This is a genomic window from Cupriavidus sp. FW305-F7 (genome assembly GCF_058782875.1).
This window is the reverse complement of record NZ_JBYSYC010000045.1, coordinates 1-57,216: the sequence shown is the minus strand read 5'-3', so window position 1 is coordinate 57,216 and position 57,216 is coordinate 1. Positions and strand designations below refer to the sequence as shown.

The 57,216-nt window shown below is 61.6% G+C and carries 47 protein-coding genes and 7 pseudogenes; 25 read left to right on the top strand and 29 right to left on the bottom strand.

Annotated features, from left to right (window positions below):
* Window positions 1–72: 72 nt before the first annotated feature.
* Window positions 73–321: a hypothetical protein gene (locus AC3WL8_RS31620; protein WP_492379615.1), complete on the bottom strand. Its 249-nt coding sequence runs from the start codon at window positions 319–321 to the stop codon at window positions 73–75.
* Between the two features lie 161 nt (window positions 322–482).
* Between AC3WL8_RS31620 and AC3WL8_RS31615 the strand changes: the two genes are divergently transcribed.
* The 3 genes and pseudogenes from AC3WL8_RS31615 to AC3WL8_RS31605 all read left to right on the top strand — a co-directional run.
* Window positions 483–1,073 (top strand): TetR/AcrR family transcriptional regulator, encoded by a 591-nt coding sequence (locus AC3WL8_RS31615; RefSeq protein ID WP_492379614.1) that lies wholly within the window; start codon window positions 483–485, stop codon window positions 1,071–1,073.
* 61 nt (window positions 1,074–1,134) lie between these two features.
* Window positions 1,135–1,293, top strand: a pseudogene (locus tag AC3WL8_RS31610) (diguanylate cyclase domain-containing protein); the annotation flags it as partial.
* Between the two features lie 24 nt (window positions 1,294–1,317).
* Window positions 1,318–1,586: pseudogene (locus AC3WL8_RS31605) on the top strand (LysR substrate-binding domain-containing protein); the annotation flags it as partial.
* Window positions 1,587–1,874: 288 nt separating this feature from the next.
* Here AC3WL8_RS31605 and AC3WL8_RS31600 read toward each other — a convergent pair.
* From AC3WL8_RS31600 to AC3WL8_RS31590, 3 genes are read right to left on the bottom strand one after another with little or no spacing between them, the layout of a single operon-like run.
* Window positions 1,875–2,252 carry a hypothetical protein gene (locus AC3WL8_RS31600; protein ID WP_492379613.1) on the bottom strand — a complete coding sequence of 126 codons (378 nt, stop codon included), beginning with the start codon at window positions 2,250–2,252 and terminating at the stop codon, window positions 1,875–1,877.
* An 18-nt stretch (window positions 2,253–2,270) separates the two neighbouring features.
* Window positions 2,271–2,537: an RES domain-containing protein gene (locus AC3WL8_RS31595; RefSeq protein WP_492379612.1), complete on the bottom strand. Its 267-nt coding sequence runs from the start codon at window positions 2,535–2,537 to the stop codon at window positions 2,271–2,273.
* On the bottom strand, window positions 2,534–3,130 hold the full coding sequence (locus tag AC3WL8_RS31590; protein ID WP_492379611.1) for a hypothetical protein: 597 nt from the start codon (window positions 3,128–3,130) through the stop codon (window positions 2,534–2,536). Before AC3WL8_RS31590 ends, AC3WL8_RS31595 begins: the two co-directional genes overlap by 4 nt.
* 955 nt (window positions 3,131–4,085) lie before the next feature.
* Between AC3WL8_RS31590 and AC3WL8_RS31585 the strand changes: the two genes are divergently transcribed.
* Entirely contained in the window at window positions 4,086–4,343 is a 258-nt protein-coding gene (locus AC3WL8_RS31585) for a hypothetical protein (RefSeq protein ID WP_492379610.1), read from the top strand.
* 307 nt (window positions 4,344–4,650) lie between these two features.
* Here the strand turns inward: AC3WL8_RS31585 and AC3WL8_RS31580 are convergent, their stop codons facing one another.
* From AC3WL8_RS31580 to AC3WL8_RS31550, 7 genes are all read right to left on the bottom strand, one after another.
* Window positions 4,651–4,956, bottom strand: coding sequence for a type II toxin-antitoxin system RelE/ParE family toxin (locus AC3WL8_RS31580; protein WP_492379609.1), 306 nt, complete (start codon window positions 4,954–4,956; stop codon window positions 4,651–4,653).
* Window positions 4,953–5,222, bottom strand: a complete 270-nt coding sequence (locus tag AC3WL8_RS31575) for a type II toxin-antitoxin system ParD family antitoxin (RefSeq protein ID WP_211983340.1) — start codon at window positions 5,220–5,222, stop codon at window positions 4,953–4,955. The genes AC3WL8_RS31580 and AC3WL8_RS31575 overlap by 4 nt, the downstream gene beginning before the upstream one ends.
* 284 nt (window positions 5,223–5,506) lie before the next feature.
* Window positions 5,507–6,877, bottom strand: coding sequence for an APC family permease (locus tag AC3WL8_RS31570; RefSeq protein ID WP_492379608.1), 1,371 nt, complete (start codon window positions 6,875–6,877; stop codon window positions 5,507–5,509).
* 460 nt (window positions 6,878–7,337) lie between these two features.
* Complete coding sequence (locus AC3WL8_RS31565) at window positions 7,338–7,730, bottom strand: SpoIIAA family protein (RefSeq protein ID WP_114136426.1); 393 nt, start codon at window positions 7,728–7,730, stop codon at window positions 7,338–7,340.
* Window positions 7,731–7,977: 247 nt separating this feature from the next.
* Window positions 7,978–8,883: a DUF2242 domain-containing protein gene (locus AC3WL8_RS31560; protein WP_492379607.1), complete on the bottom strand. Its 906-nt coding sequence runs from the start codon at window positions 8,881–8,883 to the stop codon at window positions 7,978–7,980.
* 473 nt (window positions 8,884–9,356) lie between these two features.
* The gene (locus AC3WL8_RS31555; RefSeq protein WP_492379606.1) at window positions 9,357–9,458 is read right to left on the bottom strand and encodes a BBE domain-containing protein; all 102 of its coding nucleotides are present in this window, start codon (window positions 9,456–9,458) and stop codon (window positions 9,357–9,359) included.
* The gene (locus AC3WL8_RS31550; RefSeq protein WP_492379626.1) at window positions 9,412–9,750 is read right to left on the bottom strand and encodes a hypothetical protein; all 339 of its coding nucleotides are present in this window, start codon (window positions 9,748–9,750) and stop codon (window positions 9,412–9,414) included. The genes AC3WL8_RS31555 and AC3WL8_RS31550 overlap by 47 nt, the downstream gene beginning before the upstream one ends.
* A gap of 570 nt (window positions 9,751–10,320) precedes the next feature.
* On the opposite strand from AC3WL8_RS31550, the pseudogene AC3WL8_RS31545 reads away from it, so the two are divergent.
* Window positions 10,321–11,235 (top strand): annotated as a pseudogene (locus AC3WL8_RS31545) (Tn3 family transposase); the annotation flags it as partial.
* 390 nt (window positions 11,236–11,625) lie between these two features.
* On the opposite strand, the gene AC3WL8_RS31540 reads toward AC3WL8_RS31545, so the two are convergent.
* A complete protein-coding gene (locus AC3WL8_RS31540; RefSeq protein ID WP_492379605.1) occupies window positions 11,626–12,741 on the bottom strand; it encodes an H-NS histone family protein in 1,116 nt (371 codons plus the stop codon).
* Window positions 12,742–13,920: 1,179 nt separating this feature from the next.
* Here AC3WL8_RS31540 and AC3WL8_RS31535 point away from each other — a divergent pair.
* Window positions 13,921–14,214 (top strand): annotated as a pseudogene (locus tag AC3WL8_RS31535) (ISKra4-like element ISBte1 family transposase); the annotation flags it as partial.
* Between the two features lie 26 nt (window positions 14,215–14,240).
* On the opposite strand, the pseudogene AC3WL8_RS31530 reads toward AC3WL8_RS31535, so the two are convergent.
* The 3 pseudogenes from AC3WL8_RS31530 to AC3WL8_RS31520 all read right to left on the bottom strand — a co-directional run.
* Window positions 14,241–14,576 (bottom strand): annotated as a pseudogene (locus tag AC3WL8_RS31530) (ISKra4-like element ISBte1 family transposase); the annotation flags it as partial.
* Between the two features lie 65 nt (window positions 14,577–14,641).
* Window positions 14,642–15,146: pseudogene (locus AC3WL8_RS31525) on the bottom strand (ISKra4-like element ISBte1 family transposase); the annotation flags it as partial.
* Between the two features lie 60 nt (window positions 15,147–15,206).
* A pseudogene (locus AC3WL8_RS31520) lies at window positions 15,207–15,740 on the bottom strand (plasmid pRiA4b ORF-3 family protein); the annotation flags it as partial.
* A 584-nt stretch (window positions 15,741–16,324) separates the two neighbouring features.
* Between AC3WL8_RS31520 and AC3WL8_RS31515 the strand changes: the two are divergent.
* From AC3WL8_RS31515 to AC3WL8_RS31490, 6 genes are all read left to right on the top strand, one after another.
* The gene (locus AC3WL8_RS31515) at window positions 16,325–16,528 is read left to right on the top strand and encodes a 3-keto-5-aminohexanoate cleavage protein (protein ID WP_492379604.1); all 204 of its coding nucleotides are present in this window, start codon (window positions 16,325–16,327) and stop codon (window positions 16,526–16,528) included.
* 56 nt (window positions 16,529–16,584) lie between these two features.
* Window positions 16,585–17,898, top strand: a complete 1,314-nt coding sequence (locus AC3WL8_RS31510) for an MFS transporter (protein ID WP_492379603.1) — start codon at window positions 16,585–16,587, stop codon at window positions 17,896–17,898.
* A complete protein-coding gene (locus tag AC3WL8_RS31505) occupies window positions 17,885–18,412 on the top strand; it encodes a TauD/TfdA family dioxygenase (protein ID WP_492379602.1) in 528 nt (175 codons plus the stop codon). Before AC3WL8_RS31510 ends, AC3WL8_RS31505 begins: the two co-directional genes overlap by 14 nt.
* A gap of 96 nt (window positions 18,413–18,508) precedes the next feature.
* Window positions 18,509–19,627 (top strand): Re/Si-specific NAD(P)(+) transhydrogenase subunit alpha, encoded by a 1,119-nt coding sequence (locus tag AC3WL8_RS31500; RefSeq protein ID WP_492379601.1) that lies wholly within the window; start codon window positions 18,509–18,511, stop codon window positions 19,625–19,627.
* 70 nt (window positions 19,628–19,697) lie between these two features.
* Entirely contained in the window at window positions 19,698–20,021 is a 324-nt protein-coding gene (locus AC3WL8_RS31495) for an NAD(P) transhydrogenase subunit alpha part 2 (protein WP_492379600.1), read from the top strand.
* The gene (locus AC3WL8_RS31490) at window positions 20,021–21,493 is read left to right on the top strand and encodes an NAD(P)(+) transhydrogenase (Re/Si-specific) subunit beta (protein ID WP_492379599.1); all 1,473 of its coding nucleotides are present in this window, start codon (window positions 20,021–20,023) and stop codon (window positions 21,491–21,493) included. The genes AC3WL8_RS31495 and AC3WL8_RS31490 overlap by 1 nt, the downstream gene beginning before the upstream one ends.
* 324 nt (window positions 21,494–21,817) lie before the next feature.
* On the opposite strand, the gene AC3WL8_RS31485 is transcribed toward AC3WL8_RS31490, so the two are convergent.
* The 6 genes from AC3WL8_RS31485 to AC3WL8_RS31460 form a co-directional block, all read right to left on the bottom strand.
* On the bottom strand, window positions 21,818–23,320 hold the full coding sequence (locus AC3WL8_RS31485) for a fumarate hydratase (RefSeq protein ID WP_492379598.1): 1,503 nt from the start codon (window positions 23,318–23,320) through the stop codon (window positions 21,818–21,820).
* A gap of 17 nt (window positions 23,321–23,337) precedes the next feature.
* Entirely contained in the window at window positions 23,338–24,378 is a 1,041-nt protein-coding gene (gene gtdA, locus AC3WL8_RS31480) for a gentisate 1,2-dioxygenase (protein WP_492379597.1), read from the bottom strand.
* Window positions 24,379–24,402: 24 nt separating this feature from the next.
* Window positions 24,403–25,041 (bottom strand): maleylacetoacetate isomerase, encoded by a 639-nt coding sequence (gene maiA / locus AC3WL8_RS31475; RefSeq protein ID WP_492379596.1) that lies wholly within the window; start codon window positions 25,039–25,041, stop codon window positions 24,403–24,405.
* Window positions 25,042–25,054: 13 nt separating this feature from the next.
* Window positions 25,055–25,753 (bottom strand): fumarylacetoacetate hydrolase family protein, encoded by a 699-nt coding sequence (locus AC3WL8_RS31470; protein WP_492379595.1) that lies wholly within the window; start codon window positions 25,751–25,753, stop codon window positions 25,055–25,057.
* A gap of 70 nt (window positions 25,754–25,823) precedes the next feature.
* The gene (locus AC3WL8_RS31465) at window positions 25,824–26,915 is read right to left on the bottom strand and encodes a porin (RefSeq protein ID WP_492379594.1); all 1,092 of its coding nucleotides are present in this window, start codon (window positions 26,913–26,915) and stop codon (window positions 25,824–25,826) included.
* A 26-nt stretch (window positions 26,916–26,941) separates the two neighbouring features.
* Window positions 26,942–28,285: an MFS transporter gene (locus AC3WL8_RS31460; RefSeq protein ID WP_492379593.1), complete on the bottom strand. Its 1,344-nt coding sequence runs from the start codon at window positions 28,283–28,285 to the stop codon at window positions 26,942–26,944.
* 292 nt (window positions 28,286–28,577) lie between these two features.
* Here AC3WL8_RS31460 and AC3WL8_RS31455 point away from each other — a divergent pair, with 292 nt between their 5' ends.
* The 4 genes from AC3WL8_RS31455 to gorA all read left to right on the top strand — a co-directional run bounded on the left by AC3WL8_RS31455 (window position 28,578) and on the right by gorA (window position 33,267).
* A complete protein-coding gene (locus AC3WL8_RS31455) occupies window positions 28,578–29,321 on the top strand; it encodes a glutathione S-transferase family protein (protein ID WP_492379592.1) in 744 nt (247 codons plus the stop codon).
* Between the two features lie 91 nt (window positions 29,322–29,412).
* Complete coding sequence (locus AC3WL8_RS31450) at window positions 29,413–30,711, top strand: FAD-dependent monooxygenase (protein ID WP_492379591.1); 1,299 nt, start codon at window positions 29,413–29,415, stop codon at window positions 30,709–30,711.
* 18 nt (window positions 30,712–30,729) lie between these two features.
* Window positions 30,730–31,734: a LysR family transcriptional regulator gene (locus tag AC3WL8_RS31445; RefSeq protein WP_492379590.1), complete on the top strand. Its 1,005-nt coding sequence runs from the start codon at window positions 30,730–30,732 to the stop codon at window positions 31,732–31,734.
* A 168-nt stretch (window positions 31,735–31,902) separates the two neighbouring features.
* Window positions 31,903–33,267 (top strand): glutathione-disulfide reductase, encoded by a 1,365-nt coding sequence (gene gorA, locus AC3WL8_RS31440; protein WP_492379624.1) that lies wholly within the window; start codon window positions 31,903–31,905, stop codon window positions 33,265–33,267.
* Between the two features lie 350 nt (window positions 33,268–33,617).
* Here gorA and AC3WL8_RS31435 read toward each other — a convergent pair whose 3' ends face one another.
* Window positions 33,618–34,811, bottom strand: a complete 1,194-nt coding sequence (locus tag AC3WL8_RS31435; RefSeq protein ID WP_492379589.1) for an MFS transporter — start codon at window positions 34,809–34,811, stop codon at window positions 33,618–33,620.
* Between the two features lie 133 nt (window positions 34,812–34,944).
* Here AC3WL8_RS31435 and AC3WL8_RS31430 point away from each other — a divergent pair, with 133 nt between their 5' ends.
* The gene (locus tag AC3WL8_RS31430; RefSeq protein ID WP_492379588.1) at window positions 34,945–35,442 is read left to right on the top strand and encodes a winged helix-turn-helix transcriptional regulator; all 498 of its coding nucleotides are present in this window, start codon (window positions 34,945–34,947) and stop codon (window positions 35,440–35,442) included.
* Between the two features lie 68 nt (window positions 35,443–35,510).
* Here the strand turns inward: AC3WL8_RS31430 and AC3WL8_RS31425 are convergent, their stop codons facing one another.
* Window positions 35,511–36,482, bottom strand: coding sequence for an alpha/beta fold hydrolase (locus AC3WL8_RS31425; protein ID WP_492379587.1), 972 nt, complete (start codon window positions 36,480–36,482; stop codon window positions 35,511–35,513).
* Between the two features lie 313 nt (window positions 36,483–36,795).
* Between AC3WL8_RS31425 and AC3WL8_RS31420 the strand changes: the two genes are divergently transcribed.
* On the top strand, window positions 36,796–37,227 hold the full coding sequence (locus AC3WL8_RS31420; RefSeq protein WP_492379586.1) for a DUF6130 family protein: 432 nt from the start codon (window positions 36,796–36,798) through the stop codon (window positions 37,225–37,227).
* Window positions 37,228–37,575: 348 nt separating this feature from the next.
* Here AC3WL8_RS31420 and AC3WL8_RS31415 read toward each other — a convergent pair whose 3' ends face one another.
* Window positions 37,576–38,748, bottom strand: a complete 1,173-nt coding sequence (locus AC3WL8_RS31415) for an iron-containing alcohol dehydrogenase (RefSeq protein ID WP_492379585.1) — start codon at window positions 38,746–38,748, stop codon at window positions 37,576–37,578.
* A gap of 203 nt (window positions 38,749–38,951) precedes the next feature.
* Between AC3WL8_RS31415 and AC3WL8_RS31410 the strand changes: the two genes are divergently transcribed.
* From AC3WL8_RS31410 to AC3WL8_RS31400, 3 genes are read left to right on the top strand one after another with little or no spacing between them, the layout of a single operon-like run.
* A complete protein-coding gene (locus AC3WL8_RS31410) occupies window positions 38,952–40,763 on the top strand; it encodes an acyl-CoA dehydrogenase C-terminal domain-containing protein (protein ID WP_492379584.1) in 1,812 nt (603 codons plus the stop codon).
* A gap of 52 nt (window positions 40,764–40,815) precedes the next feature.
* Window positions 40,816–42,123 (top strand): CaiB/BaiF CoA transferase family protein, encoded by a 1,308-nt coding sequence (locus AC3WL8_RS31405; protein ID WP_492379583.1) that lies wholly within the window; start codon window positions 40,816–40,818, stop codon window positions 42,121–42,123.
* A 34-nt stretch (window positions 42,124–42,157) separates the two neighbouring features.
* On the top strand, window positions 42,158–43,033 hold the full coding sequence (locus AC3WL8_RS31400; protein ID WP_492379582.1) for an SDR family oxidoreductase: 876 nt from the start codon (window positions 42,158–42,160) through the stop codon (window positions 43,031–43,033).
* 848 nt (window positions 43,034–43,881) lie between these two features.
* On the opposite strand, the gene AC3WL8_RS31395 is transcribed toward AC3WL8_RS31400, so the two are convergent.
* From AC3WL8_RS31395 to AC3WL8_RS31380, 4 genes are all read right to left on the bottom strand, one after another.
* Window positions 43,882–45,417, bottom strand: a complete 1,536-nt coding sequence (locus tag AC3WL8_RS31395) for an amidase family protein (RefSeq protein ID WP_492379581.1) — start codon at window positions 45,415–45,417, stop codon at window positions 43,882–43,884.
* A 215-nt stretch (window positions 45,418–45,632) separates the two neighbouring features.
* The gene (locus tag AC3WL8_RS31390) at window positions 45,633–47,504 is read right to left on the bottom strand and encodes an AMP-binding protein (RefSeq protein WP_492379580.1); all 1,872 of its coding nucleotides are present in this window, start codon (window positions 47,502–47,504) and stop codon (window positions 45,633–45,635) included.
* A 58-nt stretch (window positions 47,505–47,562) separates the two neighbouring features.
* Window positions 47,563–48,699, bottom strand: coding sequence for a thiolase family protein (locus tag AC3WL8_RS31385; protein ID WP_492379579.1), 1,137 nt, complete (start codon window positions 48,697–48,699; stop codon window positions 47,563–47,565).
* Between the two features lie 357 nt (window positions 48,700–49,056).
* A complete protein-coding gene (locus tag AC3WL8_RS31380) occupies window positions 49,057–49,749 on the bottom strand; it encodes a TetR/AcrR family transcriptional regulator (protein ID WP_492379578.1) in 693 nt (230 codons plus the stop codon).
* A gap of 674 nt (window positions 49,750–50,423) precedes the next feature.
* Here AC3WL8_RS31380 and AC3WL8_RS31375 point away from each other — a divergent pair.
* From AC3WL8_RS31375 to AC3WL8_RS31360, 4 genes are all read left to right on the top strand, one after another.
* Window positions 50,424–51,200: an enoyl-CoA hydratase gene (locus AC3WL8_RS31375; RefSeq protein ID WP_492379577.1), complete on the top strand. Its 777-nt coding sequence runs from the start codon at window positions 50,424–50,426 to the stop codon at window positions 51,198–51,200.
* Between the two features lie 286 nt (window positions 51,201–51,486).
* Window positions 51,487–52,479, top strand: coding sequence for a carbon-nitrogen hydrolase family protein (locus AC3WL8_RS31370; protein WP_492379576.1), 993 nt, complete (start codon window positions 51,487–51,489; stop codon window positions 52,477–52,479).
* A gap of 436 nt (window positions 52,480–52,915) precedes the next feature.
* On the top strand, window positions 52,916–53,512 hold the full coding sequence (locus AC3WL8_RS31365; RefSeq protein ID WP_492379575.1) for a hypothetical protein: 597 nt from the start codon (window positions 52,916–52,918) through the stop codon (window positions 53,510–53,512).
* 373 nt (window positions 53,513–53,885) lie between these two features.
* The gene (locus AC3WL8_RS31360; protein ID WP_492379574.1) at window positions 53,886–56,024 is read left to right on the top strand and encodes a 3-hydroxyacyl-CoA dehydrogenase NAD-binding domain-containing protein; all 2,139 of its coding nucleotides are present in this window, start codon (window positions 53,886–53,888) and stop codon (window positions 56,022–56,024) included.
* A 433-nt stretch (window positions 56,025–56,457) separates the two neighbouring features.
* Here the strand turns inward: AC3WL8_RS31360 and AC3WL8_RS31355 are convergent, their stop codons facing one another.
* Window positions 56,458–56,859 (bottom strand): cupin domain-containing protein, encoded by a 402-nt coding sequence (locus AC3WL8_RS31355; RefSeq protein WP_492379573.1) that lies wholly within the window; start codon window positions 56,857–56,859, stop codon window positions 56,458–56,460.
* Window positions 56,860–57,216 lie beyond the last annotated feature (357 nt).

The following is a 57,216-nucleotide window of genomic DNA, read 5'->3' as shown; positions in this document are numbered from 1 at the left end:
GCAGTGCTGCGGGTTTTCAAAAGCTTAGTGTCGCGATTAGCCCGTGCACAGGCAGATTCCTAATCCGCTTGCTTACGCCGCGAACGTGATGTAACCGCCCGAGTGCGTCATGATGTGCGCCCAACGCACGGCCGCGTACAGGCCTTCCGCGCACGCAAAGTCGCTACCGTCAATTGCGACGACCCACTGGTCTGCATTGAGGCGAACCGCCAGCCGTTGGTTGTCGACCAGATCGCTGTACCAGCGCCATGTGGCCAGGTTCGATTTATCCGCTTGCAACGCTTGATGAAGGAGGGTGACTTGGTGATGGGAATGGCGCATAACAGTCTCCTTGGGCCCATTTTGAGGTAGACAGGTCTGTATCTAAAAGATAGTAGAGACAGATCTGTCTGTCAAGGAAACTCATAGTCTCTAGTGCCCTTTACAGAGACAGGTCTGTTTGGAATACTCGAAACATCGATTTGGCCTAAAAGGTGGTCGAAATGTCACAGCCTTCCGCACGCGACCGGATCTTGGAAACTGCAGTGCGCTTGTTCTATCAGGAAGGGTTCCGTGCCACGGGGATCGACAAGATCATTGCCGAGTCAGGCGTCGCGAAGATGTCGCTTTATCGGCACTTTGTTTCCAAGGACGAACTCATTGCGGCGGTCCTGGACCGGCGTCACGAGTTCTGGATGCGCTGGTTTGTCAAAGAGGTGGAGGCTCGGTTTGGGCAGCGTGCCGAGCTGGCCGTCCTCGCAGAAGCCTTGGGTGAGTGGTTCGCCCAGGAAGACTTTCGTGGCTGCGCCTTCATCAATGTGGTAGCCGAAGCCGGATCGACGGGAGACCCTGGACACCTTCAGCAGGCCGTATCCCATAAGCGCTCATTGGAGCAGTACATTTCCGAGCTCGCTGGCCGCCTCGGGCTGCAGTCACCTGCCACCGTCGCCGCAGATGCGATGATCTGCATAGAAGGCATGATCGTGCGCTATCAGATGACGCACGATGCTAAGGTGATTGATTCTGGCAAGCGCGTTATGGCGCAAATCGAAGAAGGTGCCTCAGCAACCAGGCGCAGGGCCAAAGCAGCCTGACACTGATAAAACCAAAGCAAACGTACCGCGCCCGCGCAGGCTGCTTATGGCCCCATAGCAAATGGCCCGTACATTACAAACCTCACTTCGCCAAAGCGACATCTCTGCTCGCTTTGGCGGCAAAGAGTTCGTAATGGGACTTCCCCACACCGCGCTGCAGGGCGCACTCAGGGTGGCGCCAATCTGGGCGCCGAGGTGCTTCGGGTCGGCGGCGATGGTCCGCAGGGTGCTGCACACCCACGTAAGCGTAAAGGTCGGCGGCGTCCCGTCCAGCAACGACGGAGATATTGTGCTCGGCTGGGCTCTTGATGGGCACGGCATCCTGATCCGTTCCGAGTGGGACTTGGCAAAGTATCTGGAGAGCGGCCGCTTGCGAGTCGTCTTACCACAGTTCAAGCTGCCTTCGGCTGACCTCTTTGTCTACTATTCACAGCGCCGTAATCAGACAGCGCGCGCGCTTTCATCGACTTCCTGGTAAGCAAATTTCATAAGTCGCTTGAAGAGAAGGGATAGCGGGCGCCAGAGAACGGCCCTTTCGAGTTTGACGACCGCTAGGGGCTTACTTCGGCCACTCAAGCAACGCTCATGGAGCGGCTGCAACGGGTCGCGAAGAGACGACGGACAGAGGGGCGGAGATCCGCGACTTGCCGCACCGCCCTGCCCCCCCGATGACGAAGACCTCTCGCCGGCGACCGTACCCGGCAATTATGTCTAAACCCTGGTGTTGCGTGACGAAAACCGCGTGGACCCAGTCAGACCGCCGCCCGGCTCCAGGGTCGCGCTGTACGTCGCCTGACCGCGCTAGGCGTTCGACGCCCAATCGTCGTCGGTTGGCGCTAGGCCAATTAGATTGGCCGTCAGATAGGGGCCCAATTCGGGAAAGTCGGACAGCGGGGTTGGCATGCCTGCGGGCACCAGTGGGGCACGGTCATCGAAGATCGCGACGCTGGGCTCACCCGCCAGGCGCGACTGAAAATACAAGCCGTCGATCCGAGGAAATGCCGCATGCAATGCCGAACTCCACAGGTTCGGGCCAAGGTAGTCAGTGACCGAAAACACTCGAGCGTCCATGCCAAGGGCAGTCAGCGCACCGGTAAGATCAGCGAGCACGAGAGGCCGGCGATCGGCCACGGCGAGCCTGCAAACGCATCGGCTGCTCAGTTCATGCTCATCGAGCATTAGCGGCAGACGTTGTCCCTAGAAGGGCTCCCGGATGACCGCTTCGGCCATGCACGCAGCAAAGCTGGGAGCTGCATAGAGGACGCCGAACTCGCCGCCTGCCGCATCGAACCGGTAATGGGTCACGCCCGGCGCGCGGCGGTTGTAGTAAATAGGGTCCAGGTGCGCGCGATGGATCCGCCAGAGCGCTACCCTCTCGAGATCGAGCATCTTTGTGGCAAGTCGACGATCGGCCAGGTCGGCTGGCGGCAGCGGACAACCCAATTCTTCTGCGCTAAAGGTCATGCGGCGCCCTGCTCGTCGCGGTACCGCGCGTCGACGAGCCGCACAACGGCGTCTATCGGGGCCGCTGCGTCGGCGATGCAATCCGCCGGCGTGCGTCCCTCCAGGCCTTCTTGCGGGCGATGCAGAAAATTATGGATAACCCAACTGCTCGCTCCCGCAGCCACGAATGGTGCAAGCACAGCGACCAGCCGCTCGGAATCGACGTGGAACTGCCACGACGGATAGCGAAACCCTCGCTCGCGCCCCCCCGGCAGCACGAGGGCATAGAGGCGACCCGCCTGGCGGTCCTGGTTGATGGCGCGGTCCGAACGTCCCGCATAAAGCGCGGCGTCCTTAAGAGACAGGTTCTCCGGCTGTTCCCACTCCAGTGCGGCTGCCAGTCGACCACGCTCGCGCGCCTCCTGCAGCGGATCGGAATGTGCATCCCCGCCGGCATGTGCCACGGGCTCCCCGGCAGCCACAGAATGACGCTCGCGGAACGGACGATTCGGCATCGCAAAGATGCGAACGATCCTGCCAAGTGCAGCGTCCAGTTCGTGCTGGATCTCGACGGACAACGCGACCTCACGGGACGCGTCGTTGACGAGGGCCACAGCGGTCTCAACTAGCTCACGGGGCGTGGCGTGTTGCTGCTCGCGCGCTGCCGCAGAGGATGCCGCACGCCGAGCGCGGGCCCGGCTAATCGGAAGCTGAGCAGCTTCGAATCGGACGGGGCCGGCGGTGAGACGCGCGCGAAGAAAAATACGGCGGTGTATGGTCATGAATCCTGACGCCAACCTTCTGTAGCTCGTAGCGAGAGTCGGCGTATCGAAAGGGATACATCCCCCCGGCGCAGAGCTTGTAGACTTGGGGTGCGTGATAACGCTGATATACCTCTTAGATCACATTGCTCGTGACCGTAGCGCATCTCGCACGCGCCCAGGCTTGGCGAAAATCCCTCGCTAAGGGCGCTTCGCTTACCAGAGGCCAGGTTTTTTCCACGTGGCAGCAAAGCGGTAGGTCACCCTCGCCTATGCGACAGCGCGAGTTTGGGTCATCCAAGTGGCGACGATGCAAGCCAAAAATCATCAACGCTTGCTTCCAGAATTGAACAGCCCGCCAGCGTCACGCAAGCCGCGTGAACTGCCGGACTGATCAGGCATTGTCCGAACTCAAGACTCCCTACAACGCGCGCGTGGCTGCTCGTCAACATCCGCAGTGTCTGCGGAACTGTGCCGGTTGTGAAGGCGGTTGTGCATCGTCTCGCAGAGGATCAACATCATTGACGCAGGTTCCTCATCCGCGCCGGCTATGCCGGCTTCCGCGGCGCTGCGCAGATATACTTGCCGGGAGACGACGGCGACGATCACAATGATGGCGCCAATGCAGACGGCGTGGGCCACAAATTGAAGGTATCGTGCCATGGAAATCGCACCGGATAGCAGGAGGTGATTTGGTAGCGAGACGACACGAGGATGTCACAAGACGATGCCACGCCGTTGCAGGATTGACACGGCCTCCGTTTCGCCGCGGCGTGATGGAGAGCGCGTTGCGTGACACCACACTGCGATGCTGACGAAAATGTCCCCAAAAGCGATCGCGCCCCTCCCGGGCGGCCACTACTGGGCCACGCCGCATGCGCCCTTTCCGCTAGACGGCCCGAACGGCCATGACGAAGTCTTCCCTGGCGCCCACTGCCTCAGCGACGGCAAATGGGTCACCTTCTACAAGAACGGCGAAGAAGTATGGGCGTGCAATGCCATATACGCCTCCGCCCATTTCGACTTTGCTCCCCTTTCCAAGTCCTGCTCGACGACGGCGGATTGAGGGGCGAACGACTTCGACGGCTCCTGTCCAGGACTGCCCCACACATCGAAGATAATCATCGAGCAAACAGCAAAAAATCGCCCTACGGACGTTATGTTCAAATCTGGCATGCGTTCAACGCATGCGCTTTGGGCGATCCAGGCAGAGTCAATCATGGCGCACCGCCCTCCACTTTGATTGTCTACGCATTGCGTAGACATTTGAGGTCGCGTCGCTTCGCTGCCCGACGTCCGCGCTCGGATAAACCTCCGCGAAGCGAGTTACCGGTGACAAGGAGAGTTGTTCGCCGAACTCAGGTCGGGCGGCGTCAGTCGAACAGCAGCGCGGCATAGTTGCGGGCGCTGTGCAGCACGTGCAGTACGTCGATTCGCGCAGGCGGATCGCCCAGCACGCGGTAGAAGATCTGATAGTTGCCGTGTACGCGGTGCCGGATGCCTCGGTCCTCATAGCGGGGTACCAGCGGGAAGGCAAGCGGCATGTCTGCGAACGACAGGCACCGGTCGCGCAACTCCTGCACGAAGGAGAGCGCGCGACGCGGATTGTCGCGAGCAATATAGTCGGCGATGGCTTCGAGTTCGGCCTCGGCCAGCGGCGTCAGGCGAACGACGATCATGCGCCGCGCCCGGGCGCTCTGCCTGCCGCGGCGCGATATTTGGCCTCGAGGCGGTCGAACACGGTGGCTGCGTCGGTGCCGCGGCCCGCGTCTGCCTCGGCCAGGCTTTGCGCGAGCGCCGCGTCCAGCGCCGTCAGTTGCGCTTCGCGGTCTTGAATCAGACGCACGCCTTCGCGCAGTACTTCGCTCTTTGAGCCATAGCGGCCCGAAGCGACAAGTTCGGTCACGTAGCGCTCGAGTTGTTGTCCAAGGTCGGCACTGATCATATTTGCTCCTCTTCAGACAGGATTGGGCGCAAGGGCACGGCGAATGTCATGAAGTGTACCGTTCTTGATAATAGTTATCAAATTTCCAAGCGAAAAGTGGAATAAGGATGCACCTCAGACAGGGCTACCGGGAAGGCCCGGTTATCGTGCCTTATCGATCCAGAGATAGCGAAACGGCAACGTCAGTAGCCGGCCAGTTACTGCCGCTTGCCTTCACCGTCATGCGACCATTCGAGCGGCGGCTTCGTGTGACCATTGCGGTCAATGCGCTGCACCGACCCGGCTCAGGCTGCTGGCGTCACCCAGATCTTCTTGCGGTTCAGCAGTAGCGGAATGGCACCGATGGCAATGCCTCCTATACCGACGAAATTGGTGACCCAGTCGAAGGTCGGAATGCTGTAAAGCGCGATGAAGAAGAGGAAAAGTCCGCTTGCCGCCGGCCAGATAACGTGACTCACGGCAAGCCACAATCCACGCGCCAGCATTTTGCGGTAGTACCAGCCGCAGGCGAGCCCGGTCAGCCCAAGGTAGAAGCAGATCTGGAAGCCGATGGCTGTAATCGAATCCTGCAGGATGACGTTGATGGTTGGCAGGTAAGACGACACGAACAGCAGCGCGAGCCCCGTGATCCAGATGAAAAAGATAGCAATGTGTGGCGTCCGCCAACGCGGATGCAGACGCGCATAGCGAGGGTGGAGTGCGCCGTCGCGGCTCTTGGCAAAGAGTGTTCGCGTGAACTGCAGCATCTGCGTCTCGACCGTTCCCACCGTGCTCAGCAGTACCGCGATGATCGAGACGTAGCCCCAAGTCGGCCCGAAGAGCTTCTCCGCGATGGCGAAGATGATGTTCGTGTTGTAGTGCTGGATCTCGGCATCCGACAGGCCGAGCAGCGTGATGACGATGAAGACGAGGAAGAACACCATCAAGAATACCATCGACCAAAACGCGGCGCGACCCGGGATGTGGTTCGAGTCTCGCGTCTCCTCACTGAGGTTCATGGTCACGTCCCAGCCGTAGAAAAAGAAGATTGCCACCAATGCGCCGTTGGCGAACAGCTCGGGCGAGAACGCGAAGGGCCAGAACCAGACCAGTGAGAACGGGTGTTGCGGCGCAGGTGTGAACGTGAAGAAGCTCGCGACAATGATCGCGAGCAGGATGACGCCCTCGATGATCGTCATTAGCACCTGCACGTAGCTGGTGAGCTTGATGCCCTTGACGACCACCGCGCTGACAAACGTGAGCCACGCGGCGGCGATCAGCGTCACGTAGTGCACGTTATTCATCATTGGTCGATCAAAGATGAGTAGCGTGGCATTTGCCGCCGGAATCATGGCGGAAACCATGAACACGCAGCACAGTACGAGAAGCGCCCAGCCGGCAAAGAAGCCGAGCGCACGCCCGAATACCATGCTCACCCACGAATAGGAGGTACCGGCGCTCGCCAGCGCACGATTCATGTTGATAAACGCGTACGCGATGCCGAACATGATGAGCCCGCACACCAGGATACTTGCCGGTGACAACGTGCCAGCCGTCCCGATGATTGTGGAAGTCGTGATCTCGATGCTGTAGGCGGGCGCGGTGCCGGCGATGCCCATGATCACCGATTCGACGATGCCCAGCGAATCGGCGTTGAGCTTGGCGGGTTCGTCCATGGATGTGCGACTCGCGGTCACCATTGATGGCCCCAATTTTTGCTCCGTGCGTGATGTGCTGGCAAGCTTCATTGCGCCTCCAAGGCTGCCATTTCTTCAGCTCGCAAACCGATCAATGCGAACTGGCAGTAGAGATTGCGTTGCCGGAAAGACACCTCCAGTCGCCTCTAAGGCCGGCAATAAAGCCACGTATGACTTCATGGCAACGCCAGGCGTGTCAACGATAGGATCGCCAACTATCGCGCGCAGTTCACACAGCTGGACGTAATCATGGAGCAGGTGAAAAACACCGGCACTTACCTGACGCAGCAGTTCAGCGCGATGAGCTCCAGCGGTGAACGCACGGCATCCGCCTGGCAAACGCAGGCGGCGGGGGCCCGTTCTCGTGCTCCCGGACACCGGCCTCCTGACCCAGACGGACAAGTTCAACAGCATCCTAGAGGTGAAATGCGCCCCCCGCTCAGCGAGCGCGCGTGCCTGCCGTATCGAGCGAACCGGAGATCCAGTCCCGTGCCTCGCGGGACTGGGCCATCTGGAAGCTCCTGACATGGCCCGGCACCAGGAATCGAAAGATATCGGCGGCGTGACGGATCCAGTCGAGATCCGTTACCACCGCGATGCCCTCCCAGTGAAGGTAGCGCGTCACGCCCAGCCTGAAGTCATCCCACATGGCGCCGACCGCCATCCTGGCGAAGCCGGGTCCGAGTTCGTAGTAAATGCGTACCTTGTCGTGCCGTGCGATTGCCGCGTCGACGGCGGGCATCAGCACCTTCTCGTAGTCCTCCCGCGTAACCTCGCCGCTGGCGCTGACCGCGACGACGTTGTCTGGAAAGCCGTTCAGGATCTCGATCATGACTGCTTCCTCCCGCCAGTGGCCGCAGAAATTGTAACTACCTGCGGTGCCAGTTCCAGACCTCCCTCGTTTGTCTTTCCCGTCCCTCTCTCACCGTATATGCAGGGTCCGGTAGCGGCAAGACAGCTTACAAGATCCGTATGCACGTCCCGTACCACGGGGTTATCTCCTGTCTTGTCCAGGTGCGCTTCCAGCTACACCTCGGCTACAAGAAAAAGGTTGTCGAGCGGCGCTTCACGGCCTGCGCTCAGTTCGTGCCGCTCACGCCCGTGGCAGGTGGCGCGGACGGTGCAAACGGTGTGGCTGGTGCAACTGGTGCGGACCCGGCCATCGGCGCTGTAGCGTCGAGTTTCGCCGCGGGTGCTGCAGTGGCCGGTGATCCATTAGGCGCCCTCGACGTCGGCGAAGGCGACGGCGCCGCTGGAACCGGTGCCGGTTCCAGTGCAGGTGCTACAGCGGGCGGCTGCACCGGAACGGGCGGGGCGGGCGGCGTCGGCCCGGCGGGCGTCGTCATCTTCATCGGCTCGCCCGGATGCGTCGGCGCGGGCTCGGGCAGCGGCGCAACATGCGCCTTCTCCGCGGCCTTCACCGTCGCACGGTCGCGCCGTACCGGATCGACCTTCAGAAAATGGTCGACCAGATTGAAGAAGCGCTCGTAGAACACGCCGGCCGGAATTGTCTCGCTCGCAATTTTGACCATCGAGTCGCTGCCCGAGCCGATCGGCAATGACAGCGAGCCGAGCACGCTCAGGCCGACGCTGGCCGACGTGCTGGTCTTCTTCAGCGCGTAGCGGTCTTGTACCGCGTTCACATAGGCGGTGCTCGACGTGCCATCTGCGTTCGCGTCCGCGCAGACGACGTGAAAGGCGATCACGACGTGCGTGTCGTTGCTCGGTTGGAAATTCTTGCTGCCATCGATCGTATCGGGATGGGGCGAACTCGACACATAACCCTGGCTCAGCAGCGCCCGGCGCGCGGCTTCACAAGTCGCGTCGGAATTGGCCTTGAACGTGCGCGCGTATGGGCTTGTCGCTGTGTCGAACTGCTCCTGCTGATAGAGCGGCGTCGGCGCCGGCGCCGAACTCAAACTGCATGCCGACGAGACGGTGGCAATCGCGCACAAAACGGACAACTGGCGGAATCGGTGGAGCATGACGTCAATCAAAAGCGCACGGCCGTTTGACGCGCCGCGAGGCGCGGTCGGGACGATGCCGCCGCATGTGCCGTGTAATTATCATCTGGTCGCGTTTGTGGCGACGCAATCTCGCTTGGCCGGGCCGTCAATATAGATTCTTCTGTTGACCGGGGGTTCCGAGCGCACGCGCGCGGACTTCCGCGTGGTGGTCGCCACCGGAATGAGTTGGCAGAGCGGATCCGTCCGACTCTACGCGGCTGGCTTCAGTACAAACTTTAAGCGCGATTTCGCTGGGTCGCTCCTCGCCGGCTGCTCACTGTCTCTGGCCGACCCATTGCGCCGCTCGAACAGGACCTATCTCTGTTTATCGCTCGCCTGCCCTTTCAGGCCTTCAAATCGGAACGAAAGCACCATTTGTGGTTCGCCATTGCCGGGCGTTACGTGGCAGGCGGCGGCACGCCAGGATGGCCACCGCCGCCGTCAGAGATTCTTTAAGCCATCGGCCCGGGCCGAACATTTTGGTTCAGACGAAAAAAGTTGGCCGGGTCATATTTGTTCTTGATCTCGACGAGCCTTTGGTAGTTCTCCCCCATAGGCGGCCCCTACTCTGTCCTCTCCCTCATCGCCCAGATTATTCGCATAAACCCCGCCCGTCGAGAACGGCCGGATAGCGTCCCACGCTTCACGCGCCCACCGTACATTCGCTTCATCGTCTGCCGGATCGTCCCAGATCGAGATGGGGTGGAAGTCGTAGAGCGCATCGCGGTTTACGTAACGTGTCTCCGCCCTCGGAACCCGGGCAATCGCCCCCCAACCTGCTGCAAAATCAGCAGTGGCCTCGCGGAACATTTCGGCCATCGCGTCATCGTGGTGTCGATCTTTCATTAGTTAGCCCTCCGTTGCCAGTCTTGCCAATACGCGCAAGCACGGTCAATGTCAGCGCTCTGCGTGCGCTGTCTGGCGCGGGCAAGAGGGCTACAGACTTTCCTGGTCGACAAATCGGCCTAGCGTACGTAGTGCTGGCAGCAGCACTTCATCCGCATAAGGGCAGCCGGTAAGGCCCGGATCGGTCTGGCCCGACTTCCTCGCTTCATCCGGCGCGTGGGGACAACGTTATCGAACCTTATCGCCGCGCCTTGGTCCAGTCGGCAAGGGCCGACCGCCTTGCGGCTGACGGAAGTCGCTTCCAGGCCAGGGGACTAAACCGCTCGCGCGGTAACCCTCCGGCCAAGCGCGAAGTGACTCAACCGCCAGCGCTGTTTCCTATGTTGAGGACCGAGGCAATTCGCCTCGAGCCTCGACAGGAGCACAGCCATGTCAGTCGCGACGCCTACCATCAGCCCGCTACGCCAGCGCATGATCGAAGACATGCGGATGCGCAAGCTTGCGGATCAGACCCAGACCCAATACATCCGGGCTCTGTCGCTGTAAGGGAGCGAGGACAAGAAGACGCCGGTTTGGAAAGCGCGGGCTGACCCGCGCCGGCGGACAGCATCAATCGGGATGTACACTCACGTTCGCGATCGATGGGGCATCTTCTATGATCAGCCAATTTTGCCGAATGAGCGCCAGGCCGGCGCAGCGATTGAGGGCGTGATCCGACAAGGCGGCTCGGAAGACGTAGCGCAACTTGCGATGGATACGCACGGCTTCACAGATTTCGCGATGAGTCTGTCACGGCTGTTGGGCTTCGATCTCTGTCCGCGACTGTCCCACCTGCGCGACAGACGTCTGCATATTCCCAGGCATCATAATGTGCCTGGCGAACTGGCTGCCGTCATCGATGCAGATGTTCGATTGAGCCTCATTGAGTCCGCCTGGGACGAGCTGGTGCGGATTGCGGCGTCCGTGCAAAGCGGGCAATGCACTGCAGTTCAGGCACTCTCGCGCTTTGGGGTGGCGGCGCGCGGACAGGCAGTCTATGAGGCCGGCATGCACCTCGGACGGTTGTTTCGTACGATCTTCCTGATCGACTATTTTACGAATACCGCATTTCGCCATGAGATGCAGCACGTGCTGAACCGCGGAGAAGCGGTGCACATTCTCCAGCGGGCGATCCATTCCGGCAAGATACCGATCGAGTTGGCGCGCCATGACGCGTCGCTGGCGGCAGTGTCATCGGCCTTGACCTTGCTATCCAATTCAGTCATGGCTTGGAATACGATGCACATGCAACGCGGCTGGGACATCTTCGAGAGGATCAGCAGCGAGACGACTCGATCTGAGGACCTTCGGCATATCGGTCCCACCCATCTCGAGGGGATCAATCTGCGGGGCACTTTTGAGTTTCCCATCGCGCGCTATGCGCATCGGCTCATGCCCACCGCGGCGTTCCAGTCGGACTCGCCGTCGCAGTGGCGTACGGCATAACCATTTTGCGTTGAAAGCGGCTCAGCGGTCTGTACAGAAGACCTGATACCTCTGGGTCCGCGATAGCCGCTCCAGGCGGCATACATCTCGCCCTCCGGCGAGCACTTGGCGTCATCCGTTCGTCGACTCCGACTCGGCTTTTAGGAGGCTGACCGCCCTTCCCCTACCGTCAAGTCCATGCTGCGATCGGTATCTGTGGATTTGATTTTATGTGGATTTCTTGTTGGCACCAGCCGAAAACCCGCATGAATGCTTGGGCCTGCTACCCCGGAAAATTGCATCGAAAACAAAGGGAGACCTACGTGGCGACCCAACAGGCGCGCCATAAAGCACCTGTCGAGTTTGCTAGTCAGAATGGGGGCGGACCGGCCGCGCCCGCCAACCTGTCGTTCAGTACAAGAGTTCGATTAGGAAACGCTCGGGCTTCTTGCCAATCCACGCGGGAGCCCTACCGCGCCCCGACCAGGTCTGGCCCGTCTTGGGGTTGCGGTACCTCGGAGGCGGCGCGGCCTTCGTCTTGCTCGGAACAGCGCGGGCAGCGGGCTTAACACTGGGCTTGCCCGCAATGTCCTCAATGCTGAGGTCGTACTCCTGCATCAACTGCTGAATCTCCTTCACGACCTTTGGCACTTCCGCGGCTCGCAACTGCTCAAGTTGCGCATTGACAGATGCCAGTTGAGCGAGCAGTGAGGATTGGGACGGGCTTTCGGTTGCGGTAGGCGCTTTTTGCCCCTGTCGCGGCTTCCGGGTTTGCGTCTTCTTAGTCGGCGCTTCCGGGGGAGCCTCCACTCCAGGCAGTGTTATCTGCTTCGGCCCGCGCTTCCGGGTTGGAGTCTCTTTAGTCGTGACTTCCGGAGCGGCAACTTCGGCTCGGGTTTTCGGCTTCCGACCGCGCTTCGGGGTTCGCCTCCCTTCCGGCACGGCTTCCGGAGCGGCAGTTTCGGTGAGCGCTTTCGGCTTCCGACCGCGCTTCGGGGCCCGCGTCTTTTCAGGCGCAGCTTCCGGAGCTGGGGCGTAAAGCGGTGCGACCGGGGCGGCCGTTTCGGTCAGTTCGTCCTGGACGGCAGCTTCCATCGGTTCTTCCGTGGCCAGGACTTCAACCGGAGCTTCGGCCACGGCTTCAGTGGTCGCTTCCGAGGGCATGGCTTCAATGGGCGCTTCCGGCGCGTCAGATTCAGTCAACGCTTCCGAGGCGGCGGCTTCCAGCGATTCTTCCGATGCCACCTCTTCCGTTGAAGCGTCCGGGGCTGCGTAAGGCCGCCGGCGCCGATATGACACGGTCGCCGTCGGGCCGCTATCCCGGCTTGTCGACCAGAAGTCCAAGCGTCGGGCCTGAGTGTCAACGCTGCCACCACCGACGCATGCACCACTGGATTCACCAATGACGGGACCCGCGTCGCGCATCGCCTCAGCGATGGGAAGCTCCATCTGACCAAATCCGTCCGTCGCATTGCTCGCGACAAGGGGTTCAACCACTTGCTCTGGGGCCAATTCGTTCTCCTTCATTGAAGTCACTGCAGGTGCAGACGCTTCCTAATCCCATGGACGGTGAGACCTTGTCTCTTGCGTGTCGTTCGCTTCTCGCCTGCGCCAATCCTTCCTTACGAATTCTCGCGCCCAATTAACGCCGTACGACTTCGGGACCTTTCTACCGACTCGTCGTATTCGACGTCCTCGGGCTCGGCGTAATAGAGAGACTGGAAGGTCTCGTCGGCTTCCCTCGGCCGCTCGCAGCAAGGCTGACCAGGTCCCTTCTATCGAAAATGTCGATCCTTTCGCAAGTGATTGACTCACAAAGAATTTGGGGGCGCGACCGTATCAAATGCATCAGCGCCCGATGTCAACTCTAGACTGGCCGCCTGCCACACGAAGCACGTTGCCCTCTGGCGTCATCTGCCGCGGAATGTCGTTGAATGTCGGCTTGCCCGGCCTTGCCGCTGTGGCCGGCCGTAACGTTGATACTTCCGCCACTCGACGCGTCCGGCCGGTTGCAAGAGGACCCACACGACTTTTCTTCGGTTTGCGTGCCGATGGCTTTGGGGGTTTCGCGGCCGAACGGCGCACCTCCGGTGGGTTCCAAACTTCTATGTAGCGCTCGCCGGCCAGCGCCGAGGTTGCCAGTATCATCGTTACCAGGCCGACCAGTAGCTCTTTGGACAATCTCGTCTCCGCATTGTGTTGTCGCGACCGGAGCGAGTCCCGCTTTTGGCCGCGGCGTATTCTCGCACACCGTCCCTGAGCCCAACGCGGGGGGCCGTCGAACGCGACCGTCTGTTGGTGCCCGACCGGAGACCGTCCGTTCAACCCGAGGCAGCCCCGGCGCGCGCGGTTGGAGCGGGCTGTGGCCACGACGCGCACGGCAGGACGGACGCCGGCTGGCGATGCGAGCCTCCAGCCGAGCGTGCGACCGACGACGCCGGGCTTCATCGCAGCGTGCCTGCCGCCCAACCGATGCGCCAGTTCGGCGCACCCCGCGTCGCGGGCCATCCGGCGATCCGCACGCCGGATCAGCTTGCCGAGAAGTTTGCCCTCCTCGGGGCTGGCCTCAGGGTCCAGATCCCAGCTCAGGCTTTCCCGGCGGCGCAACGCTGGAAAGGGGCAGCCGTGCCACAAGTGCCACTTGGCGCCATGCAGTGTCTTGATCAATGCGGTATTGCTGGGGCCATCGCTATGTGCCGGCCGGCCCTTGATCAGCTCGAGGAGTTCATTGTCTACCTCGACAACAACCGACACTTCATCGTTAACTACGGTGACCGCTATCGGCATGGGGAGTCCATTGCATCAGGTTTTGTCGAGTCGGCCGTCAATCAGGTGGTCAGCAAGCGGTTCGTCAAACGGCAGCAGATGGCCTGGCGGCCTCGGAACGCGCACAATCTGCTGCAAATCAGGACTGCCGTACTCAATAACCAGCTCCGGTCTTACGTTGAACGATGGTATCCGTCCATCGCCCGGGACGAAAACCACCGCCTTGCCGCTTAGTCGGCCCCCGTTTTGGCGCGGTCTCTCATCTGCTCGAGATTCTGTACCCGCATGGCGATGTGGAACCAATCGAGAACGTAGTCACCGCGGTCACCAAAGCCGAGCTGGGCAAACCGTACGGTATCCCCGCCGTCCGACAAGAAGGTGACCGGCTGACTGGGTTGCACACCTTCTTGTTGCAGGAAGTTCCACATACGATCGGCCGGTCGGCGCTCCAGCTTGTGCACGTAGCCAAAGCTATGGCCGGCATCTTGATCCCGTAGGGACTTCCCGACGATCACTTCAAATCAGCCATCCTGGCGGCGCCGGTGGCCAGCCCGCCGCAGGTAGCCGCCATCAGTGCCGACCGCGCGGATCGGACTGGGCTCGGCGATCTGAGGCGAGCGGACGCTCGCCACCTCCGCCTGCTGCCGGGCGTCGGTGGCCTGTTCCGCTTCTAGTCGGCGACCGAGCGTGGTGACCTGGCGCCGGATTGAGCTGGCTGCCAGCACATGCTCCAGCGGCAATACCTCTTGCAGAACGTTGATGGTCAGGCCATACGACATCAACGCTGCAAACTTGACCTCGAGATACTGCAGTTCTGGGCTGACCCGCTCGGGCAAGCAGTTGGCGACCGGCCTGAAGGTGGGGGCGTCGCCTTGGCACCGCCGGCAGGGGTACAGCCTGGGACTGTCGATCGACAGTCGCCCGAACGCGCTACGAAATACCAGGTGATGGTGGCCCTTGCAAGCCAACTGCGCCCCGCACGTGGGACACACGCTGGTCCGGGCAACTGCCTCGGCAACCTGTGCCGCAACCATCGTGCGCTGCAGCCGACCCAGCAATGATTTCGCCTCCGCTAGGTGCAGCCCCAGCGAGCCCACATCGAGGCGGTCTCTCTCGAACTGGGCGATTTCGGTGACGGTGGCTGGCACGCCTCCATCGTCCTGCACTACGACTTACAAGCTGATACGCATGGCCGCCCTCCTCCCGTGGAAGCTGCGGCGACCAGTCTACCCCTCGAACTCTCGCAACCGATCATTGACGGTCTGACGGTCAAAGCGACGATCCAGCCAAGTCAGCCACCGGTCGACCTCGTCGCGTAGGTCTTCCAACACGATAGGCCGCTCGCGCAGCGACTCGATCCACTCGAGGAATTCATATTCACTGTGTTCGTCCCTTGCCTCCAGATACCTCTCGATCCCGCCAATGTCCTCGGGTGGGCAAGGCCCGCAACCCGCCACGCAACGGGGCAACTGGCCAGGCCGTTGCCGCAGCATACGCCGCTCCATCCGTATCTCGTGGCGCCACCACGCGTTGAAGTCATACACGTAGACAAAGCCTTCGTGTTCGCGGAGATGAAACGCGGTCAGCGGCAGTTCGTTTGCGACTGTGCAGAACTGCAAGACGCCCTCATGAGCTTCGCCGTAACGCTTGCCACGAATGCTGAACGTGTGCAGATGTTCGTCGGCCCGGCCCATGACGACCTGGATGACATGATGCAATTGCCCGAGCGTCCCATGCTCTGGAACGAGCACGCGACGCCAGACCGCGGGCTCAGGCCGCGCAGAGCAATGCGAAGTTGAAGGACGGAGATCGCCGGCCCAGGATCAGAAGTCATGCGCGCATTGTAGGTGCCTCATTGGCCTCTCAGTTGAGGTCCAGGTCGTCAGCCCCCGTTTTGGCCCGGTCTCCTACCCCAGCATCAAGGCACTGTCCGGGCCCCCTTCCCTCATGGTCTACGGCGGCTGCGCGGCCCAGATCATCAGTGCTGCCGCACCAGGCTGCCTCCGAATAGGCCGCGCCCCATCCCTGCTGCGGCCTGCGTTGTGACTGGGTTCAGAGGGGGCAATGCGCGCGTGCCCCGTGCGCAGCAAGCCGGTAACACCGTTAAGTTTCGGTTGTGAGTGATAAGTCGAATACGCATGACATGCATATATAACGTTGGGATTTTTATTGACTCCAATATTAACAGCGTTATAATTTGTCGCTCGCCCTGGCATGACGGTGCTCTACCTGCCAGGGCCCAAAGTGATCAGGACACCTAGCGGACAACGTCCGCTCAAGGCGCGAGGCCGCAGTGCGACCCCATTCGCCACAGTGCAAACATTCATCCCTGACCAAGTATTCGATGGAAAAGACAATCATCACTTGCGCACTGACGGGAACCGAAGACTCGCCGCGGCTGAACCCCGCGGTGCCAGTGACGCCGGGGGAACTCGCGGCAGGCAACGCGGATCTGGTCAAACACGCTGCCAGCACCATCAAAAGCATCGGCGGGAAAGTGGCAACCTCCGATCAGGCACGTTCCATCCTCGTCCTCCAACCTCGATGATCGGGCCGGCGGGCGGCGCCAGGCGTCGTCCCAACTGGCTGGAAAGGATCCATGACATGACTGCAGTCAACGCAAGCGTAGTGCCGACCTCCGCAGGTCGTGAGCAGCAGGAGTCCCGGGCCCAGGCGTGGGGTTTTACTGCGCTGCTGGTTTTTCTCTTCGTCATCAACGCGGCGGACAAGGCCGTGCTGGGGCTTGTTGCCCAACCCCTCGCAAAGGAGCTTCATCTCACCGCGTCTCAGATCGGCCTGGTCGGAAGCGCCTTTTTTCTCTCCTATGCGATCGGCGGTTTCCTCGCAGGCCCCGTCAATCACTGGATTCCAGTGCGCTACTCGCTGGTTGTGCTGGCTGTCGTGTGGGCAGCCTGCATGCTTCCGCTGCTGCTGGTTGCGAATTTCGGCGTATTGCTGATCAGCCGCATCGCGCTGGGGTTGAGCGAAGGACCGGCCAGCGCGCTTATCTACACCGGGGTGTATTCGTGGCATCCCGTGGAGAAGCGGGGTCTGCCCGGAGCATTCGTCGCAGGGGCTATATCCATCGCCAAGATCGTCCTGGCGCCAGCGCTGACCGTTGTCATTGTGGCCTGGGGTTGGCGGGCCGCCTTCCTGGTACTCGCCGCCGTCGGCGTGGTGTGGTGTGCCATCTGGCTTTTCACCTGGCGTGATGGTCCGTATGGTGAGCAGCGCGAAGGAAAACGCCCCGGAGTTGGCGACAAAGTGCAACAACCCGGGGTCCGCTGGACTGTGATCTTCTGCACTCCCACCTTCCTCGGTGCCCTCGCGGCGGTGTTTGCCATGTATGCCGTGCTAACGATGATGCTGACCTGGCTGCCATCGTATTTCGAAATGGGTCTTGGCTACTCCAGGCTGCAGGCAGGGGCCATGTTCGGGTTTCCCAGCATCGCCGCGCTGATCGCCATGTTGCTGTCGACGCTGGTCAGTGACCGGTTGATCGCTCGGCGCGCAAGTACGCGCATCTTGCGCGGTGTGCTGCCCGCCATCGGTCTGCTGCTCTGCGGCGTGGCTCTGGTCGCACTTCCCTACGTCAAGGACCCCGCGCTCGCTGTACTGGTTGTCTCCGTCGGGTACGGTATGGGAACGATCGTCTTCCCCCTTCTGAACGCCGCGATCTCGCAGATCGCTCCGCCGCGGCAGATGGCAGGTACGCTGGGCGTCTTCCTGGCCATGATGTCACTTGCGGGCGGGCTCGGGCCCTACCTAACAGGCAGGCTTGTCGACGCGTCATCGGCCGCCGCCGGCTTCACACTGGCCTTCCAGATCTTCGGCGCGCTATCGCTGGTATGCGCCGTGATTGCCCTGCTGACAGTCAACCCCACGCGGGACGCCGCTCGCATCAATGGCAAGTTGTGAAGACGGGAGCCATGCCATGGAGAATCCAGCGATTTTATTTAGCCCTTTGGCGACCTTTACTCTGGCGGGAGTCGGCGTCGATGCCGCTGAAGATCTCCATTCTGTCGAGCGTCGTCCTCACGACGGACGGCGACAAGATGTGGTGCAACAAGTACTCCGCTTAGGAGCGCCTGTCGTCCACCATGCAGCGCATTGTCGAGGTTCTGAGATACACGTCCAGCTGCTCCAGCACGCATCCGGCAGCGGGCCGCAAGTCGCGGTAGATGGGTCACCCAGACAACGCCGTGTGCATAGAGCACATAACGGAACCGAGAGCCGTCCACTGCTCGACTTCCTGGGCGAGCACTCCACCACGTCGGAAAACGTTTGCCGCCACATGTGGCAGGAAGTCAATGCGCTGATGTGGGACAACCGCAGCACCATGCTACGCGGTGCACGACTACGGCCCCGCCGAGTATGTGCTCAGCCGGTTGACGCTGGAAGGCGAAATCCCCGCGTAATGCGCCCCGCTTGACCTCGTGCCGGGCAGACAGCCTGGCACGCCCCCCTGATCCGAGGCGGCCACTGCACGACTGGCTATTGGCGCCACGGGGACATATGGAGAATCGCCATGCAGATCGGAATCCCGACTGAGATCCGGCCGGGAGAGGCACGTGTTGCCGCGACACCGGAGATCGTCAAGAAATACATCGCCCAAGGCCACCACGTCATCGTGCAAAGCGGTGCCGGCACGCGTGCTAGCCTGCCCGACGCCGACTATGAGGCCGTCGGCGCCCGCATCGGCACCGCCGCCGACGCGTTCGGCGCCGCGCTGGTGCTGAAGGTGCGTGGCCCGGAGCCTGCGGAACTGGCCGCGATGAAGCCCGGCACCGCGCTGGTCGGCATGCTCAATCCCTTCGACACCGAGAACAAGGCACGCATGGCGGCCGCCGGCATCACCGCCTTCTCGCTGGAAGCCGCGCCGCGCACCTCGCGTGCACAGAGCATGGACGTGCTGTCGTCGCAGGCCAATATCGCCGGCTACAAGGCCGTGCTGGTGGCCGCGCACCACTATCAGCGCTTCATGCCGATGCTAATGACCGCCGCCGGCACCGTGAAGGCCGCACGCGTGCTGATCCTGGGAGCAGGCGTGGCCGGCCTGCAAGCCATCGCCACGGCCAAGCGCCTGGGCGCGGTGATCGAGGCTTCGGACGTGCGTCCGTCCGTCAAGGAGCAGATCGAATCTCTCGGCGGCAAGTTCCTGGACGTGCCATTCGTCACCGATGAAGAACGCGAGATCGCGCAGGGCGTCGGCGGCTATGCCCGCCCCATGCCGCCCGACTGGATGCGCCGCCAGGCCGAACTGGTTCACCGACGTGCCATCGAAGCCGACATCGTCATCACCACCGCGCTGATTCCCGGCCGCAAGGCGCCGGTGCTGCTGCAGGAAGCCACCGTGCAGCAGATGAAGCCGGGCTCGGTGGTCGTGGACCTGGCTGCCGCGCAGGGTGGCAACTGCCCGTTGACGGTGGCAGATGAAGTGGTCGAGCGGCACGGCGTAACCCTCGTTGGCTACACCAACCTCCCTTCAATGGTTGCTGCCGATGCGTCGGCGCTGTATGCGCGAAATGTGCTCGATTTCCTGAAGTTGATCATCGACAAGGAGGGCAAGCTCGTAATTGACAAGCAGGATGACATCGTGGCGGCTTGTTTGATGACTGGGCAGGAAGAAGCTGCACTGGCCAGCTAATCGACGCAGTGGCCTCCCGCCTCGCGCAGGAATGGAGGGGGAGCAAACAAGAGGAAATTAGGAAACCTCAATGGAAATGATCAATCACACGGTGATCAACCTGATCATCTTCGTGCTGGCGATCTACGTCGGCTACCACGTGGTCTGGACGGTCACGCCAGCCCTGCACACTCCGCTAATGGCGGTGACCAACGCGATCTCGGCCATCGTCATCGTCGGCGCCATGCTGGCCGCCGGCCTGACCGAAGACGCGACCGGCCGCGTGATGGGCACGCTGGCCGTGGCGCTGGCCGCCGTCAACGTGTTCGGCGGCTTCCTGGTGACCCAGCGCATGCTGGAGATGTTCAAGAAGAAAGAGCCGAAGGCCAAGGCCAGTGCCAAGGAGGCTGCGTGATGACCGAACTCGTCAGCATGAACCTTGTCACCCTACTCTACCTGATCGCCTCGGTCTGCTTCATCCAGGCGCTCAAGGGGCTTTCGCACCCGGCTTCGGCCCGCAAGGGCAATGCCTTCGGCATGATCGGCATGGCCATTGCCGTGGTCACGACGCTGGCGCTGATCATCAAGCTCAAGAACGAGTTCCTCGCGGCCGGCACGGCTCAGTCCTCGGTCGAGTCGGGCCTGGCGCTGATCTTCGGCGCGCTAGTTGTGGGCGGCGGCATCGGCGCCTATGTGGCGAAGAAGGTCGAGATGACCAAGATGCCCGAGCTGGTCGCGGCCATGCACTCGCTGATCGGTCTCGCGGCGGTGTTCATCGCGGTGGCTGCGGTGGCCGAACCGTCGGCCTTCGGCATCGCGCCGGCGGGCTCGCATGAGATTCCGACGGGCAACCGCATCGAACTGTTCATCGGCTGCTTCGTCGGCGCCATCACGTTCTCGGGTTCAGTGATCGCTTTCGGCAAGCTGGCCGGGCGCTACAAGTTCCGCCTGTTCCAGGGCGCGCCGGTGGTGTTCGCGGGGCAGCACATGCTGAACCTGGCGCTGGCCGTGGCGATGGTCGGCTTTGGCATTGCGTTCTTCCTGACGCAGGAATGGCTGCCGTTCCTCCTGATGCTGGCCATCGCCTTCGTGCTCGGCGTGCTGATTATCATTCCGATCGGCGGTGCCGACATGCCCGTCGTGGTGTCGATGCTGAACTCATACTCGGGCTGGGCGGCAGCCGGTATCGGCTTCTCGCTGAACAACCCGATGCTGATCATCGCCGGCTCGCTGGTGGGTTCGTCCGGTGCGATCCTCTCGTACATCATGTGCAAGGCGATGAACCGCTCATTCTTCAACGTGATCCTGGGCGGCTTCGGCGGCGACGCGGCCGCGGCCGGCGCGGCCGGGGCGCAGGCCCAGCGCAACGTGAAGTCGGGCTCCGCTGACGATGCGGCCTTCCTGATGGGCAATGCCGAGACCGTGATCATCGTGCCGGGCTATGGTCTGGCGGTGGCGCGCGCTCAGCACGCCCTGAAGGAGCTGACCGAGAAGCTGCACGAGAAGGGCGTGACCGTGAAGTACGCGATCCACCCCGTGGCGGGCCGCATGCCGGGCCACATGAACGTGCTGCTGGCCGAAGCCGAGGTGCCGTACGACATGGTCTTCGAGATGGAAGACATCAACAGCGAGTTCGGCCAGGCCGACGTGGTGCTGGTGCTCGGCGCCAACGACGTGGTGAACCCGGCGGCCAAGACCGATCCGAAGTCGCCGATCGCCGGCATGCCGATCCTGGAGGCGTACAAGGCCAAGACCATCATCGTCAACAAGCGTTCGATGGCGGCCGGTTACGCCGGCCTGGACAATGAGCTGTTCTACATGGACAAGACCATGATGGTGTTCGGCGACGCCAAGAAGGTGGTCGAGGAAATGTTCAAGGCGATCTGACACCCAAACACGGGCGATGGTACGTTCTGATCGCAGGATGACCATTCATGCAAGCGACAGTGCAAGCCACCGCCCCTCCCGCCCCTTGTGCCTGCCGATTTCCGGCGGCCCAAAGATCCATGTCGACCACCGGACAATCCGGATCGCGATATCAACGTCGGCAAGTACCCGCAGGCACACTCGCCACGCTGCGGCGCGGCCAGTCCGCCCTGAACCTGGCGCTCAGTTGGATGCAAGCTATAGTCATTCCCTCATTCGGGTCGTTCGGCAGGTCCTCCGCAGCTGTAGCCTCCAATGACACGGTGTTCTTTTGAAGCGTCTATGTCATGCCACCGCCATGCGCCAAGTGCGCGGTCCGCTTTCGTGGATGCTATTGCCACTGGTATCCACGGCGACGACCACGGGCAGGTTCTCCACATCGAACTCGTAGATGGCTTCCATGCCGAGATCGCCAAACGCAAGGATGCGGGCAGATCTTATTGCCTTGGAGATCAGATATGCGGCGCCCCCGGTGGCCGCCAGGTAGACGCAGCGGTTCGCCACGATCGCACTGATCGCGGCCCGTCCGCGCTCGGCCTTGCCGATCATGCCGAGCAGGCCGGTGGATGGGAGCATGCGTTCCGAGAATTTGTCCATTCTTGTCGATGTGGTCGGGCCACAAGGGCCCACTACCTCATCGCGCACTGGATCAACGGGGCCGACGTAATAGATCATGCGATTCCGGAAGTCAACCGGCAAGCACTCGCCACGCGCGAGCATTTCATCGATGCGTTTGTGCGCGGCGTCACGTCCGGTCAGCATTCGCCCCGAAAGCAGGAGAGTCTCGCCAGCACGCCAGGTCGTTGTTTCCTCTCGAGTCAGTGTGTTCAGGTCGACCCTGCGGCTCTCAGTACCGTCCGGAAATGGCAGATCCGGCCACAGGTCGGAGGACGGTGGCGTGAGCATGGCCGGGCCACTACCATCGAGTTCAAATTGCGCATGCCGGGTTGCCGCGCAGTTCGGCACGACAGCGACCGGCATGCTTGCGGCATGTGTTGGGTAGGTGGCGATCTTGACGTCGAGCACGGTAGTTAATCCGCCAAGACCCTGTGCCCCGATGCCGAGAGCGTTGATGCGATCATGAATGTCGATGCGCAGCGCTTCCAATGCATTACGCGGACCGCGAGACTGGATATCAAGCATGTCGAGCGGATTCGCGAGGCTCTGCTTGGCCAGCAGCATGGCTTTCTCGGCCGTCCCACCAACCCCGATACCAAGCATCCCCGGGGGACACCAGCCGGCACCCATGGATGGCACCATGCTGACGACCCAGTCCGCGACAGAGTCGCTGGGCATCAGCACCGCGAACTTGCTCTTGTTCTCGCTGCCGCCCCCCTTGGCCATCAAGTCGACCGTGACGGTGTTGCCGGGCACGAGTTCAACATGAACGACCGCAGGTGTGTTGTCGCCGGTGTTGCGCCGCCCGAACAGCGGATCTTCGACGATGCTCGCACGCAGCGTATTGTCCGGATCACGGTAGGCACGGCGTACGCCTGCATTGACCGCATCGACAACGCTCGCCGGAAATCCGCCGAGGCGAACTTCCATGCCGACGCGTAAGAATACATTGACGATGCCGGTATCCTGACAGATCGGACGCCTGCCCTCTGCGCACATCCGTGAGTTGATCAGGATCTGGGCGATTGCCTGTTTGGCCGGCTGGCTGGCCTCGCGCTCGTAAGCCTGCGCGAGGTGCCGGATATAGCCAGGCGGATGATAGTGACTGATAAACTGCAGTGCGGCTGCAATGCTGTCGACAAAGTCCCCATACAAAACGACCGTAGTCATGATGCCAGCCACCCGCCTTAGAAGCGCTGCTCGCGGAACAGGCCAAGCTTCTCCTGCGCGACGCGGTCCGAATATGAAAACAGTACAAGGTCGTGATCCGCATGCAGCGTGTAACGGCTCCAGCCCGGCACTACGATGATGTCGTGCGGCCCAATCTCGAACTGCTGGTCGCCGATCACGGCATAGCCACCGCCTTCCACGCATACGAAGACGGTGCTTTCCGTCGAGCGGTACGGCAACGTCGCGAAGCCGGCTGGCAGCAACCGGATCATGGTTGCAATGGTCGGCATGGCCCATCCGCCGTCCACCGGGTTGGAATAGCGCATGAGGTAACCGGTGTGCGGATCGGGCGAGCCGGCGTGTGGCAACGCGAACAGCGCCTCGCGCGTGCGCGCGTAGGGATAGTTGAAGACCGGGGAATTCATCGTGGACGACTTGTAGCCCACCGGCAGTAGACCGGTGCCATAGCGCGCGATGGCATCGCCCGCGGGCCGGGTGACAGGTGATTCGCCGGACTCGAACTCCTCGCGAAAGCCGCCGTTGAAGAATGACACGATGGGAATATCGAGGCCATCTAGCCACACCATGGGCCCACTGCCCTCGTGGCCATGATGATGCCAGGTCCACGCTGGCGTGATGACAAAATCGCCCGGCTCCATATATGTCTTCTCCCCGTCCACGGCCGTGTAGGCGCCTGAGCCTTCAACGATGAAGCGCAGTGCTGATTGGGTATGGCGGTGCGCGGGGGCGACTTCACCGGGCAGGATCAGCTGGAGGCCAGCATACATCGTGCTGGTGACGCGCGAGGAGCCTGGCAAGCCCGGGTTCTCCATTAGTAGCACACGCCGCTCGGCTTCCTCGGCCGAAATGAGCGTCGCCGATTCCATCAGGTAGGGACGGGCCGTGGCGTAGGACCAGCGGTGCGCACTGCCAGCCGGGGTGGGTTCCGAGGGAATAAGCTTGCGCAAGCGCGTCCAGAGGGCAGCCATGGCGTGTGGCTCTAGTTCACGGTAGAACGTATCACGTCGGGTCTGCAAATCTGCGGTGGTGGTAGTCACGATCGGATGCCTCCTGCATCAATTTCAGTGGGCGGAAACATAGTCGGGCTGCGCACTTGGCGCCGCTGCCCTGAATGCCTCGCGACGCATGCAGTGTTCGTAGACCCGGCGAACGCGTGGGAACGGGTCGAGGCTGAACGCCACGCGCAGCGCGTTGGCGACCTGTGGCACCAGGCAGCAGTCCGCCAGCGTTGGTGCGTCCCCGACGCACCATCCGCCATTTGCAGGCAAGCAAGGTTCCAACGCGCTGAAGCCGGCGGTCAGCCAATGCTCAATCCATTCGGCCTTCGCAGCGTCGGCGATACCCAAGGGGTCGCTGAGGTACTTCTGCACCCGCATATTGTTCAACGGGTGTACATCACAGGCGATGGTGAGCGCCACCTCCAGCACCCGTGTACGACTCGACCCGTCGATGGGAATTAGCTGTGGCACCGGCCACTTGGCATCGAGGTAGTCAATGATCGCAATTGACTGCGTAATGGTTCTATCGCCATCCTGCAGCGTCGGAACCAACCGGCTGGGATTGCGTGTCTGATATTCCCCAAGGTTTTGCTCGCCGGCGCGCAGATTCACGCCGACGTGCCGCCATGCGATGCCCTTCAGCGCCATGGCGATGCGAACGCGATACGCCGCGGAACTGTTGAAGAAGGTATATAGATCCATGGTCGGCCAGCGCTCAGGCTACATGCACTTCAATGTCGGCGATGCCTGAGACACCCCCACGCATAACCTCCCCGCTGTGTACCGCCCCGACTCCTTCAGGGGTGCCAGTGAAGACGAGGTCTCCGGGTTTCAGTTCAAAGAATTTCGACAGGTTTGCGACGATCTCCGGCACCGACCAGATCAGTTTGTCAAGGTTGCTGCGCTGGCGGTCCTGACCATTGACCTGCAGCCAGATTTCCCCGGCGGCGGGATGGCCGACTTCCAGCGCAGTGTGCAGCGGCGAGATTGGCGCAGACTGATCGAACCCCTTTCCCAGCTCCCAGGGTCGGCCGCGGTCGCGCGCCGCGATCTGCAGATCGCGGCGCGTCATATCGATGCCCACCGCATAGCCCCAGATGTACGAATTAGCTTCCTCGACCGGTATGTTGCGTCCCGCACGACCGATGGCCGCTACGAGTTCGATCTCGAAGTGAAGCTGTTCGGTCGCCGGCGGATAGGCGATTCGCACGCCGCCGCCCGGCGGTGCTACGACGATCGCATCGGTCGGCTTGCAAAAGAAGAAAGGAGGCTCTCGGCTCGGGTCCATGCCCATCTCGCGCACATGCGCGGCATAGTTACGGCCCACGCAGTAGATGCGGCGCACGGGGAATTGTCCATTGCCACCCGCGACGGGAATCGTGACTGCAGGCATGGGAGGGATAACGAAGGTCATGTGGAACTCCAGATTGCTGTTCTTACCACGATGGAGATCGGGGGAGATCATAGACGGCCAGAAGCCGCATTCAGAAGAGATGCTTGACGCCGAGCATGGCCCCAAGTTGCGACACGCCCGGCCCAGGATTGGCCCCGGCCGTCCCGCTGCTGACAGAGAGCGCCATCTGTCCGGAGTTGTTGATGTAGCCCGCTGTGCCGTAGACGGAAGTACGCTTGGAGAAGTTGTAGACGGCGCGCACTGCATACAGGATCGTGCTGTTGCCGTTACCGTGATAGCGCAGGTAGTAGATCTCACCGGCGACATTAGTGTTCGGCGTCAGGTCATGAGACGCGCCCGCGTACCAAAGATCGCTCAACCCTGTGGGACTTCCTTCATTGTCGCGGCGCAGCCAGCCGACGCCGATTTTCGTTCTCTGCAATAGCGCATACCCACTGAGTGACAGGCGCTCGTCGGACTTCCCACTGGTATTCAGCCCGGCGAACGCGCCTGGTCCACCACGGATCGCGTCATAGGCTGCGGCCACGCCGAATTGCTTGGCTTCGTACTGCACCATTACCGACCACTCGCGGCAGGCAGAATGGTCTGCCGGGTTCTCGCCTGCACAGTTTGTCCCCGCCGGACTCGGTCCCGCATTCACTGCGTCGCGCCCAAGGCTATAGGTCGCCCCAACTGTCAGGCCTCCGAACTTGCCCTTGTAGGCAATGGCATTGTCAGCACGCGCATTGGGAATGTAGCTGTCCAGCGAGCCGGAACCAAACGAATTCGGGCCGAGAATGTCCGCGTCGAGCATCGCCCAGAACAGCATCGTATATTGACGCCCCAGCGATACTTGCCCCCAGCCGCCGGAAAGTCCGACCCAGGCCTGGCGTCCGAACAAACGCCCGCCTTGATTGCTTGCCCCCGAGTCTGGCGCGAAGCCGGATTCCAGCGCGAAGTTAGCTTTTGTTCCGCCGGCAAGATCCTCGCTCCCACGCAGACCCCAGCGGGATGGCACGGTGCCGGACAGTGAGTTCATACGAACCACACTGTTGTTGGCGGCGCCGACGTGATTGACGTATTCGACACCACTATCTACTACGCCATAAAGCGTAGCCGATTGGGCGCAGGCGAGCGCCGGCATGCTGGCGGCACATGCCAGCGCCAGTTTATGGAACTTCATGAGTCTCCTCCTCGTGGTTCTTCTCTTTATGACGCGATAGAACCGCGTCGATCACGCTGCGTTGGCAGCCGTATGGGCGAAGTGACCACTGCAACTGCGGCACCTGCCATGGGTAGAAGAAAGAGGAAGTACAGGTTGGGAATGGTCCACCCGATGTCCAGCAACACTCCGACCGTGATTGGCGAAAGCATTCCGCCGATGCGGCCGATACCAGCCGCAAAGCCGATTCCCGTAGTTCGGATCGGAGATGGATAGAGCGTCAAAGACAAGGCATACAGCCCAGCAACGGACGCGGTAAGCGCGGCGCCAAGCAGCACGGCGATCCCCATGCCGATCTTGAGGGACATAATGCTGGCACCGAAGCCAACCATGAGCAGGGCGCCACCCAACAGTGTTGCGACGAGCAGTGGGCGCAGACCAAACCTGGCCGCTAGCAGACCGAACAGCGATGAGCCGACAATACCTCCAAGATTTAGTAGCACCCCACCGGTAATGCCTTGTTCAGCCGACAGGCCTGACTCGACCAGAAGCTTGGGCGTCCAGCTGGCAACGAAGTAATAGCTGCCGATGACGAAAAAGAACGCCAACCACAGGGCTAGCGTCCGAGGTAGAAGCGGTCTCTTCAGTAGTGCAGACCAACCCTCCCAGGCTTCCGCGGCAATGGTGTCCGCGATCGCAGTGGGCAATGCGGCAATCGGCGCGCGCTTCATCTTGACAAGCGTTTGATTGATTTTTGTTAGCGCGTCGGCAGGGCGTTTGGCCAGCAGAAAGTCGATCGACTCGGGCAGCACCGCGAAGGCCATGGGAATGGCCAGAAGCGTAGCGATGCCGCCGAAAGCGAAAACGCTACGCCATCCCCCAACAGATAGCAGGTAACCCGCAATCACCCCACCAATGGCAGCCCCGACGGCATATCCGGTGTGCTGCATGACAATCGAAGTGCTACGCCATTTGTTTGACGCATACTCGCCGGCGATCACTGTGATGCTCGCGACCATCCCGCCGATACCAAGGCCCGTATACAGGCGTGCGACTGCAAGTTGCGTGACGTGTTGCGTGAAAGCGCTTGCGAGCATGCCGCTGCCGATAATGCAGAGACAGAATAGGATAAGTTTGCGACGGCCAAGTTTGTCTCCAAGCGGTGCGATCAGAATCGATCCGGCTCCCATACCGATCAACCCCGCGCTAAGCAGCATGCCAAGCTCTTTGCCATTCAGTTGCCACTCGTGCGCCAAGCGTGCCGCCGTGAATGCCATGGTCAACACATCGAACCCGTCAAGCATGTTCAGCACAATGCAGGCGGTCACGGCAATCGTCTGAAGTGCGCTCATGGGCGACTCGTCGATCGTTCTTCGAATATCTGTGTTCACTTAACCATCCTCCGGAAGGTTCACGAATCCAATTGAAATCCGACGTTCTGTGCCCTGCGTCGCGTCGTGGACTGCACGATCGACGAAGTACGACCATGCGGCAATAGCACGGGGCAAAAGACCGTTATTCAAAAGTCGAATGATCTCCTTGCGAGCCAGTCGTGACGCCGGAATTGAGCTCGAGAAGACGCCAGAGGATCAGCGTACCCGTCGTTTTCACGGACTAGCGGATTGACCACGCGATAAACGTCCACGTACGCTGCGACCACCTCAACCGGACACGGAGACTCACATGCTGACGCTGTATCACGATTGGCGCTCATTTTGTTCGATCAAGGTTCGTCTTTGCCTCGCCGAGAAGGGGCTACCTTGGGAAAGTAGGTTTGTCGACCTGATGAAGCTTGAGCACACCAGGCCGGAGTATCTCGCCCTCAATCCAAACGGGGTGGTGCCAACGCTTGTTCATGATGGCGTCCCCATCCATGAAAGCACGCTCATCAACGAATATCTCGAAGAGATCTTTCCCGAAGTTCGCCTGATGCCCGTCGATCCGGTCGAACGTGCTCGCGCACGCTTCTGGGTGAAATATGAAGACGACGTTCTGCACCCGGCGATCCGCCCGGCGACCTTCGCGTTGATGATGAGTCCCGATCTGGCACGGCGGTCGGATGCCGAGCTCGCTGCCATGGTCGAGGCCCACCCCAACAAGGCGCGCGCGGAAGAACTCGTTAAGGCGGCGCGCGCCCCGATCGACGCCGACAAGGTCGAGGCTGCGCGCCAGACTATGGGTCGCGCCCTGGAGCGCATGGAGGCCCGCCTTACCGAGGCCAGGTGGCTCGGTGGTCGCGAATACTCATTGGCTGACATTGCGGCAGCTCCGTTTATCGACCGGCTTGAGGAGTTGAACCTGTCAGGGCTCTGGTCTACCAAGCCGGCGTTGAAGGACTGGGTTGCGCGAACGAAGGAGCGACCGGCTTACCGCGAAGCCATCCCGGACAACAGCCAGCGGTTCGCGGCTGCCTACCGTCCCCTGTAAGCCTGAATCAAACGCCCGCGGGACGGCTCAGAGTGGCGGCCCGTGTGGCGGTCCCTGGCAAGTTGATTGTCTTGAGATGGAGGAGGTTCTAATGACCAAATTGAGCAGGAGCCAACTGCCTGTTATCGTCGCTGGCGGTGGCATCGGCGGACTTGCATGCGCATTGGCGCTGGCGCAGAAGCAGTTTCGAGTACTCGTATGCGAACAAGCGCCCCGCTTCGCCCAAGTGGGAGCGGGGCTCCAGGTCGCGCCAAATGCCCTGTCAGTGCTCGACGCATTGGGGGTCGGCGGCGAGATCAAGCGACAGGCACTACTGATCGAGCAGATGCTGATGATGGACGGCATCAGCGGCGAGCCTGTTGGCGGCATCCCGTGCGGCCGCGAGTTCCTGCAGCGTTTTGACAATCCTTACGCCGTCGCACATCGTGCCGACGTGCATAATGCCTTGCTGGAGGCATGCGCGGGACACCCCCTTGTCGAACTGAGGACGGATACTAGGATTGTCAGATACGAGCAGTATGAGAATGTCGTCACGCTTACCACGGATTCCGGTGCCACTCTTCGTGGAATCGCCCTTGTCGGCGCGGACGGCGTCCACTCCCGGATCCGCCAGCAACTCATCGGCGATGGCGATCCGGTACCAATCGGCGCGGTGATCTATCGCGCCCTGATACCGGCTTCTCATATGCCGCGTGATCTGCAGCATCCCTACCCCACGTTGTGGACGGGCCCCGATGCTCATTTGATCTACTACCCGGTGAGCGACTGGACCCAGTTCAATATCGGCGCAACGGTCAGAACCGGCGAGCGGGAAATGATTGAGGGTGAGGCGTCGACCGAGGAAGCCGCTGCTGCTTTCGCGGACTGGTCCCATGTACCCAGACGCGTGTTGTCGCTGGCTCCGAAGTTCCAGCGGTACGTGCTCCGTCAACGCCCACCCGCTGCAAACTGGACCGCCGGTCGGGTTACCCTGTTGGGGGATGCAGCACACCCCATGGTGCAGTACATTGCGCAGGGCGCAGCCATGGCGCTTGAAGATGCGCTTTCGCTCGCCACGGAGTTGGACGCTGCCGACGGAAACATCGAGCAGGCATTTCTGAGATATCAGGATGTGCGTATCGTACGGTCGGCTCGCGTCCAGATCTCATCGCTGATGCTAGACAGGATCTACCATGCCGGGGGGGTCGAGCGCCTGGTGCGCAATTCGGTTTTTGCCGGACGCACGCCATCGGAGTACTACGATCGCCTCGCATGGCTGTTCACCGCGCCGGCATATGTGCGCCAATGGAATGCATCGCCCCGTTGCCTCGGTACCGCAGACGGCATGGAAGTTGTCGCCGGCAACACCGAGAAACAATCCGTCGCCGCTCAGCCGCCGCGTGTGTGTTAAGCTCCGCGCGCGTCCCCGATGGCATCGCTGCATGTGGCTTTCACGGTGGCGAGCCTGCCAGGATTTTTATTTCCGCGCGCACCGGCGCGCATCGACTCAGCGACAGATTGCTGCATTCTGCGGATGGATCAGTTCGACCTCAATCTGATGCGCATCTTCGACGCCCTATGGCGTCACCGCCATCTGGGAAAAGCTGCCGAGGAACTCCGACTCAGCCAGCCCGCACTGTCACACGCGCTCAAGCGCTTGCGCGAACAGATGGGAGACGTGCTCTTCGTCAAGGCCCACGCCGGCATGCAGCCATCCGCCAGGGCCGTCGACATCGCGCCGGTAATACAAGACATGCTCGCCGAAGTACGGGAGCGTATTCTCGTTACCCCCCAGTTCGACCCGTCGTCGAGCAAACGGAACTTCACTATTGCCATGTCGGATATTGGTGAGCTAACGTTTCTGCCTCGGCTGCTACGCCATCTTGCTGGCGTGGCGCCCCGCGTCAGCGTCGTGACCGTATCGTTGAGCCCGCGCGAACTTGGTGAAGGCCTGCAGCGCGGTGAGGTGGACCTCGCCATGGGACATTTGCCCGATCTCACCGGCACAGACATGTACCAGCAACGGCTGTTCACCCACGGCTTTGTCTGCCTGACTGGAAGTCATAACCCTCTCGCTGCCAGGCAGCTAACTCGCGAACGATACTGCCGAGCTGCCCACGTCGTCGTGCAATCTGAGAGCCGTACACATGATCTCGTAGAGCGATATTTGCGGGAAAACGGCATCCAGAGGAATGCGCAGCTACGCTGCCCCCATTTCCTCAGCGTTCCTCAGGTTGTCGCCGCCACACACTTGATTGCCACCGTGAGTCAATCGATTGGCGAGGTCTATGCCGACCACGGCGAACTGCGCCTGCTCGCCCCGCCCTTCGATTTCCCCCGCTACGACGTGAAACAGCATTGGCACCGCAGCCAGCATGGCGACCCAGGCAATCGCTGGCTGCGCGGCGTCAACATGGCGTTGTTCGGCAAGTAGCCACGGCGCGGCGGCCGTCATTCAAAGCACGAATCAGCGTCTTTGCCTGCGCGGCATTGCCGGATGGCTCTGCCATCACCGATAGTCGGTATCCCACATACTCATTCGCTGCGATTGCCGGTTTGACCGCTCACGGAGATTCTTATGCAGAACCAACTCAAGCAGGACTTGCAGGCCTTCGACTTTGACTTGCTGGTGATTGGCGGTGGCAGTGGCGGAGTGCGTGCCGCTCGTCTGGCCGCGGGGCACGGAGCAAGCGTCGCCGTGGTGGAGCAAGGCGCCATGGGCGGGACTTGCGTCAATGTGGGTTGTATTCCAAAAAAACTCTACAGCTATGCGGCGAGTTACGCGCATGCCTTCGCAGAGGCGTCTGGCTTTGGCTGGGCACTGTCATCAGATCAGCATCTCGATTGGCCCACACTCAAGGATCGACGCGCTGCAGAAATCGCTCGCCTCAATGGGGTCTATGAGCAGATGCTCACATCCAGCGGTGTCCAGATCCTGCATGGTCGTGCCCGGCTAGCCGATGCGCACACAGTCGTCATCGGCGATCAATCGGTAACGGCTGCGCATGTGCTGGTGGCAACTGGCGCGAGCGCGACCCTTCCCGACATCCCCGGGCGGGAACTGGTCCTGACGTCGGACGCCATGTTCGATCTTCCTCAAGTGCCAAGACGGTTGCTAGTAGTTGGCGGAGGCTATATCGCCTGTGAGTTCGCCTCGATCTTCCGGACGCTTGGTGCCGAGGTGGTATTGGTTCACCGTGGTACCGGACTGCTCAGCGGCTTCGACGATGACGTCCGGGAATTCCTGCAAGCGGAATTGGCAGCTGATGGGGTCGAGATTCGGTTCGACGCAACGGTGCAGCAGGTACAGAGTGATGCTGGACGCCGCATCGTCGCACTGTCTAACGGGCAGGCGATTGTGACAGATGCTGTGCTTTTTGCGACCGGCCGCAGGCCCAATACATTTGGACTTGGACTCGAAGAGGTCGGCGTCGATCTGACACCCGACGGCGCCATTGCGGTCGACGCCTGCTTTCAAACGAGCGTGCCGTCCGTCCATGCCGTGGGCGACGTGATCGACCGCGTGCAACTCACGCCCGTTGCGTTGCGGGAAGCGACTGTGCTGATAGACCGGTTGTTCGGTAGCGACACGCTTTGCATGGACTACGCCGCCATTCCGACAGCGGTGTTTACTCACCCGAACATCGCGACCGCAGGCCTGAGCGAGACTCAAGCACGTGCCCGCTTCGAACGGGTAGCAATCTACCGCAGTACATTTCGTACCTTGAAGCATACCTTGAGTGGAAGGGCGACGCGTACGCTGATGAAGCTTATCGTCGACGCCGACACCGATCGTGTGGTTGGGATACACATGGTCGGCGAGGACGCAGGAGAGGTGGTGCAGGGCTTTGCCGTGGCCATGCGCGCGGGGGCCACGAAGGCTCAGTTTGACAGTACCGTGGGCATCCACCCCACGGCAGCCGAAGAGTTCGTCACAATGAAAACGGCAATTGCCGAGCCAGCGTAATCAATCTCCATTGGGGCCGACGATATCGGTGCGCATCCAAACTTTTCTGAATGATGCAACCCGTCCGGTCTCAAACGGGTTGCCGCTGCCAAACTGAGATCGCCTCGGATCCCACAAAATGTCTCAGCCAAGGGCAAACACTTCACTAGGCGGCAAACAGTCAAGCCGCTGCCTTACGACCAGCGTGCCAGTCGAACCGACCAGTACCGCCACCCCCCAATTGCCAACGCCGCCCGCGGGCCCCGCCGTTCTGCCTGTCTGCGGTGCCCTACTGCCAATCCATCGGTTGATTCGTCGGCGGTTCGATCCGGCGGTGTGCCACGCGCGCCCGGCGGGTTCCTTCCAGGGTGTTAGCGCGCCGTGCCGGACGTTGCGGCTACCACGCCGGCCGGCTGCCCTTCCGGCCGCTCGATCCGCCGCCGCGCCCGTTCGGCGACGAACAGCGCCACCGCAATAAAGACGGCGCCGACGACGCCGAGGGCATGACGGTCGAACCAGGTAATGGCCGCGCCGCCGATGACGCCGGACATCGATACGCCGACGTAGATCGCCGCCGAGTTTAGCCCCATCAGCAGCGGCGCGGCGGCCGGCGTGATGCTGATAAGGCGGTGCTGCTGTGGGACCAGCAAGCCCCAGCCGCAGACGCCCCAGACGATCAGCGCTGGCACGGCGGTCACGAGCGACGCCGACGTCAGCGGCAACAGTGCGAAGTCGAGGATGAGCACGACGATGGCGGCATTGATGATGTGGCGGCTGCCGTAGCGGTCGGTCAGACGGCCGGCGGCGAGATTGCCGGCCGTCGCCGACACACCCCAGAGCAGCAGCAAAGCTGCCAGCACGCGCGAGTCACCGCCGGTGGCCCGGTCGAAGCTGAGGCCGATGTACGTGTAGACGAGGAAGAGGCCCGCGTAGACCAGCCAGGTGGTCAGCAGCGTTAGCAGCACGCGGGTATCCGCCAGTGGCGCGAGGCGGCGCGACAGGCTGACAGCCGCCGGCGTCGGGATCTTCGGTAAGCGCCAGGCCACGCCCAGCCCGGCTAGCGTGCCGACGGCTGCCACGAACCACATCGTCGCGCGCCAGTCCAGCGCGCCGCCGATGAAGGTGCCCAGCGGCGCGCCCAGGGCCGTCGCGCTGGACAGACCGCCGATCACGATGGCGAGCGCGCGGCCACGCTGCTCGGGCGGCACCAGCGACGCCCCGGTGGCCGTCGCGGTCGGGCTGAACATGGCGGCGCCGAGGCCCGCGATCAGCCGGCTGGCCAGCACCAGTTCGATATTTGGCGCCACGGCAGTCACCACGTTGCCCACTACGAACACCGCGAGGCCCGTGAGCAGCAACCGCTTTCGCGGCCAATGCGCTGCCGCCGCAGCGATGACGGGCGACAGCAGCGCATAGCTGATCGCATACAGCGTGACCATCTGGCCAGCCAACGCTACCGACACGCCGAGCGAGGCCGAGACCTGCGACAGCACCCCGGCAACCACGAAGCTGTCCGTGCCAATCGCGAACATGCCGCTGGCCAGAACGATAAGACGTTTATCCATGTGAATGTCCTTCGCGGCACATAGAGCCGCCCGTTGGGGAATTGCCGGGCCGCAGCCCGTAAAAGTTTCTTGATGAAACTTACGATAACGCATTAAGTTGTCTCATGCAACTTTTTCGTCTACGATATGGCTTATGTATCGCAAGACTTTCACAGGGATGAACTGCTCCGTGGCGGGCGCGCTGGAGCAGGTCGGCGAATGGTGGAGCCTGCTTATCGTGCGAGAGTGCATGATGGGCACGACACGCTTTGACGACTTCCAGAACCGACTGGGCATCGCGCGAAACGTGTTGACCACGCGGCTGAACACGCTGATCGAGCACGGTGTGCTGGTGAAGGTGGTGGCCGAGGGCAACGAACGGCGCACCGAGTACCGGTTGACGGAAAAGGGCGAGGCGCTTTATCCGATAATCGTGGCGCTGATGCAATGGGGCGACGAATGGTGCGGTGCGAGGCAGCCCCCCATCCGCCTCGTCGAGGACAGCACCGGCGAGCCGGTCGAACCCGTCAGGCTGCGCGTGGGTCCGCGCACGCTGGGCTTGCGCGACGTGCGTCTTGAGCCTGGCGACGGCGCGACGGAGCGAACGGCCGAGCTGATCGACGCGCGCAACAAGGCCATTCTCGGCAAGTAATTAAAGAACTCTCGGCTTGGCAAAGCCGCCGGCGCAAACGCGCCCGGCGGGTGGTCCGGAATTAGGAGCTACTTCCCATCGAAAGCGCTGCGCACCTCGGCAATGGTAGTTTCCTTGCTTTGGAGGTGTGGATAGTGGCCGATGTTCGGCAGCAGTTCGAATTCCAGGTCGGCGCGTTTCGCAAGTTCCTCGCCCATCTCTTTCCGGATGTAGATGTCCTGCTCGCCCCAGATTACCTTGACGGGGGTCTTCAGCTTCGCCAGGTTTCCCTCGAAGTAATCCTCGTCGCGGGTGAAGTGTGAATAGTAGTGATAGAAAGCATCCGCGGTCGTCAGGGTTCCGTTTGACCAACCACGCGCCATATCGGCCTTGAATTCCTGTGACACCTCATATTGCGACGCTGCAGGCAGGCCGCGCGTGAAGGCATTCTGCAGAATCTCGTCGCGCGTCTTGTTGAAGGCCGCCCGCACCGCTTCCGCCGACGTCGGCTCCTTAAGGCCTTGCAGTCGCTCCTGCATGTATTGCGGTCGGTTGAACGGCGCGAAGTCGCCGACGATGATGCGCTTCGCAATCGCAGGATCGTCGATGGCTGCGAGCAAGGCGGGCAAAGCGCCGATGTCGGTCGCATAGATCACCAGATTCCGTTTGTCGATCCCGGTCTGCTTGATATAGTCCTTCAGCACCTTGGCGTAGTCCCGCGGTGCATAGGAGAACCTGTCCGCTGAAGGCCGCGACGAATCGCCATAACCCGGCCAGTCGAAGGCATGGATTTCGTAGTCCTTGCCCAATTCCGTGGAAATGTCCCTCCAGGCGTAGATCGTCTCGGGGAAGCCATGCAGGAACAGCACGGTGCCCTTCGGCGTGGTGTTGTGCACGACCAAGCGCCTGAGCTTCATATTGGGATTGATCTGCACATACCCAATCTCGGGTTCCGCTTTTGCCGTATTCCCGATGCTCGCGCAACCAGCCATCAGTGCCACTGCCATGGCTCCGATGGCACCTACGGCAAGCAGCCGACGGTTTTTGGATTGGGTCATCATGTCTTCACCTGGTTGGTATCAAGAAGTACAAGAGCTCTCGTATATGCACCATTGAAGGTCGGGCATGTATCTGCCTAGTGGTGACCCGGGCGCAGTTTTGTACGACCAAGTATCCGTCTTCCTTCCGGATACATTCCCGTACATGCGTCTACTGGCCAGGAAGGCTTTCATCGCGCAAGCTTCGTCTCGCAGACAGTCATGCTGTTGTAACGAGGCGCACACTTCCTTCATCGCATGTCTGGTCCGTACATGCGCGCGAATCCCGGCGGATTCGTGCATCGAGCAACTCTCCTGCGACAAGAAGGACATCACCATGCGTTCCCTATCCCTACTCAAACAGCTTTGCCTGACCGCAGCTGGCGTAGCACTCTGCGCAAGTGCTCTGGCACAGACGCCGCCGGCTATTCTTCCGCTCAACTCCGAGCCGGCGCCAAAGTTGATCCCCTACCCTCCGCTGCCCGAGCCGCTGGCCCGCGGAGTGGTGATTGTGCAGTTCCGAACCGAAAATTTCCGCGTCATGCCGGTCTTCGGCAAGACGGCCGTCGAAATCTCGCCGCGTATCGGACACCTGCATGTGACGGTTGATAACGGCCCCGGCACCTGGGCCCATACCAGCGAGGATCCCGTCATTGTGGTAGGCCTTGCGCCCGGTCCGCACAAGCTACGGCTCGAGCTGGCCGACCCGAGCCACAAGATTCTGGCCAGCGAAGTCGTCCCGGTCACGGTGCCGGACGTCAAGCGTTGATGCAACGGACTGCCTGATATAAGCCCGGCCATACGACAGAAGATGGCCGACACGATGGGCAGCGAGGTTCTCCATAGCTGCCCGCTGTCGCGAGCGAAGCCTGCAATCCCTGCAGGCCCAGAGATGGCTCGCCGAAGGTACGCCGGAGAATGTAGGCCGCCCCATCCGGCAGGAGATTAGTCATGGCCGTCGTCGAAGCCGGGGCTGTGCTGAGCAAAACCCGCGCCGCCGCATGAGTATCCGGGGGACGCGGACATCCCGCCCGCTCATCGGCGACCGCCCCGAGGGTGCGGGCGCGGTCATCAGTGATTAGGCCGATACCCGTGCACGGTGGCCGAGTTTCGTGCCTTACGCGGCCAGCTTCAGAATCTCCAGAACGCCGGCTGGGTCCTTGACGGAACGCGGATTGCTGAAGATGAAGAACTCGGTCATCGTATTGCGCGCAATCAGCTCGAACTGGTCAGCGCCCACACCGACCTCGCGCAGGCTCGTCGGCAAGTCAAGCGCCTTGCAGAACGCCCTGAAGGCGTCCGACGCGGACATGTCGGGCTGACCTAGCGCGGCTGCCAGCGCCTTTTGCGCATCGACAGTCACCGGCTGGTTGTACGCGAGAATGCCGGGCATCATCACCGGTGTGCAAAGGAAATGCGGCACGTCGCAGGTTCCACCTAGCACGTGGCCGATCGCATGGCTCGCGCCCATCGGCACGCGTGCCTGGAGGCCGAACGAGCACAACCACGAAGCCACCATGCATTGCGTTGCCGCATCGATATCGTCGCGGTCGGCGCGTGCGCGCGGCAGCCACTCGCGCATCAGCCCGATGCCACGCAGCACCGCCGCATCCACGAGCGGATTCCCGTTTTTCGCACACAGCGCCTCGATTGCGTGATCCATCGCCCGCGTTCCCGATCCGAGCAACAGCGACTCCGGCGCGTAGCGCAGCAGGTTCGGGTCCAGGATGATCGCGAGCGGCATGAATTTCGGGTGAAAGAACGTCTGCTTGAGCTTGCGGCGCACATCGGTGACGAGGCAGCCGGCGTTGTACTCGCCACCCGACAGCGTCGACGGCACTGCAATCATCCGAACTGTCGGGCCACGGAAATTCGCGATCGTGCGCCGCCCCTGTTCGTCGACCTGCACTTCGAAGCCGTCGAGTCCCTGTTCTTCCGTAATGTTGTGCTCGAGACAGAGCGTCGCAATCTTTGCAATGTCAACTACGGAGCCGCCACCGATCGCAACGATCAGGTCGGCGCCCGCGTCGCGCGCTGCACGCGTGGTCTGGATGGCGCCCTCGCGCGTCGTGTGCTGCGCCACACCGTCGAACACGCCCGCGTAGCGCTCGCCCAGCGCTTCGGCGATCTTGCCAATCTCAGGCGTAGTGGTATTCAGCGTGCGACTGACAATCAGGAAAACACGCTTCGCGCCTAACCGTTCCGCTTCAGCCGCCAGCGTGACGCCTGCCGGCTTGCCAAAGATGACCCGATCCATCATCGGGAAAAGATGGGTTCCACGGCTTCGCATACTGCCTCTCCTCATTCGGTTGATCAATGCATCACCCTTGCCTGGGTGCATCTAGGCGTTCGGGTTTTTCGCAAGATATCTCCTCTTGCGCAGTCGAGTATCCGCAGATAACATAACACTGTCAAGTTTAAAGTGCGACCGGCTCGGAAGCTAGCTACGCCACCGAAGAGCCGGAACGAAAATCCTCTCTATAGCGAGTCAATATGCCTAGCTACAACGCCCCTGTTCACGAAATCCGATTCCTGCTCGAAGACGTGTTCGCCTATGACGAGCACACCCCTAAGCTGCCCGGCTTCGAGGAAACCACACTTGACGTCGTGATGGCCGTGCTCGACAGCGCCGCCACCTTCGTACAGGACATGCTAGTGCCGATCAACCTGCCCGGCGACAGTGAGGGCTGCCACTTCGAGAATGGGACGGTTACGACGCCGCGAGGCTACAAGGAGGCGTACGACCTTTATCGCCGGAACGGTTGGCCTGGGCTCGGCGCGGCGCCTGAATGGGGCGGCCAGGGCCTGCCGCCCTCTGTCACGCTGCTGGTGCGGGAACTCGTAACGGCCGGCTCGATGTCATTCAGCATGTATCCGGGTCTGTCGCATGGTGCCTATCGCGCGATCCTCGCGCACGGCAGCGACGAACTGAAGCGCCTTTACCTGCCGAAATTGGTCGACGGATCATGGATGGGCACAATGTGCCTGACCGAACCGGACAGCGGTTCCGACCTGTCGCGGCTGCGCACGCGCGCCACGCCCGAGGCCGACGGCAGCTACCGTATCACCGGCACGAAAATCTTCATTTCGAGCGGCGACCACGACCTGACCGACAACATCGTGCATCTGGTGCTCGCGCGGTTGCCCGAAGCCCCGGCCGGCACGCGCGGCCTGAGCTTGTTCGTCGTGCCCAAGCGCATTGTCGAGGACCTGCCGGGCGCGCCGGCCGGTTCGCCGAACCAGGTTAATACGGGCTCCATCGAACACAAAATGGGGATCCGCGCGCAGGCTACGGCCGTGCTGAACTTCGACGGCGCACGCGGCTGGTTGATTGGCAAACCGCACGGCGGCCTGCGGGCGATGTTCACGATGATGAACTCGGCGCGCTTGGCCGTCGCCGTGCAAAGCGCCGGTGTTTCGGAAATCAGCTATCAGAACGCGCTGGCGTATGCAAAGGAGCGCCGCCAGGGTATCGCGCCGAGAGCGGCTGGCAGCGCGTCGCGGGCAGACAGCGACGGCAGCGATCCGATCATCGCGCATCCGGACGTGCGCCGCTCGCTGATGACGATGAAGGCGCTGGTCGAAGGCATGCGTGCGCTCTATATCGACGCCGCTCTGCTGCTCGACGTACGCGCCGCGCACGCGGGCAGCCCCGAAGGCGAGGCTGCGGAGGACCGGCTTGCGTTGCTCATGCCGGTGCTGAAGAGCTTTCTCAGCGATTGTGCGTTGAAGGTGACCGATCTCGGCATCCAGATTCACGGCGGCCACGGCTACGTGCACGAGAACGGCATGGAGCAGTTCTATCGCGATGCTCGCATCATCCCCCTGTACGAAGGCACCAACGGCATTCAGGCACTGGATCTCGTGCTGCGCAAGATCGGGCTCGATGACGGCCGCGTGTTCGAGTCCTGGCTCGCGTCCGTCAATGAAGCCGCCGAGCGCGCCGCATCGATCGCCGACCTCACGTCGATGGCCGCCGCCGAACGCACGGCGGCCGCCAAGCTGCGCGAAGCGACGACCGCCTTGCGCGCGTGGCATACCGGCAACGAGCTCGACGTCGCCGGCGCGGCCACCGACTATCTGCAGCTCTTCGGGCTCGTCGCGCTGGGCGGGCTCTGGCTGCGTATGGCCTGCGCGGCGCACAAAGGCCGCGCCGAAGACCCGCAGCTCGCGCCGTTCTATAACGGCAAGCTCGGTACCGCAGCGTTCTTTTTCAAGCGTCTGCTGCCCGCGGCCGACGTGCATTTCGATGCGGTGATGAGCGGTGCCGATGCACTGATGACGTTGCACGCCGACGAGTTCTGACGCGTGGCCATCGCACCTTCCAATAACGGTCATATATCGGAGGAGACTGTTCATGTCCGCTGAACATCCACGCGGCCCGCTTGCCGACGTGCGCATCCTTGACCTGTCCAGCATCGTGCTCGGGCCGCTTGCGACGCTGACGCTTGCAGGCCTCGGCGCCGAGGTGATCAAGATTGAGGCACCCGACGGCGACAACGTGCGCGCAGCAGGCTCGATGCGCGTCGACGCGCACGGTAACGAACACGAGAAGATGGGCCACGTGTTCATGCACAACAACCGCGGCAAGAAGAGCGTCGTACTCGACCTGAAGAAGCCAGCGGCGCGGCAGGCGCTGCTGGCGCTCGCGAAGGATGCCGACGTGCTGTTGTCTAACATCCGCCCCGCCGCAATGGACCGGCTGGGTCTGGGCTACGACGCGCTGGCGGCCGTTAACCCACGCCTTGTCTACGTGACGGCCTGCGGCTACAGCGCGCGCGGCCCGTACGCGGAGCGTCCCGCATACGACGACCTGATCCAGGGCGCGGCTGGCCTGCCGTGGCTGCTGCAGCAGGCGGGCGCCGAGGAGCCGATGTACGTGCCCGTGTCGATCGCGGACCGGGTGACCGGCCTGCATGTCGCGTACTCGATCAGTGCCGCGCTGTTTGCACGCGAGCGCAACGGCCTGGGCCAACATGTCGAAGTTTCGATGTTCGAAAGCGTAGCGCATTTCGTGCTGGCTGATCACATGGCAGGCCGCACGTTCGTGCCTGGCATGAATGGCGAACGCGCTTCCACAGGCGTGGACGGCGAAGGCGAAGCGGGTTACGACCGCCTGCTGTCGGCAGATCGAAGGCCATACCGCACCGCCGACGGCTACCTGTGCGTTCTGATCTACAACGACAAGCACTGGAAAACGTTCCTGACGGCGATCGGCAAGCCCGAGCTGTTCAGCGAAAGCCCGTTTTCTAGCCAGCGTAGCCGTTCACGGCACATTCGTGAAGTGTATGCATGGGTGGCCGGCGTGATGCGCACCCGCACGTCCGCGCAATGGAAAACCCTACTCGAGGACGCCGACATTCCGTACCAGGCTGTCAACTCCATGGAGGACCTGCTGAACGACCTTCACCTGAATGCGACAGGCTTCATCAGCGAAGAGATTCATCCGAGCGAAGGTCGCATTCGCATACTGGGCAATCCGACCACGTGGTCGGGCACGCCGCTCCCGGCGCTCGCGCCAACGCCGCGCCTGGGCGAACACAGTGTCGAGGTGCTCCGCTCTGCAGGCTATTCGGATGACCAAGTGAAACAACTGCTCGAAGAAGGTTCGGCCGGTGCGCCGCTAGGCAGATGCAATGCGGCCGTTGTGGCGACCGGTGCATGACCATTCATCCATTTACTAGACGAAGGAACTCACGATGTTCAAAAACGACCTGCTGAAGGGCAAGCGCATTCTGATTACGGGCGGCGGCTCGGGGCTTGGCAAGGAAATCGCCGCGCGCTACCTGGAGCTCGGCGCAGATATTTACATCTGCGGCCGCCGCGAAAGCGTGCTGCGCGAAAGCGCCAACGAATTGATGGGGCGCTTTGGCGGGTCGGTCAAGAGCTTCTCGGTCGATATTCGCAGCGCCGAGGCAGTCGACCAGATGATCGACGACATCTGGAAGGAAGGGCCGCTAACGGGGCTCGTCAATAACGCTGCGGGCAATTTCGTCAGCCGGACGGAAGACCTGTCATCGCGCGGTTTCGACGCGATCGCGAACATCGTGCTGCATGGCACGTTCTACGTGACCCAATCGATCGGCAAGCGCTGGATCACAGGCAACCTGCCGGGCAGTGTGGTGTCGATCCTCGTGACCTGGGTGATGAACGGCGGCCCGTTCGTCGTGCCCTCTGCAATGTCGAAGGCTGGCGTGAACGTGATGACGAAATCGCTTGCTGTCGAGTGGGGACGCCATCGGATCCGCCTGAACGCAATCGCACCGGGGGTCTTTCCGACCGAGGGCATGAGCAAGCGCTTGTATCCGGGGCGCGAAGACGCAGGCCGCGCCGAGGGCAGCAGCCCGATGGGACGCGCAGGGCATATGGAGGAATTGCAGAATCTCGCGACATTCCTGATGGCGGACGGATGCGAATGGCTGACGGGCCAGACACTGACGATCGATGGCGCGAACTCCCTGGCGACCGGCGGTAACTTCTACCATTTCAAGGACTGGACCGACAACGACTGGGAACTGGCCCGCACTTCAATTCGCGAGCAAAACGACAAGGACAGGCTCGCGCGCTCAGTCTGAGCGTAGTCCGCCCCCGCCTGCCTTTCTCTTTGCCGAGATCGATGGCCAGTACGGTTCCCCCATATAGGTAACAGAAACGTTCAAGCACTTGGGACAGTTTTCTACCCCGCATTTGCGACTGGCACCGGGAGACTCTCATTCCCCAGAGTGGACTCAAACCTATGGAACAACGGTTACCGTTCATTGCCGACCTCTTGCGGCAGGTCGACAGCGTCAGCGCCTTGTGCGAGCGCTATCGCATCAGCCGCAAGACTGGTTACAAGCGGAGCGAGCGGTACCTGCGAAGGTCTAGGCGGGCTGGCTGAGCGCAGCCAATACCGGCACAGGTAGGGGCGGACCCTCTGCAATTCAGAAAGCGATCCTGAAGCTGCGCGGCCACAGGAACACGGGCCGAGGAAGATCCAGAAATTGCTGACGGACCGGTTCGGTCCGGTGCCGTCGCGCACGATTATCCACAACATCCTCACGGCCGCGGGCAGGACCGAGCCGCGGTACCAGCGCCAACAGCTGTCGAGCTGGTGGCTGAGGCTGGGCATCATGCCGAAGCGGATCGCGACGGGCGACCTGCACGGAGCGGCAGGCATGAGCACATATACCGCACGCTCAAGCGTGCCACCGCCCTGCCGCCAGCGGCGGCCACGCTAGCCGCACAGCAACGGCGGATGAACATTCCGACGCTTCCACAATGAGGAACTTCCGCATGAGGCTCTAGGCCACCGCACGTGCAGAGCGTGATCGGAGCAATCAGGGAACGGCTGAACCACCAGGGCTATCCAACGCTCAACGTGTTACCCATATGAGTGAACGTCTTTGCTACCCATGTGGTTGTTCCGTTCCCACCGCTGCACCTACGCCGCGGAACCGAATCCAACGGGCCCGGGTACGCGGCCGATTACCCGTTCGACGCGGCCGGCCAGCGCGAGCAGGTCGCGGTCGCGCCCGAATGCCGCGTCAAGTTCCAGGCCGAGCGGAAGCCCTTGCGCGTTCAGCGCCATCGGAAGATTGATCCCGGGCACACCTGCGGAGCTCGACGGATGCGTGTTCCTGCACAAGAAGACATCGATGACATCCCGGCCGCCGGCCTGGAACTTCCACTGATTGTCGATCCGGGGTGCCGCGCATGGCGTCGTCGGGAAAAGCAGAGCATCCGCCCGACCGAAAGCGATCGTCGCCAGGCGCCCGCGCAACTCCTGCCGGTGGGTGGTCAGCGCGGTGCGGTACTTGTCGGTGGAAAAGTAGCCCGCGCTGGTCGGCAACACCGCACGCACCCATCGCGCCCTGATTTCGTCACCAAGGCCCGCATAGATGTCCTCGAAGGAAACAGGCACATCATAGGCTGCAAGGAACGCACGAATCGCGGGCATCGTCTCGTGGAAGAAAATCGGCCACGTAACGCGATCGGTCAGTGCAAGATAGTCTGCTCCGAGGTCTACCTCGACAAGCTCCCCCCCTGCATCCTTGAGCTTGCGCAGCGTCTCGCGGAAAGCGCTCTCGACATCCGCGTCGACGCCTGCCAGATACTGCCGGGGCGCATGGGCCAGGCGGACTCCTTTCAGGTTGGGTGTCGCGTTCCAGTTGGGCACGGGGCCCTTCGTGAGCACTGCGTCCACGAGCGCGCAGTCTTCGACGCTGCGAGCAAGAAGACCGGTCGTGTCAAGAGTGCCGGAAATCGGCGCCACGCCTTCATTCGGCCAGCGGCCCGGCGTAGGCTTGTATCCGACCACGCCGCATAGCGAAGCAGGAATCCGGATCGAGCCGACCGTGTCGCCGCCGAGCGCCGCAGGAACGAGGCGCGCGGCGACCGAGGCCCCCGCACCGCTCGACGACCCGCCAGTGACATGCGCGCCGTCGTACGGATTCTTCACCTGACCATAATGTGCGTTGAGCCCTGTGATGCCATACGACATCTCGACGAGGTTGTTCTTGCCGATGACAATCGCCCCCGCCTGCTTGATGCCCGCAACCGCCGCCGCGTCGCGCGTCGGCTTGTAGTTCTCGAGCACGGACGTGCCGAACGTGGTCGTCAGCCCCTTGGTCAAGTAGTGATCCTTGACCGCCAGTGGCACGCCAAGCAATGGCGCGTTGCGTCCACCCCGAACCAATTGGTCGGCGTGCCTCGCCGCCTCAAATGCAGCGGCTTCATCAATCGTGATGAAGGCCTTCAGGTCGGCGTGCACGCGCGAACGCTCCAGCAGTGCCCCGACTAGTGCCTCCGACGAAATTTCCCGGTTTCGAATCGCGCGTGCCGCTGCGGCGAGCCCCAACTCGTGCAGATCGGCAGCGCGGTCCGTCTGCGTACTGGCCATCAGCTCTCCTGTGCCGCCTAGGGTTGCCGCTGCCGCGACCTTCAGAAATTTCCGCCGATCTATCGATTGTTTTGGCATGCTAAATGTCTCCTGTATGAAATGGCGCGTCGACATTGATACTTCGGGCTGACATCGGGAATCGACGACAGGGTGCCCCGGAACGCGCTTGTACGCTGCGTCGTCAGCCAGAGAAACCCAAAAAAATGCCCCGGCCTGCAAAACGTCAGTTATGCAAGCCGGGGCGGATCCAACACCCCTCGCCCACCTTCGATGGGGACGCTAACGCCCGCCCCTCAGGACGGCGAAGCCACCACATGCTCGATACGAGGCACTGCAAACAGGTCGTCGACGCAATTACCGCGCCGCTCGATCACGGCGCGCTGGTTGATGCTGCCTTTGTCGGTCACTTCATAGTGCTGCATCGACGGCGGCTCTTCCAGCAACATCAGCCGCTCGATGCGCATCGACGCACCCGTCTGCCCGGCATTGACTGCTGCGAGGCGCCGCTCGAACTCGCGCAGCAGCGTCGGATGCCGCACCAAATCTCGGATCCCGCAGCCGGCAAGCTCGGGCAACGCCGTCGCGCATGCACTGGCATCGGGCCACGCGAGCGACCCGAGGGTATCCGCGCCGTCGCTCACGATCACGGCCTCCTTGATCAACGGATTGCACGCATCGATCAGGCGCATACGCAATGCGGCAGTACGCACCCAGGTACCGTTCGCGAGCTTGAAATCCTCCGCGAACCGGCCCGCGAAGCGCAGTCCCGCGATCGGACGCGAGGCATCGACGAAGCGCACCGCATCGCCAAGCATGTAGAACCCTTCATCGTCGAATGCGGCCGCAGTCTTCTCGGGCGCATCCAGATACCGCTCGATGACGTTAGGCGCCCTGATCCGCAATTCGTAGCGCCCTGGAAGATTGGGGTCCTCGATCAGCTTCAGTGTGACATCGGGAACGGGCAGCCCGATACAGCCGACATCATCGACCGCCCAGTTCTGCATCACGGCGGGACCAGAGGTTTCGGTCGCCCCGAATGCCGACGTGAGCACGATGCGCTCCCCCGTCGCGCGCACGGCGACCTTTTGGAAGCGGTCATACACGTCGCGCGACAGCGCTGCGCCGCCATAGTAGACATACTTGAGTTGCGAGAAGAAATGCTGCGCAAATCGCTCGTCTCGCTCGAGTTCAGCAATCAGCATCGTCAGACCAGACGGCACATTGAAATACACCGTCGGCGCGATGTCACCCAGGTTCCGGAGCGTCTGATCGAAACGGCCAGGTAGCGGCCTTCCATCGTCGATATATAGCGTCGCCCCGAAACGTAGGATTCGATTCAGCACGAGGTTTCCGCCCATCACGTGATGCCAGGGCAGCCACTCGAGATAGACAGGAACCTCATCCGGATCCTTCTTGAACGCGCGTGCCGCCATTTCCTGCGCTGCGGCGAGATTGGCGCGCGACTGCACGACAGCCTTTGGAATGCCCGTCGAGCCCGACGTGAACATGTATTTCGCGGGCAGGCTACCTGCAAGCTTACGATGCTGCGCGTCGACGTCCTGGCCAATCGGGGTGCACGACAACGCAGCGAACGAAAGCATGCCCGGATGCGCTCGATCGACCGCGATCACCCGTTCAGGCGGCACGCCGAGCGCGGCAAGCGCGCCGGCGAACCGCTGCGCGTCCTCGACGAACACCAGATGCGGCTTGACCAGCGACACGGCATCAGTGAGCCGCTTATAGTTGCCGCCAAGCAGCGAATAGGCAGGCGACACGGGGGCGACGGGAACGCCGGCGTAGAGCGCGCCCCAAGTAAGCAACGCCTGGGCGGTGGAGTTTTCGGACAGGATCACGAGCGGCCCGCACTGACCCGCGCCATGCGACAGCAGTGCGGTCGCGAGCGAACGTACCGCACTCCACACTTGGGCGACGCTGAGCGACTCCCACGCCCCGTCGCGGTTACGCTGCACGAGCATCGGGCTCGTCGGGCGCACGGTCGACCAATGTTCGAGCCAGTCAGTCGTGCATGCCCGCGTCTTCGGCAGCGACAAGCCCGACGTCATGAGCAGCGTCCCGTCGCTACGGCGTTCGACCTCCACCGACGGCTCACGGAAGCCCGCATCGCGAAACGGCTGGTCGATTGTCTCCACTACGCTTGTTGTCATCGTTTCCCTCTCTTGCGTTTCAGTGCGCACTTGAATGATCTCTTAGATCGGAGCGCGATCAGACCGCTTCGAGCACGGTCGCGATACCCTGGCCACCGCCGATGCACTGCGTGGCGAGTGCGTAGCGGCCGCCCGTGCGCTTGAGCAGCGCGGCCGCCTTTCCGACCAGCCTTGCGCCCGTCGCGCCCAGCGGATGACCGATCGCGAGGCCGCCGCCGTCTAGGTTCACGCGCGTCTCGTCAAGACCGAGTTCGCGGATGCACGCAATCGCCTGGCTCGCGAACGCCTCGTTGATTTCGATTACGTCGAGCGCGGCAGCATCAATCCCCGCGCGTGCGAGCGCCTTCAGCGTCGCCGGGATCGGCCCGATGCCCGTCAGTTCCGGCGCGACGGGCGCGACAGCGGCCGACTTGATCCTCGCGAGCGGCACAAGTCCGTGCTCGCTTGCAAACTTTGCACTGCAGATGAGCGTCGCCGACGCGCCGTCCGTCAACGGTGACGACGTGCCCGCCGTCACGCTGCCGCCTTCGCGAAATGCCGACTTCAGCGTGGCAAGCGCCTCCCCGCTCGTGCCCGGGCGGATGCAGCCGTCCTCAGTAACAAGGCCCTGCGGGGTAACGATCGGCACGATCTCGTCGGCGAGGCGGCCCTCCGCGCGCGCGGCGGCTGCCTTCGCATGCGACGCGACCGCGAGCGCTTCCTGTGCCGCGCGACTCACTTCGTACTGTTGGGCGACGTTTTCCCCGGTGATACCCATCGGCGTGTAGACTTCGGCGCGCTCGTCGAGCAACGTCGGATTCGGCGACTTGTTGAAGCCGCCTTGCGGCACGCGCGTCATCGATTCGACGCCACCGCAGATGAATGCGTCGCCCATGCCGAGCGCAATCTGCCCTGCCGCATAGTGGATCGCCGACATCGACGAGCCGCAGAAGCGGTTGATCGTCACGCCCGGTACGCTGTCGCCAATCCCCGCGCGAAAGCTGACGATCCTCGCAATGTTGTAGCCCTGCTCGGCCTCCGGATTCGAGCAGCCGAGCACAATGTCTTCGATCAACTTCGGATCAACCTTCGATCGTTCGAGCAGGCCGATCACCACTTGCGCCGCGAGATCGTCGGGACGGATATCAATAAGCGCGCCCTTGCGCGACGGATGAAATGGCGAGCGTGCATATGCGGCCACTACAACATCGTTCATGCTTGTCTCCAGTTTTCGGTGCAGGCGTGCGCCGTTCGCGGCAGAAGCACTGCACTCATGATTTACGAGGCTAGTCTCACCATGCGGCAGCGCAGGCAGCTCGCGAATGTGAAAGAGCCTATCCATGCGCGCGCCAGCTTCGCGCGCCACGCATCGAACGAATGATTCAGCCCGATTTCGATCCCAGTGTGACAGCGTCAAGTTTGAGTGTCAACAGTGGGCTTAGTCCCACTATGCGTGGTGAGGTGTGGCGAGGAAAACGGGGAAGGACGATCGGAATGCCGCGACTGCGGGCGACGCAGGGCGGAGGAATGCGAACGAGCCCCCGCCGGGGGCTCGCAAGAAAAGCGCGTTATGCTATTTTCTGCCGCGGGAACTCCCGCGTGTCGTGGGCGCGTCGGTCTCAATGTGCGGTGCTTTCAGGCCGCCCAGCATCAGGTTGATCACGCCTGTGCAAACGTCGTCGATCATGTCGTCCGGCACCTGGCACAGGCCGCTGTCACGATCCGCGAGCAGCGTCGCAAGACCATGCATGCCCGACCAGACACCGATGGCCGCGAAGCGCGGCGGGCGGCCGTCTTCTGAGTGATCGACCATGAACTCCCCAATTGTGTTGCTCAGGAACTGGAACGAGGCAGCGCTCGCCTCCATCAACGCCGGGTGCTTGCGCTTATCGGCAATCCGCGGGCCGAACATCAGATGAAACAACTCGGGCCGCTTCAGCGCGAATTCGACGTAGACGCGCATGATCACGCGCAACCGCCTCTCCTTCGTCATGCCGTCCTTCAGCGCGGCCATCCGCTCGCTCATCATCAAAAGGAAGCCTTCCGTCGCGAGCGCCGCGAGCAAGCCCTCCTTGTCGCCAAAGTGGTGGGTCGGCGCCGTCTGCGACACGCCCACTGAGCGCGCGACTTCGCGCAGCGACAGATCCGCTGCACCGCGTAATTCGAGCAGCGCCAGGCCGCGCTGCACCATTTCCTCGCGCAGGTTGCCGTGGTGCCACGACGTCTTCTTGGTCGGCTCGATTTCAGCTAATGCCGTAGTGGACATGATCTTTTCAGTGAACAATTTATAGTCGACCGGACACCGCACATCTTCGTGGCTGCAGCGCTTCGCAACCGGCCATGTCCTTTCGGTACGCATTCTACCCTGTCGCCACGCGCCCTTCCAAAACCCGACGTCGCACTCAGCTAGCCGCGCCGACCACATGCTCGCCTCGCCAAGCCGGCGACTACGGGAAATCCCCAATTCAAAACCGATTGCCAACGCGCCCTCTGACTTCTATCATGCACTAACTTTACACTGTAATGATTGATGGTCCATCTCGATCAGGACAGCCGACGATGACGCGGCCGTGCAGGGTTCAGCGGTTGGTCAGATGCTCAGGAATCTCAAATGAGAGAGACGCATGCGAGAACCGTCAGTTCCGCCGATAGCGACGCTCAGGTTGAAGGGAGTGCAGAAGGCTTTCGGCGCCACAGAGATGATCCGGGAGACTCGTCGATCCGCCGCCAGGGCGAAGCCATGTACTGATCGGCCTCCAACGGCGCGGGCAAATCGACGCTGTTTCACCTGATCAGCGGGCGCGCCGCACTGGTGGCACATCAGTAACGAGTTTGTCTCGCATGCAAGGCATCAAGACTTCGCATGCGAACGTTTGAACGCCACGGCGTTTCCAAGGGGCGTACCTGTGCAGGTCACCCGACATTTCAAGAGGCAAGACAATGATTCCGGAAATTAAAGTAGAGCTTTCAGGCGGTGTACTGACCATCACGATTTCGCGACCGGACAGGAAGAACGCTCTGACCAATGACATGTATGGCGCCATGGCGGATGCGATCGCGACGGCGAATACCGACGGCGCCATTCGGGCGTTGTTGTTTCAGGCGGATGGAGACATCTTCACCGCCGGCAATGACGTGACGGAGTTCGCGGCGGAGTCGGCGGGCAACAAGCCACCGGTGCGTCACGTCGCCCGCTTCCTGGAAGGTCTGGCAAATGCGACGGTGCCGATCGTCGCCGCCGTTCAGGGCAAGGCCGTCGGCGTAGGCACGACCATGCTGCTCCACTGTGACTATGTGCTGCTGGCTGAAGACGCACAATTGATAACCCCGTTCGTGAACTTGGCGCTGGTGCCCGAAGCTGCGTCGAGCTACCTGCTTCCGTTGCGGATCGGACATGTCAGGGCATTCGAGATGTTTGCGCTCGGCGATGCGCTTCCTGCGCAGGCGGCTGTTGCATGGGGTATCGCGAACAGGACCACATCCGTGGCGGAACTGCGGGCCGAGGCACGGCACGTCGCCGAGAAGATCGCCGCGCGGCCCACCGGATCGGTGACCGCGATGAAGCGCCTGATGCGAGATGCGGAGAGGCTGATCGCGCAAATGGATTCCGAGCGCGCGACCTTCCTCGAGCGGCTTGCGAGCGACGAGGCGAAGGAGGCCTTCCAGGCCTTTGCCGAAAAGCGCAAGCCGGACTTTACGAAGATCGCGCGGCAATAGGACTGGCACGCACGGTCGGAACAACAAATTCCAGGCTGCCACCGATTCGCATGACGTTAGCGACGCCAACAAGGCGTCTGCAATCCTGATCGCGCAGGGCTGGGTTGCCGAAAGCTTCCCCCGGGGGGGACGATGGCCGTGGTCGCCCCCCTTCGCCTACGGATGGGCATCGCGGGCGAACTGCCGCATCGCATCGTACTAGCTGATTCCTCTATTCTCAATGTTGCATAGGTAATACCAAAGGGGGCGCTGAGTGTGCCGTCTTTACCAGTCAAGGAGTTTGCAAATGAAAGTCGTCAAAGCCGCCGCAGTGCAGATCAGCCCCGTCCTCTACAGCCGTGAGGCAACCGTCGAAAAAGTTGTGCGGAAGATCCTCGAGCTTGGTGAGAAAGGGGTGCAGTTCGCCACGTTTCCGGAGACCGTGGTGCCTTACTACCCGTACTTTTCCGCGGTCCAGACGGGCATGCAGCTTCTGTTCGGAAATGAGCATCTGAGGTTGCTCGAGCAGTCCGTGACAGTGCCGTCCCCCGCCACCGACGCAATCGGCGAGGCAGCCCGTAAGGCGGGCATGGTGGTATCTATCGGCGTGAATGAACGGGACGGGGGCACCATTTACAACGCGCAACTGCTCTTCGATGCAGACGGCACCTTGATCCAGCGCCGCCGCAAGATCACGCCCACGCATTTCGAACGCATGATTTGGGGCCAGGGCGACGGGTCGGGCCTGCGTGCCGTCGACAGCAAGGTCGGCCGCATTGGCCAGCTTGCATGCTTTGAGCACAACAACCCGCTCGCGCGCTACGCGATGATTGCCGACGGCGAGCAGATCCATTCGGCAATGTATCCGGGGTCAGCCTTCGGCGAAGGTTTTGCTCAAAGGATGGAGATTAATATCCGCCAGCATGCGCTGGAGTCCGGCTGCTTCGTCGTGAACGCTACGGCTTGGCTCGACGCCGATCAGCAGGCGCAAATCATGAGGGACACGGGCTGCGACATCGGGCCGATTTCGGGCGGCTGCTTTACCACCATCGTCTCACCAGACGGCATGCTGGTGGGCGAACCTATCCGCTCGGGCGAGGGTGAGGTCATCGCCGATCTGGATTTCTCGTTGATCGACCGGCGCAAGATCCTGATGGACTCGGCCGGGCACTACAACAGACCAGAGCTGCTCAGTCTCGTGATCGACCGCACCCAAACCGCACATCTGCACGAACGCGCCACGCAAGCCAAATCGATCGTCAAACAAGACCCGGACGATATGCCCAACTCGGTAGCCTGAGCAAGCGGACCATTGGCTCTCTAACTAAGTTTCACCGCTGCTCGTCGACCGTGATCTGACGCAAAAAACTGTCGACGAGATCGGTATCGTGCTGTGTGAGTGCCGGGTGACGACGTGGAAGGGACCGATTGTGGATGCCACCATCATCGGGGTCGATCCTCGACCGAGAACAAGCAGAAGGTCCACGGCCCGGAGCGTTACAAGAATCAGTGGTTCAGGCTGTTGGTCCGAAGATTTTGATATTCGCCAGGAGACAGTTGCTGGCCTCCCGGGAGGAGCTATCCGTCCTGAATGCACAAAAGCCTGACGAAACACCGGTTCTTCTTCATTGCGAAGCGCGAAGCTCAAGCCATCGGTAGCATCAATAGAGGGCATCATTGATCGGCGATAGGACGAAGGGCTAGTTTTTCCCCACAACACATCTATAGAGGATCGCATGCAACAACCTGCGGTAGATGGGGCGGCCGCGAGCGGTCACAAGCCTGCTGTAAGGGCTGAGAGAACGCAACCGGGTTATCACTGCACCTCCGCGGCTACAGGCCTGGTTGATGATGAGAATATCTACACTGGTGGACGCGGAGTCCTCGTGGAAGGGCCGCGAAGCAGTGCATCGCAATCCGCTCGGCGAACAGACGTTCCGCATTTCCTTAAGCCTATTCATGGCAATGTTCCGCGAGGCATCGTGGGTCGGCGCCTCGAGAATCCAACCTCAGCCGATCTATTGCACTATATCCGCGCAATGGCGAAGCGCCTGCGCGGCGCTGTGATTGAGCCTTTCGAGAACAAAGACGAGAGGATCGAACGCTTGCTTGGTGTGCTTCTGCGGAATGCCATGGATAGTTCATCTGCTCTTGACATCGTGGTTACGCTCGGCTGCGCCGCTGAACTATCGTTCTATCCCGAGGATGTAATCCTTGAACAATGCACGACAACAGTACGGGCGGCAGGCAAGACGACATTGGTGGGCGCTGTGTGGGCAGTGCGGCATCGTTGCGCAAGAGCAGGAAATCATCGACGGCGTTTCGCCACATGATCCATACAACTCGCACATTATTCTGACGAACCTCGTTCGGAATTAATCACTCCCACCTTGACAGAGCGGCGCTGAACTGACGTTGACCAAGTCCGGCAAGCACGCTGCTCTCGTATCAGCCTCTCGCCCGTGCCGCGTACCACCGCAATAGTTTCCCGGTTCGATTCGGCTGCGGCACACAGCCGGGGAGGACAGTCTCCGCACCGATCCCAAACTGGAGCACTGCCCAGCGCAACCATCTTTTCGGTGTTAATATTGCGCCGAAGATTTGCGAGATGACCTGTGACGGAGGATCCGACTCACACGGTTCTGCTTTTTCCTGTCTCATTAAAAATATGTGCTACGCGGCACGCATTCTCAAGGAGTTTTCCCCATGCTCGTAGTGGACCCAAGCGTTGCGGACCAGGTCGTTACAACCGAGTTGCGTGGTGAGGTTTGCCTGATTACCGTTAATCACGGCCCTGTCAATGCCTTGTCCTCAGCTGTGCGGGAAGGCTTGCTACGTGCGATCAAACTAGCCGAATCTGAGGCTCATTGCGCCGCCATAGTGCTATGCGGCGCAGGTAGCCACTTTAGTGGCGGAGCCGATATCCGTGAGTTTGGCAAAATGGACTTGCGGCCTCCGTTGCCCAAGCTTTGTGCAGTCATCGAGAGCTGCCCCAAACCTGTCGTAGCGGCCATTCAGGGGGTATGCCTCGGGGGCGGCTTTGAACTGGCGTTATCAGCTCACTACCGCCTGGCAGCCGAAGACGCGCGTTTGGGCTTGCCTGAGGTGCTTCTGGGCCTGATGCCTGGCGCTGGTGGGACCCAGCGGAGTACGCGATTAGTCGGCGCTCGCGCTGCCCTCGACTTGATGCTTTCAGGGCGTCAAATCTCTGGGCGAGAGGCTCTACGGTTGGGGCTGATTGATTGCACGGTGAACGGTGCCGTGGTCGATGCTGCGGTGGCATTTGCCAAGGAGGTTGCTGACAAAGGCGATGTGCCCCGGCGCACCCGAGATGCCGTCGCAGGCCTGATGCAATCGGAGGCCAATCGTCGTGCCGTCGAGGAGGCTCGGACCGAGGCGGTGCGGAAATTCCGCGGACTCTTCTCGCCGTTCAAGATCATCGATGCTGTCGAGGCTGCACTGACAGAACCTTTCGAGGATGCTATGGCCATCGAGCGTCGGTACTTCTTGGAAGCAGTTTCGAGTCCGCAACGTGCGGGGCTGGTGCATGCCTTCTTCGCGGAGCGCGAAGTTGCCAAGGCCCCCGAGAATCGTGCCTCCGAGCAGCGACCCGTTGCGAGCGTTGGCGTGATCGGCGGCGGAACAATGGGCGCAGGTATCGCAGTTGCGGTGCTGAGCGCCGGGTTGCCCGTGGTCATGATTGAGCGAGATGATACGGCGCTGAACCGGGGTCGAGCAATCGTAGAGAGTATTCTTGATGGTCTCGCCAAGAAGGGCCGGCTGAAGGACGACGATAAGACTGCGATCATGTCGCGCTTTGGTGGTGCTACTAGCTATGAGGCACTTTCCAACGTGGACCTAGTTATCGAGGCGGTGTACGAAGACATGGCAGTAAAAAAAGAAGTCTTTGCCAAGCTAGATCGCTTTTGCAAGCCAGGATGCGTCTTGGCCAGCAATACATCGTACCTCGACATTAACGAGATCGCCGCGAGCATACCGCGATCACAGGATGTGGTTGGGCTTCACTTCTTCTCGCCGGCGCATGTCATGAAACTCCTCGAGATCGTCGTGCCCGAAAAGGTCAGAGCAGACGTTGTGGCCACCTCGTTCGCTTTGGCAAAGGCGCTCAAGAAGGTGCCTGTGCGCTCGGGTGTATGCGACGGCTTCATTGGCAACCGTATCCTGGCTACTTATAGGTTGGCCATCGATTACATGATGGAAGATGGCGCGTCGCCCTATCAGATCGACAAGGCGCTTCGGGATTTTGGCTATCCGATGGGGCCACTGCAGGTGTCCGATCTTTCCGGGGGCGACATCGGCTGGGCTACGCGCAAGCGTCGCGCAGCTACGCGCGACCCCCAACAGCGCTACGTACAGATTGCCGACCGCTTGTGTGAACGAGGATGGTTGGGTCAGAAAACGGGCCGAGGCTGGTATCTATATCCGGACGGATCGCGAAATGGGTTCTCCGATCCAGAAGTCGAGGCCATTATCGATGCCGAACGCCAGCGAGTGGGGATTAATCCGCGCCTTTTCGAAGATAGCGAGATTGTACGTCGCGTTATGGCAGCAATGGCGAATGAAGGCGCGAAAATCCTTGAAGAGGGTATTGCCCTGCGGCCGCTGGATATTGATGTGGTCTTTCTCCACGGCTATGGCTACCCGCGCCATCGAGGCGGCCCTATGCGCTATGCCGATACTGTCGGACTTGAAAATGTCCTGAAGGACATTCGAGAGTTCGAGAAGGAAGATGCCTTCTTCTGGCGTCCTTCAGAACTCTTGGTATCGCTGGTAAAGGAAGGCAGCAACTTCGACAGCCTGAACTACGCTCCTGCCTCGCAGTGAAACGCCACGGGGAGCCTAATGCCGGAAAGGGACAGCTGGCTCCTGTCAAAGGAGCAGCGGGGAAATCGTTTGTCTCTCCCCACGGCAGCGCTTGTAGCCCATTGTGTTGGTGATGCTTACTCGTGAGCGGCTTAGGGGAATGCTTTGGTGGCCAGTGACAAACCGGCGGAAACAATGACCGTTCGTCGTTTGCTCACCGGCCACACACGATGCACCGCGAAATCGCACTTCTTCGGTCCCGCACGGCGATAGCAAAGTTCGGAAAGCTGATCTCAACATAGCAACGTCTGTTCCCCGAATTGCGAAATAGCGGCTTAGGGGCGGCAGGAGCGGACTTGATCGCGATCGACCAAGCCCCCTTCTCGGCCATTTTGATTCATTCGGACCCAGATGGTGTCGGATTTAGTCGGTCGCGCTCGCGGTCAACCGGCGATCACTTGATGTTCGCCACCAGCGGCGCCCCGCTTCTGACGACGTAGGTTGCCAGTTCGGATGCCTTGCCGTTTCCCACGTTCTTGGCCACATGGGCCGTGCCGTCCGGGATGAACAGCGCTTCGCCTGCCTTGAGTGTGACTGGCGGCCGCCCTTCGAGCTGGTACTCGAGCGCACCTTCGAGCACGTAGGCAACCTCCGCGCCAGGATGCGCGTGCTTGCTTGATGCGACGCCCGGTTCGAAATCGACGCGGACCTGCACGACCTCATGACCTGGGGCGCTGAGAGCGTTCTTGATCAGATCGGTGCGGTGAATTCCAGTCCATTCGGCGTGCGCTGCGTGTAGCACCAGGCCGCTTCCAGCGATCAGCAGGGTGGCGGCGACGAATCGGGTCGTTTTCATGGGAAGCATCCTTTTAGCGTAGAGGAAGGTATGCCCATTAAAACAGCGCTTTGTGTTGGCATTGTATCGGGCTGGTGGGACTTTTGTATCCCTTTGTATTCGCCCCGTTACTATCTTCATGCCCCGACAATTGGGGCTTTGGCCAGCCAGGCCCGGCATGATTCCTGCCCCAGTCGTCCATGATCCGGGGGGGTGTCACCGGGCCTGGTGGGTGCCTGGTGATCGCTAATAGGGACTCGGCCAAGGTGTTCTTGAGGCCGTCCGTAACGTGGATGCCGAGGGGCCTGTCAGTTTTTTTGTGTGCAGGGCAGTTAAAGGCTCATCGTCATTTCGACCGGTGAGCCAGCATTATCTCAA

Bases quoted from the DNA above. Each gene is read 5' to 3' on its own strand.
- AC3WL8_RS31620 (WP_492379615.1), bottom strand. From the start codon at position 321: ATGCGCCATTCCCATCACCAAGTCACCCTCCTTCATCAAGCGTTGCAA.
- AC3WL8_RS31615 (WP_492379614.1), top strand. From the start codon at position 483: ATGTCACAGCCTTCCGCACGCGACCGGATCTTGGAAACTGCAGTGCGC.
- AC3WL8_RS31600 (WP_492379613.1), bottom strand. From the start codon at position 2,252: ATGCTCGATGAGCATGAACTGAGCAGCCGATGCGTTTGCAGGCTCGCC.
- AC3WL8_RS31595 (WP_492379612.1), bottom strand. From the start codon at position 2,537: ATGACCTTTAGCGCAGAAGAATTGGGTTGTCCGCTGCCGCCAGCCGAC.
- AC3WL8_RS31585 (WP_492379610.1), top strand. From the start codon at position 4,086: ATGCTGACGAAAATGTCCCCAAAAGCGATCGCGCCCCTCCCGGGCGGC.
- AC3WL8_RS31580 (WP_492379609.1), bottom strand. From the start codon at position 4,956: ATGATCGTCGTTCGCCTGACGCCGCTGGCCGAGGCCGAACTCGAAGCC.
- AC3WL8_RS31575 (WP_211983340.1), bottom strand. From the start codon at position 5,222: ATGATCAGTGCCGACCTTGGACAACAACTCGAGCGCTACGTGACCGAA.
- AC3WL8_RS31570 (WP_492379608.1), bottom strand. From the start codon at position 6,877: ATGGACGAACCCGCCAAGCTCAACGCCGATTCGCTGGGCATCGTCGAA.
- AC3WL8_RS31565 (WP_114136426.1), bottom strand. From the start codon at position 7,730: ATGATCGAGATCCTGAACGGCTTTCCAGACAACGTCGTCGCGGTCAGC.
- AC3WL8_RS31560 (WP_492379607.1), bottom strand. From the start codon at position 8,883: ATGCTCCACCGATTCCGCCAGTTGTCCGTTTTGTGCGCGATTGCCACC.
- AC3WL8_RS31555 (WP_492379606.1), bottom strand. From the start codon at position 9,458: ATGGGGGAGAACTACCAAAGGCTCGTCGAGATCAAGAACAAATATGAC.
- AC3WL8_RS31550 (WP_492379626.1), bottom strand. From the start codon at position 9,750: ATGAAAGATCGACACCACGATGACGCGATGGCCGAAATGTTCCGCGAG.
- AC3WL8_RS31540 (WP_492379605.1), bottom strand. From the start codon at position 12,741: ATGAAGGAGAACGAATTGGCCCCAGAGCAAGTGGTTGAACCCCTTGTC.
- AC3WL8_RS31515 (WP_492379604.1), top strand. From the start codon at position 16,325: ATGGAAAAGACAATCATCACTTGCGCACTGACGGGAACCGAAGACTCG.
- AC3WL8_RS31510 (WP_492379603.1), top strand. From the start codon at position 16,585: ATGACTGCAGTCAACGCAAGCGTAGTGCCGACCTCCGCAGGTCGTGAG.
- AC3WL8_RS31505 (WP_492379602.1), top strand. From the start codon at position 17,885: ATGGCAAGTTGTGAAGACGGGAGCCATGCCATGGAGAATCCAGCGATT.
- AC3WL8_RS31500 (WP_492379601.1), top strand. From the start codon at position 18,509: ATGCAGATCGGAATCCCGACTGAGATCCGGCCGGGAGAGGCACGTGTT.
- AC3WL8_RS31495 (WP_492379600.1), top strand. From the start codon at position 19,698: ATGGAAATGATCAATCACACGGTGATCAACCTGATCATCTTCGTGCTG.
- AC3WL8_RS31490 (WP_492379599.1), top strand. From the start codon at position 20,021: ATGACCGAACTCGTCAGCATGAACCTTGTCACCCTACTCTACCTGATC.
- AC3WL8_RS31485 (WP_492379598.1), bottom strand. From the start codon at position 23,320: ATGACTACGGTCGTTTTGTATGGGGACTTTGTCGACAGCATTGCAGCC.
- maiA (WP_492379596.1), bottom strand. From the start codon at position 25,041: ATGGATCTATATACCTTCTTCAACAGTTCCGCGGCGTATCGCGTTCGC.
- AC3WL8_RS31470 (WP_492379595.1), bottom strand. From the start codon at position 25,753: ATGACCTTCGTTATCCCTCCCATGCCTGCAGTCACGATTCCCGTCGCG.
- AC3WL8_RS31465 (WP_492379594.1), bottom strand. From the start codon at position 26,915: ATGAAGTTCCATAAACTGGCGCTGGCATGTGCCGCCAGCATGCCGGCG.
- AC3WL8_RS31455 (WP_492379592.1), top strand. From the start codon at position 28,578: ATGCTGACGCTGTATCACGATTGGCGCTCATTTTGTTCGATCAAGGTT.
- AC3WL8_RS31450 (WP_492379591.1), top strand. From the start codon at position 29,413: ATGACCAAATTGAGCAGGAGCCAACTGCCTGTTATCGTCGCTGGCGGT.
- AC3WL8_RS31445 (WP_492379590.1), top strand. From the start codon at position 30,730: ATGGCATCGCTGCATGTGGCTTTCACGGTGGCGAGCCTGCCAGGATTT.
- AC3WL8_RS31435 (WP_492379589.1), bottom strand. From the start codon at position 34,811: ATGGATAAACGTCTTATCGTTCTGGCCAGCGGCATGTTCGCGATTGGC.
- AC3WL8_RS31430 (WP_492379588.1), top strand. From the start codon at position 34,945: ATGTATCGCAAGACTTTCACAGGGATGAACTGCTCCGTGGCGGGCGCG.
- AC3WL8_RS31425 (WP_492379587.1), bottom strand. From the start codon at position 36,482: ATGATGACCCAATCCAAAAACCGTCGGCTGCTTGCCGTAGGTGCCATC.
- AC3WL8_RS31420 (WP_492379586.1), top strand. From the start codon at position 36,796: ATGCGTTCCCTATCCCTACTCAAACAGCTTTGCCTGACCGCAGCTGGC.
- AC3WL8_RS31415 (WP_492379585.1), bottom strand. From the start codon at position 38,748: ATGCGAAGCCGTGGAACCCATCTTTTCCCGATGATGGATCGGGTCATC.
- AC3WL8_RS31410 (WP_492379584.1), top strand. From the start codon at position 38,952: ATGCCTAGCTACAACGCCCCTGTTCACGAAATCCGATTCCTGCTCGAA.
- AC3WL8_RS31405 (WP_492379583.1), top strand. From the start codon at position 40,816: ATGTCCGCTGAACATCCACGCGGCCCGCTTGCCGACGTGCGCATCCTT.
- AC3WL8_RS31400 (WP_492379582.1), top strand. From the start codon at position 42,158: ATGTTCAAAAACGACCTGCTGAAGGGCAAGCGCATTCTGATTACGGGC.
- AC3WL8_RS31395 (WP_492379581.1), bottom strand. From the start codon at position 45,417: ATGCCAAAACAATCGATAGATCGGCGGAAATTTCTGAAGGTCGCGGCA.
- AC3WL8_RS31390 (WP_492379580.1), bottom strand. From the start codon at position 47,504: ATGACAACAAGCGTAGTGGAGACAATCGACCAGCCGTTTCGCGATGCG.
- AC3WL8_RS31385 (WP_492379579.1), bottom strand. From the start codon at position 48,699: ATGAACGATGTTGTAGTGGCCGCATATGCACGCTCGCCATTTCATCCG.
- AC3WL8_RS31380 (WP_492379578.1), bottom strand. From the start codon at position 49,749: ATGTCCACTACGGCATTAGCTGAAATCGAGCCGACCAAGAAGACGTCG.
- AC3WL8_RS31375 (WP_492379577.1), top strand. From the start codon at position 50,424: ATGATTCCGGAAATTAAAGTAGAGCTTTCAGGCGGTGTACTGACCATC.
- AC3WL8_RS31370 (WP_492379576.1), top strand. From the start codon at position 51,487: ATGAAAGTCGTCAAAGCCGCCGCAGTGCAGATCAGCCCCGTCCTCTAC.
- AC3WL8_RS31365 (WP_492379575.1), top strand. From the start codon at position 52,916: ATGCAACAACCTGCGGTAGATGGGGCGGCCGCGAGCGGTCACAAGCCT.
- AC3WL8_RS31360 (WP_492379574.1), top strand. From the start codon at position 53,886: ATGCTCGTAGTGGACCCAAGCGTTGCGGACCAGGTCGTTACAACCGAG.
- AC3WL8_RS31355 (WP_492379573.1), bottom strand. From the start codon at position 56,859: ATGAAAACGACCCGATTCGTCGCCGCCACCCTGCTGATCGCTGGAAGC.